The organism is Pseudomonas flavocrustae, assembly GCF_029872515.1.
In the GTDB taxonomy this organism is placed as follows: Bacteria; Pseudomonadota; Gammaproteobacteria; order Pseudomonadales; family Pseudomonadaceae; genus Chryseomonas; species Chryseomonas aestiva.
In genome coordinates this window covers 226,541-279,309 of sequence record NZ_JAPDIQ010000003.1, presented here as the reverse complement: position 1 = coordinate 279,309, position 52,769 = coordinate 226,541, and the positions used below count along the sequence as shown (strand labels likewise).

Annotated in this window: 66 protein-coding genes and 4 pseudogenes (2 of these 70 running past the window's edge); 14 read left to right on the top strand and 56 right to left on the bottom strand. The window is 61.8% G+C overall.

The window, feature by feature from the left end; translation table 11 throughout:
* The 3 genes in view from OMP44_RS09245 to queF are tightly spaced (at most 13 nt apart) and all read left to right on the top strand, a layout consistent with a single transcriptional unit that may run on beyond the window.
* Positions 1 to 855, top strand: partial view of an ABC transporter ATP-binding protein gene (locus tag OMP44_RS09245; protein WP_133863078.1) — the 3' portion only. Its footprint begins 78 nt before the window's first position; the window shows 855 of its 933 coding nt (coding positions 79-933); its start codon lies off the left edge, out of view; its stop codon occupies positions 853 to 855.
* Positions 852 to 1,631 carry an ABC transporter permease gene (locus OMP44_RS09240; RefSeq protein ID WP_133863077.1) on the top strand — a complete coding sequence of 260 codons (780 nt, stop codon included), beginning with the start codon at positions 852 to 854 and terminating at the stop codon, positions 1,629 to 1,631. The genes OMP44_RS09245 and OMP44_RS09240 overlap by 4 nt, the downstream gene beginning before the upstream one ends.
* Before the next feature lie 13 nt (positions 1,632 to 1,644).
* Complete coding sequence (gene queF, locus OMP44_RS09235; protein WP_273861520.1) at positions 1,645 to 2,472, top strand: NADPH-dependent 7-cyano-7-deazaguanine reductase QueF; 828 nt, start codon at positions 1,645 to 1,647, stop codon at positions 2,470 to 2,472.
* Here queF and OMP44_RS09230 read toward each other — a convergent pair whose 3' ends face one another.
* Positions 2,473 to 2,742, bottom strand: a complete 270-nt coding sequence (locus OMP44_RS09230; RefSeq protein ID WP_007158392.1) for a DUF4404 family protein — start codon at positions 2,740 to 2,742, stop codon at positions 2,473 to 2,475. It abuts the gene before it with no gap.
* A 219-nt stretch (positions 2,743 to 2,961) separates the two neighbouring features.
* Between OMP44_RS09230 and OMP44_RS09225 the strand changes: the two genes are divergently transcribed.
* A complete protein-coding gene (locus OMP44_RS09225; RefSeq protein WP_273861521.1) occupies positions 2,962 to 3,588 on the top strand; it encodes an MlaA family lipoprotein in 627 nt (208 codons plus the stop codon).
* 59 nt (positions 3,589 to 3,647) lie between these two features.
* Here the strand turns inward: OMP44_RS09225 and OMP44_RS09220 are convergent, their stop codons facing one another.
* Positions 3,648 to 3,947: a PilZ domain-containing protein gene (locus OMP44_RS09220; protein ID WP_187979315.1), complete on the bottom strand. Its 300-nt coding sequence runs from the start codon at positions 3,945 to 3,947 to the stop codon at positions 3,648 to 3,650.
* A 204-nt stretch (positions 3,948 to 4,151) separates the two neighbouring features.
* Between OMP44_RS09220 and rssB the strand changes: the two genes are divergently transcribed.
* Both rssB and rssC read left to right on the top strand, forming a co-directional pair.
* On the top strand, positions 4,152 to 5,336 hold the full coding sequence (gene rssB, locus OMP44_RS09215) for a two-component system response regulator RssB (protein ID WP_133861614.1): 1,185 nt from the start codon (positions 4,152 to 4,154) through the stop codon (positions 5,334 to 5,336).
* Entirely contained in the window at positions 5,333 to 5,815 is a 483-nt protein-coding gene (gene rssC / locus OMP44_RS09210; protein ID WP_007158388.1) for an anti-sigma factor antagonist RssC, read from the top strand. Before rssB ends, rssC begins: the two co-directional genes overlap by 4 nt.
* Positions 5,816 to 5,827: 12 nt before the next feature.
* Here the strand turns inward: rssC and tal are convergent, their stop codons facing one another.
* Together tal and dusA are read right to left on the bottom strand one after the other, a co-directional pair.
* Positions 5,828 to 6,754 carry a transaldolase gene (gene tal, locus OMP44_RS09205; protein ID WP_133861615.1) on the bottom strand — a complete coding sequence of 309 codons (927 nt, stop codon included), beginning with the start codon at positions 6,752 to 6,754 and terminating at the stop codon, positions 5,828 to 5,830.
* A 47-nt stretch (positions 6,755 to 6,801) separates the two neighbouring features.
* Positions 6,802 to 7,812, bottom strand: a complete 1,011-nt coding sequence (dusA, locus tag OMP44_RS09200) for a tRNA dihydrouridine(20/20a) synthase DusA (protein ID WP_280307472.1) — start codon at positions 7,810 to 7,812, stop codon at positions 6,802 to 6,804.
* Between the two features lie 105 nt (positions 7,813 to 7,917).
* Between dusA and OMP44_RS09195 the strand changes: the two genes are divergently transcribed.
* A complete protein-coding gene (locus tag OMP44_RS09195; protein WP_280307471.1) occupies positions 7,918 to 9,033 on the top strand; it encodes a tyrosine-type recombinase/integrase in 1,116 nt (371 codons plus the stop codon).
* Here OMP44_RS09195 and OMP44_RS09190 read toward each other — a convergent pair.
* The 10 genes from OMP44_RS09190 to OMP44_RS09145 all read right to left on the bottom strand — a co-directional run bounded on the left by OMP44_RS09190 (position 9,030) and on the right by OMP44_RS09145 (position 15,110).
* Entirely contained in the window at positions 9,030 to 9,299 is a 270-nt protein-coding gene (locus OMP44_RS09190; protein ID WP_280307470.1) for a pyocin activator PrtN family protein, read from the bottom strand. The genes OMP44_RS09195 and OMP44_RS09190 overlap by 4 nt on opposite strands.
* A gap of 3 nt (positions 9,300 to 9,302) precedes the next feature.
* Positions 9,303 to 9,842 carry a BRO-N domain-containing protein gene (locus tag OMP44_RS09185; protein WP_280307469.1) on the bottom strand — a complete coding sequence of 180 codons (540 nt, stop codon included), beginning with the start codon at positions 9,840 to 9,842 and terminating at the stop codon, positions 9,303 to 9,305.
* A gap of 2 nt (positions 9,843 to 9,844) precedes the next feature.
* The gene (locus OMP44_RS09180; RefSeq protein WP_280307468.1) at positions 9,845 to 10,102 is read right to left on the bottom strand and encodes a hypothetical protein; all 258 of its coding nucleotides are present in this window, start codon (positions 10,100 to 10,102) and stop codon (positions 9,845 to 9,847) included.
* Between the two features lie 103 nt (positions 10,103 to 10,205).
* Positions 10,206 to 13,019: a toprim domain-containing protein gene (locus tag OMP44_RS09175; protein WP_280307466.1), complete on the bottom strand. Its 2,814-nt coding sequence runs from the start codon at positions 13,017 to 13,019 to the stop codon at positions 10,206 to 10,208.
* A 2-nt stretch (positions 13,020 to 13,021) separates the two neighbouring features.
* Positions 13,022 to 13,240: a hypothetical protein gene (locus OMP44_RS09170; RefSeq protein ID WP_280307464.1), complete on the bottom strand. Its 219-nt coding sequence runs from the start codon at positions 13,238 to 13,240 to the stop codon at positions 13,022 to 13,024.
* On the bottom strand, positions 13,240 to 13,482 hold the full coding sequence (locus OMP44_RS09165) for a hypothetical protein (protein WP_280307463.1): 243 nt from the start codon (positions 13,480 to 13,482) through the stop codon (positions 13,240 to 13,242). The genes OMP44_RS09170 and OMP44_RS09165 overlap by 1 nt, the downstream gene beginning before the upstream one ends.
* A gap of 75 nt (positions 13,483 to 13,557) precedes the next feature.
* Complete coding sequence (locus tag OMP44_RS09160; protein WP_280307462.1) at positions 13,558 to 13,908, bottom strand: hypothetical protein; 351 nt, start codon at positions 13,906 to 13,908, stop codon at positions 13,558 to 13,560.
* Positions 13,908 to 14,288 (bottom strand): hypothetical protein, encoded by a 381-nt coding sequence (locus OMP44_RS09155; protein WP_280307460.1) that lies wholly within the window; start codon positions 14,286 to 14,288, stop codon positions 13,908 to 13,910. The genes OMP44_RS09160 and OMP44_RS09155 overlap by 1 nt, the downstream gene beginning before the upstream one ends.
* A gap of 91 nt (positions 14,289 to 14,379) precedes the next feature.
* Positions 14,380 to 14,862 carry a YmfL family putative regulatory protein gene (locus OMP44_RS09150; protein ID WP_280307459.1) on the bottom strand — a complete coding sequence of 161 codons (483 nt, stop codon included), beginning with the start codon at positions 14,860 to 14,862 and terminating at the stop codon, positions 14,380 to 14,382.
* Positions 14,859 to 15,110, bottom strand: coding sequence for a DNA-binding protein (locus OMP44_RS09145; protein WP_280307458.1), 252 nt, complete (start codon positions 15,108 to 15,110; stop codon positions 14,859 to 14,861). Before OMP44_RS09145 ends, OMP44_RS09150 begins: the two co-directional genes overlap by 4 nt.
* A gap of 76 nt (positions 15,111 to 15,186) precedes the next feature.
* Between OMP44_RS09145 and OMP44_RS09140 the strand changes: the two genes are divergently transcribed.
* The gene (locus tag OMP44_RS09140) at positions 15,187 to 15,540 is read left to right on the top strand and encodes a helix-turn-helix domain-containing protein (protein ID WP_280307456.1); all 354 of its coding nucleotides are present in this window, start codon (positions 15,187 to 15,189) and stop codon (positions 15,538 to 15,540) included.
* A gap of 187 nt (positions 15,541 to 15,727) precedes the next feature.
* The gene (locus tag OMP44_RS09135; protein WP_280307455.1) at positions 15,728 to 17,047 is read left to right on the top strand and encodes a hypothetical protein; all 1,320 of its coding nucleotides are present in this window, start codon (positions 15,728 to 15,730) and stop codon (positions 17,045 to 17,047) included.
* Between the two features lie 3 nt (positions 17,048 to 17,050).
* On the opposite strand, the gene OMP44_RS09130 is transcribed toward OMP44_RS09135, so the two are convergent.
* The 30 genes and pseudogenes from OMP44_RS09130 to OMP44_RS08985 form a co-directional block, all read right to left on the bottom strand.
* Positions 17,051 to 17,905, bottom strand: coding sequence for a DNA adenine methylase (locus OMP44_RS09130; RefSeq protein WP_280307453.1), 855 nt, complete (start codon positions 17,903 to 17,905; stop codon positions 17,051 to 17,053).
* A 444-nt stretch (positions 17,906 to 18,349) separates the two neighbouring features.
* Complete coding sequence (locus OMP44_RS09125) at positions 18,350 to 19,624, bottom strand: phage late control D family protein (protein ID WP_280307452.1); 1,275 nt, start codon at positions 19,622 to 19,624, stop codon at positions 18,350 to 18,352.
* Positions 19,621 to 20,064, bottom strand: coding sequence for a phage tail protein (locus tag OMP44_RS09120; RefSeq protein WP_027599413.1), 444 nt, complete (start codon positions 20,062 to 20,064; stop codon positions 19,621 to 19,623). Before OMP44_RS09120 ends, OMP44_RS09125 begins: the two co-directional genes overlap by 4 nt.
* A gap of 5 nt (positions 20,065 to 20,069) precedes the next feature.
* Entirely contained in the window at positions 20,070 to 22,667 is a 2,598-nt protein-coding gene (locus tag OMP44_RS09115) for a phage tail tape measure protein (RefSeq protein ID WP_280307450.1), read from the bottom strand.
* Complete coding sequence (locus OMP44_RS09110; RefSeq protein WP_280307449.1) at positions 22,657 to 22,776, bottom strand: GpE family phage tail protein; 120 nt, start codon at positions 22,774 to 22,776, stop codon at positions 22,657 to 22,659. Before OMP44_RS09110 ends, OMP44_RS09115 begins: the two co-directional genes overlap by 11 nt.
* Positions 22,777 to 22,784: 8 nt before the next feature.
* Positions 22,785 to 23,087 (bottom strand): phage tail assembly protein, encoded by a 303-nt coding sequence (locus OMP44_RS09105; RefSeq protein WP_280307447.1) that lies wholly within the window; start codon positions 23,085 to 23,087, stop codon positions 22,785 to 22,787.
* 56 nt (positions 23,088 to 23,143) lie between these two features.
* On the bottom strand, positions 23,144 to 23,659 hold the full coding sequence (locus tag OMP44_RS09100; RefSeq protein ID WP_280307445.1) for a phage major tail tube protein: 516 nt from the start codon (positions 23,657 to 23,659) through the stop codon (positions 23,144 to 23,146).
* Positions 23,660 to 23,707: 48 nt separating this feature from the next.
* On the bottom strand, positions 23,708 to 24,874 hold the full coding sequence (locus tag OMP44_RS09095; RefSeq protein ID WP_280307444.1) for a phage tail sheath protein: 1,167 nt from the start codon (positions 24,872 to 24,874) through the stop codon (positions 23,708 to 23,710).
* A 92-nt stretch (positions 24,875 to 24,966) separates the two neighbouring features.
* On the bottom strand, positions 24,967 to 25,914 hold the full coding sequence (locus OMP44_RS09090) for a hypothetical protein (protein WP_280307443.1): 948 nt from the start codon (positions 25,912 to 25,914) through the stop codon (positions 24,967 to 24,969).
* A 53-nt stretch (positions 25,915 to 25,967) separates the two neighbouring features.
* Entirely contained in the window at positions 25,968 to 26,405 is a 438-nt protein-coding gene (locus OMP44_RS09085) for a hypothetical protein (RefSeq protein ID WP_280307441.1), read from the bottom strand.
* Positions 26,402 to 26,851, bottom strand: a complete 450-nt coding sequence (locus tag OMP44_RS09080; RefSeq protein ID WP_280307440.1) for a hypothetical protein — start codon at positions 26,849 to 26,851, stop codon at positions 26,402 to 26,404. Before OMP44_RS09080 ends, OMP44_RS09085 begins: the two co-directional genes overlap by 4 nt.
* Positions 26,852 to 28,160: 1,309 nt before the next feature.
* The gene (locus tag OMP44_RS09075; RefSeq protein WP_280307438.1) at positions 28,161 to 28,754 is read right to left on the bottom strand and encodes a phage tail protein; all 594 of its coding nucleotides are present in this window, start codon (positions 28,752 to 28,754) and stop codon (positions 28,161 to 28,163) included.
* A pseudogene (locus OMP44_RS09070) lies at positions 28,751 to 29,290 on the bottom strand (phage tail protein I). Before OMP44_RS09070 ends, OMP44_RS09075 begins: the two are co-directional and overlap by 4 nt.
* A gap of 2 nt (positions 29,291 to 29,292) precedes the next feature.
* Positions 29,293 to 30,204 (bottom strand): baseplate J/gp47 family protein, encoded by a 912-nt coding sequence (locus OMP44_RS09065; RefSeq protein WP_280307437.1) that lies wholly within the window; start codon positions 30,202 to 30,204, stop codon positions 29,293 to 29,295.
* Complete coding sequence (locus OMP44_RS09060; RefSeq protein WP_280307435.1) at positions 30,201 to 30,545, bottom strand: GPW/gp25 family protein; 345 nt, start codon at positions 30,543 to 30,545, stop codon at positions 30,201 to 30,203. Before OMP44_RS09060 ends, OMP44_RS09065 begins: the two co-directional genes overlap by 4 nt.
* Entirely contained in the window at positions 30,542 to 31,096 is a 555-nt protein-coding gene (locus OMP44_RS09055) for a phage baseplate assembly protein V (RefSeq protein WP_280307434.1), read from the bottom strand. Before OMP44_RS09055 ends, OMP44_RS09060 begins: the two co-directional genes overlap by 4 nt.
* A gap of 84 nt (positions 31,097 to 31,180) precedes the next feature.
* On the bottom strand, positions 31,181 to 32,089 hold the full coding sequence (locus tag OMP44_RS09050) for an addiction module antidote protein (protein WP_280307433.1): 909 nt from the start codon (positions 32,087 to 32,089) through the stop codon (positions 31,181 to 31,183).
* Positions 32,086 to 32,673 (bottom strand): ComF family protein, encoded by a 588-nt coding sequence (locus OMP44_RS09045; RefSeq protein ID WP_280307431.1) that lies wholly within the window; start codon positions 32,671 to 32,673, stop codon positions 32,086 to 32,088. Before OMP44_RS09045 ends, OMP44_RS09050 begins: the two co-directional genes overlap by 4 nt.
* Before the next feature lie 91 nt (positions 32,674 to 32,764).
* Positions 32,765 to 33,214 (bottom strand): phage virion morphogenesis protein, encoded by a 450-nt coding sequence (locus OMP44_RS09040; protein ID WP_280307430.1) that lies wholly within the window; start codon positions 33,212 to 33,214, stop codon positions 32,765 to 32,767.
* Entirely contained in the window at positions 33,207 to 33,737 is a 531-nt protein-coding gene (locus OMP44_RS09035; protein ID WP_280307428.1) for a phage tail protein, read from the bottom strand. Before OMP44_RS09035 ends, OMP44_RS09040 begins: the two co-directional genes overlap by 8 nt.
* Entirely contained in the window at positions 33,734 to 33,943 is a 210-nt protein-coding gene (gene lysC / locus OMP44_RS09030; RefSeq protein ID WP_280307719.1) for an Rz1-like lysis system protein LysC, read from the bottom strand. Before lysC ends, OMP44_RS09035 begins: the two co-directional genes overlap by 4 nt.
* On the bottom strand, positions 33,846 to 34,268 hold the full coding sequence (gene lysB / locus OMP44_RS09025; RefSeq protein WP_280307427.1) for an Rz-like lysis system protein LysB: 423 nt from the start codon (positions 34,266 to 34,268) through the stop codon (positions 33,846 to 33,848). Before lysB ends, lysC begins: the two co-directional genes overlap by 98 nt.
* The gene (locus tag OMP44_RS09020) at positions 34,265 to 34,471 is read right to left on the bottom strand and encodes a hypothetical protein (RefSeq protein WP_280307425.1); all 207 of its coding nucleotides are present in this window, start codon (positions 34,469 to 34,471) and stop codon (positions 34,265 to 34,267) included. Before OMP44_RS09020 ends, lysB begins: the two co-directional genes overlap by 4 nt.
* Positions 34,468 to 35,292 (bottom strand): N-acetylmuramidase domain-containing protein, encoded by an 825-nt coding sequence (locus OMP44_RS09015; protein ID WP_280307424.1) that lies wholly within the window; start codon positions 35,290 to 35,292, stop codon positions 34,468 to 34,470. Before OMP44_RS09015 ends, OMP44_RS09020 begins: the two co-directional genes overlap by 4 nt.
* Positions 35,289 to 35,603, bottom strand: coding sequence for a phage holin, lambda family (locus OMP44_RS09010; RefSeq protein ID WP_027599397.1), 315 nt, complete (start codon positions 35,601 to 35,603; stop codon positions 35,289 to 35,291). Before OMP44_RS09010 ends, OMP44_RS09015 begins: the two co-directional genes overlap by 4 nt.
* Positions 35,604 to 35,625: 22 nt before the next feature.
* Complete coding sequence (locus OMP44_RS09005; protein WP_074583728.1) at positions 35,626 to 35,850, bottom strand: tail protein X; 225 nt, start codon at positions 35,848 to 35,850, stop codon at positions 35,626 to 35,628.
* On the bottom strand, positions 35,850 to 36,311 hold the full coding sequence (locus tag OMP44_RS09000) for a head completion/stabilization protein (protein ID WP_280307423.1): 462 nt from the start codon (positions 36,309 to 36,311) through the stop codon (positions 35,850 to 35,852). Before OMP44_RS09000 ends, OMP44_RS09005 begins: the two co-directional genes overlap by 1 nt.
* 101 nt (positions 36,312 to 36,412) lie before the next feature.
* The gene (gene gpM, locus OMP44_RS08995; RefSeq protein ID WP_280307422.1) at positions 36,413 to 37,114 is read right to left on the bottom strand and encodes a phage terminase small subunit; all 702 of its coding nucleotides are present in this window, start codon (positions 37,112 to 37,114) and stop codon (positions 36,413 to 36,415) included.
* A gap of 3 nt (positions 37,115 to 37,117) precedes the next feature.
* Complete coding sequence (locus tag OMP44_RS08990; protein ID WP_280307421.1) at positions 37,118 to 38,134, bottom strand: phage major capsid protein, P2 family; 1,017 nt, start codon at positions 38,132 to 38,134, stop codon at positions 37,118 to 37,120.
* Between the two features lie 28 nt (positions 38,135 to 38,162).
* Positions 38,163 to 39,008, bottom strand: a complete 846-nt coding sequence (locus tag OMP44_RS08985) for a GPO family capsid scaffolding protein (protein ID WP_280307420.1) — start codon at positions 39,006 to 39,008, stop codon at positions 38,163 to 38,165.
* Between the two features lie 154 nt (positions 39,009 to 39,162).
* On the opposite strand from OMP44_RS08985, the gene OMP44_RS08980 reads away from it, so the two are divergent.
* Entirely contained in the window at positions 39,163 to 40,950 is a 1,788-nt protein-coding gene (locus OMP44_RS08980) for a terminase ATPase subunit family protein (protein WP_280307419.1), read from the top strand.
* A pseudogene (locus OMP44_RS08975) lies at positions 40,950 to 41,960 on the top strand (phage portal protein). The gene OMP44_RS08980 and the pseudogene OMP44_RS08975 overlap by 1 nt, the downstream one beginning before the upstream one ends.
* Before the next feature lie 124 nt (positions 41,961 to 42,084).
* Here the strand turns inward: OMP44_RS08975 and OMP44_RS08970 are convergent.
* Together OMP44_RS08970 and OMP44_RS08965 are read right to left on the bottom strand one after the other, a co-directional pair.
* Complete coding sequence (locus OMP44_RS08970) at positions 42,085 to 42,600, bottom strand: HEPN domain-containing protein (RefSeq protein ID WP_280307418.1); 516 nt, start codon at positions 42,598 to 42,600, stop codon at positions 42,085 to 42,087.
* Positions 42,593 to 43,666 carry a GmrSD restriction endonuclease domain-containing protein gene (locus OMP44_RS08965; RefSeq protein ID WP_280307417.1) on the bottom strand — a complete coding sequence of 358 codons (1,074 nt, stop codon included), beginning with the start codon at positions 43,664 to 43,666 and terminating at the stop codon, positions 42,593 to 42,595. Before OMP44_RS08965 ends, OMP44_RS08970 begins: the two co-directional genes overlap by 8 nt.
* A gap of 1,369 nt (positions 43,667 to 45,035) precedes the next feature.
* On the opposite strand from OMP44_RS08965, the gene OMP44_RS08960 reads away from it, so the two are divergent.
* Together OMP44_RS08960 and OMP44_RS08955 are read left to right on the top strand one after the other, a co-directional pair.
* A complete protein-coding gene (locus OMP44_RS08960; RefSeq protein ID WP_337960392.1) occupies positions 45,036 to 45,701 on the top strand; it encodes a DUF4113 domain-containing protein in 666 nt (221 codons plus the stop codon).
* Between the two features lie 48 nt (positions 45,702 to 45,749).
* Complete coding sequence (locus OMP44_RS08955; RefSeq protein ID WP_280307415.1) at positions 45,750 to 46,475, top strand: hypothetical protein; 726 nt, start codon at positions 45,750 to 45,752, stop codon at positions 46,473 to 46,475.
* Here the strand turns inward: OMP44_RS08955 and OMP44_RS08950 are convergent.
* Positions 46,472 to 46,927 (bottom strand): annotated as a pseudogene (locus OMP44_RS08950) (phage late control D family protein); the annotation flags it as partial. The gene OMP44_RS08955 and the pseudogene OMP44_RS08950 overlap by 4 nt on opposite strands.
* A gap of 54 nt (positions 46,928 to 46,981) precedes the next feature.
* Here OMP44_RS08950 and OMP44_RS24935 point away from each other — a divergent pair.
* Complete coding sequence (locus OMP44_RS24935) at positions 46,982 to 47,047, top strand: DUF4113 domain-containing protein (protein ID WP_431312631.1); 66 nt, start codon at positions 46,982 to 46,984, stop codon at positions 47,045 to 47,047.
* An 11-nt stretch (positions 47,048 to 47,058) separates the two neighbouring features.
* Here OMP44_RS24935 and arsH read toward each other — a convergent pair whose 3' ends face one another.
* The 9 genes and pseudogenes from arsH to OMP44_RS08905 form a co-directional block, all read right to left on the bottom strand.
* On the bottom strand, positions 47,059 to 47,781 hold the full coding sequence (arsH, locus tag OMP44_RS08945) for an arsenical resistance protein ArsH (RefSeq protein ID WP_280307414.1): 723 nt from the start codon (positions 47,779 to 47,781) through the stop codon (positions 47,059 to 47,061).
* Positions 47,778 to 48,251, bottom strand: a complete 474-nt coding sequence (locus OMP44_RS08940) for an arsenate reductase ArsC (RefSeq protein WP_280307413.1) — start codon at positions 48,249 to 48,251, stop codon at positions 47,778 to 47,780. Before OMP44_RS08940 ends, arsH begins: the two co-directional genes overlap by 4 nt.
* 8 nt (positions 48,252 to 48,259) lie before the next feature.
* Complete coding sequence (locus OMP44_RS08935; protein WP_280307411.1) at positions 48,260 to 49,549, bottom strand: arsenic transporter; 1,290 nt, start codon at positions 49,547 to 49,549, stop codon at positions 48,260 to 48,262.
* Entirely contained in the window at positions 49,543 to 49,917 is a 375-nt protein-coding gene (locus OMP44_RS08930; protein WP_280307410.1) for a metalloregulator ArsR/SmtB family transcription factor, read from the bottom strand. The genes OMP44_RS08935 and OMP44_RS08930 overlap by 7 nt, the downstream gene beginning before the upstream one ends.
* A 68-nt stretch (positions 49,918 to 49,985) precedes the next feature.
* Positions 49,986 to 50,292: pseudogene (locus tag OMP44_RS08925) on the bottom strand (phage late control D family protein); the annotation flags it as partial.
* Positions 50,293 to 50,300: 8 nt separating this feature from the next.
* On the bottom strand, positions 50,301 to 50,801 hold the full coding sequence (locus tag OMP44_RS08920) for a signal peptidase II (RefSeq protein ID WP_280307409.1): 501 nt from the start codon (positions 50,799 to 50,801) through the stop codon (positions 50,301 to 50,303).
* A 236-nt stretch (positions 50,802 to 51,037) separates the two neighbouring features.
* On the bottom strand, positions 51,038 to 51,601 hold the full coding sequence (locus tag OMP44_RS08915) for a fasciclin domain-containing protein (RefSeq protein ID WP_273861525.1): 564 nt from the start codon (positions 51,599 to 51,601) through the stop codon (positions 51,038 to 51,040).
* A gap of 74 nt (positions 51,602 to 51,675) precedes the next feature.
* Complete coding sequence (locus OMP44_RS08910) at positions 51,676 to 52,383, bottom strand: anti-sigma factor (protein WP_280307407.1); 708 nt, start codon at positions 52,381 to 52,383, stop codon at positions 51,676 to 51,678.
* On the bottom strand, positions 52,380 to 52,769 hold the 3' portion of the coding sequence (locus tag OMP44_RS08905; RefSeq protein ID WP_280307406.1) for a sigma-70 family RNA polymerase sigma factor. The gene runs 186 nt beyond the window's last position; 390 of the gene's 576 nt are visible here — the last part of the coding sequence; the start codon falls outside the window, past its right edge; the stop codon is at positions 52,380 to 52,382. The genes OMP44_RS08910 and OMP44_RS08905 overlap by 4 nt, the downstream gene beginning before the upstream one ends.

The following is a 52,769-nucleotide window of genomic DNA, read 5'->3' as shown; positions in this document are numbered from 1 at the left end:
GATGTGGTCGAAGGTGATTTCTTCGCGCTGCTCGGTCCGAACGGAGCGGGCAAGTCGACCACCATCGGCATCCTCTCGACCCTGGTCAACAAGTCGGGCGGTGAGGTGTCGGTGTTCGGCAACGACCTGGACAAGGATCCGGCGGGCCTCAAGCGCTGCCTCGGCGTGGTGCCCCAGGAATTCAATTTCAACCAGTTCGAGAAAGCCTTCGACATCGTGGTGACCCAGGCGGGCTACTACGGCATCCCGGCGCGCATCGCCGGTGAACGCGCCGAGGAATACCTGACCCAGCTCGGGCTGTGGGACAAGCGCGATACGCCGTCGCGCATGCTCTCCGGTGGCATGAAGCGCCGTCTGATGATCGCCCGCGCCCTGATCCACAAGCCGCGCCTGCTGATCCTCGACGAACCCACCGCCGGGGTCGATATCGAGCTGCGCCGCTCCATGTGGAGCTTCCTCACCGAGCTGAACAAGCAGGGGACCAGCATCATCCTCACCACCCACTACCTGGAAGAGGCCGAGCACCTCTGCCGCAACATCGCCATCATCGACCATGGCGAGCTGGTCGAGCACACCAGCATGCGCAAGCTGCTGCAGAAGCTCAACGTCGAGACCTTCATCGTCGACGTGGTCCAGCCGTTGACGGCAGCGCCGCAGCTGGACGGCTATCCGGCCAAGCTGTTGGGCGATCACTCCTTCGAGGTGCAGATCGACAAGGCCAGTGGGGTCAACGCCCTGTTCCGCCAGCTGGACGCCGCCGGCATCCAGGTGCAGAGCCTGAGAAACAAAGCCAATCGCCTGGAGGAGCTGTTCGTCTCCCTGGTGGAAAAGAATCTAGCCAAGGTCGCCCGATGAGTACCGAATTCCAAGCCAACATGGTGGCGCTGCGGACCATCGTCCATCGCGAAGTGCGCCGCTTCACCCGCATCTGGGCGCAGACGCTGCTGCCCCCGGCGATCACCATGGTCCTGTACTTCGTGATCTTCGGTAATCTGATCGGCAATCGCATCGGTGGCATGGGTGGCTTCACCTACATGCAGTACATTGTGCCGGGCCTGATCATGATGTCGGTGATCACCAACGCCTACAGCAACGTGGTCTCCAGCTTCTTCAGCAGCAAGTTCCAGCGCTCGGTGGAAGAACTGCTGGTCTCGCCTGTGTCGCCGCACGTCATCCTCATCGGCTATGCCATGGGCGGCATCCTGCGCGGCCTGGCCGTGGCCGCCATCGTCAGCGTGCTGTCGCTGTTCTTCACCCACATGCAGGTGCACCACCTGGGCATCATGCTGCTGGTGATCATCCTCACTGCAGCGATCTTCGCCCTGGGCGGCTTCATCAACGCCGTCTACGCGCGCAACTTCGACGACATCTCCATCGTGCCGACCTTCGTGCTGACGCCGCTGACCTACCTGGGCGGGGTCTTCTACTCCATCGACCTGCTGCCGGCCTTCTGGCAGAAGGTGTCTTTGATCAATCCGATCCTGCACATGGTCAACGCCTTCCGCTATGGCATCCTCGGGGTGTCCGACATCCGCATCGGGGTGGCGATCGCCTTCATGCTGTTCGCCGTGGTCGTGCTTTATCTGGTCAGCATCCGCCTGCTCGTGAGCGGGCGCGGCATGCGTCATTGAGTGTCAGAGCTTCATGCATAGCGTAGAACAATCGCCCTTGGGCAAAAGCACCGAGTACGTCAGCCAGTACGCGCCGACGCTGCTGTATCCGATCCCGCGCGCGCCCAAGTGGGCGGAGCTGGGCCTGGACGGGCAGGACCTGCCGTTTCACGGGGTGGACGTCTGGACCTGTTACGAGCTGTCCTGGCTGCTGCCGTCCGGCAAGCCGGTGGTGGCCATTGGCGAATTCGCCATCCCGGCCGATTCGCCGAACATCATCGAGTCCAAGTCCTTCAAGCTGTACCTCAACTCCCTGAACCAGTCGATGTTCGCCAGCCCGGCCGAACTCGAAGCCGTACTGGTCAAAGATCTGAGCGCCGCAGCCGGCGGTACCGTCGGTGTCAGCCTGGTATCCCTGGATGACTGGACGGCACGGGGTGTGCGACGCCCCGCTGGCCAGTGCGTCGACGATCTGGATATCAGCCTGGATCGCTACGCCCACCCGCAGGTTGAACTGTTGAGCGTGAGTGAGGCGCGGGATAGTCAGAGGTTTTACAGCCACCTGCTCAAGTCGAACTGCCCGGTCACCGGCCAGCCGGACTGGGGCACGGTGGTGATCGACTATGAAGAGGGGTTGGCGCTGGACGCGGCCAGTCTGCTGCGCTACCTGGTCGCCTTCCGCCAGCATGCGGATTTCCACGAGCAGTGCGTCGAGCGCATCTATCTGGATCTGTGGCGGCTGCTCAAGCCGGCGAAGCTAACCGTGTTCGCCCGCTATGTGCGGCGTGGCGGACTGGACATCAATCCCTACCGGAGCAGTGACGCCATCCAGCCCGCCGCGGAACGTTACGTCCGGCAGTGATCAGATGCCCATGCTGCTCAGGCTGTTCATGATCGAGCGGAGCGTGCCGGCCATGGTCGGGTGACTGACCTCGAAGCGCTCCACCGCCAGATTGACGCCTTCCACCAGGCTGCCATCCCGGGTATGGGTGGCATCTTCGTTGGCCAGCTGGAATTCGATATCCCGGATCAGCAGTTCCAGTTCTTCCCGGTCCTCGGGCGAGGCGGGCGGATCCTGGTCCAACTGGTGGCGGAGGTGGTCGAGTTGTTCCTGCAGATGAGAGGTGGTCATAAGGCGTTTCTCCTGTGTTCGGATTCTTTGACCGCAACCTTGGGTCAAAGATCGAGTCACAGCGCCGGGCCCTAAGCCAAACTGGCAAAGCTATGACTATAATCGGCGCCTTTCAGGCGTCTGAGTGCAACGAGGAGAGAAGCGATGACGGTCGAGCGACGTGGTTCCAGGGTTTGGGGAGCGCTCCTTGCAACGGCCCTGACGTTTGCCGGTCAGGCGATGGCGGCCGAAGCCGAGAATCCCGATCCCTGGGAAGGCTTCAACCGCAAGATCTTCGTGTTCAACGATACCCTGGATACCTATGCCCTCAAGCCGGTCGCCCAGGGCTATCAGCGCTTCACGCCCGGCTTCGTGCAGACCGGCGTGAGCAACTTCTTCAACAACCTGGGTGACGTGCGCAACCTGGCCAACGATCTGCTGCAGGGCAAGGTCGAGCACGCCGGGGTCGATACCGCGCGCCTGCTGATGAACACCACCCTGGGTGGCCTCGGCCTGGTCGACGTGGCGACCAAGGCCGGTCTGCAGCGCAACGACGAGGATTTCGGCCAGACCCTGGGCAAGTGGGGCGCCAACAGCGGTCCCTACCTGGTGTTGCCATTCTTCGGTCCCAGCAGCGTGCGTGACGGCCTTGGCCGCATTCCGGACAGCTACACCAGCGCCTATCCCTATGTCGACGATGTCGCCGTGCGCAACAGCGCCTTCGCCCTCAGCACCGTCGACACCCGGGCCGGTCTGCTGCAGGCCGAGCGCCTGATCACCGGCGACAAGTATGTTTTCATCCGCAATGCCTACCTGCAGACCCGCGAATTCAAGGTCAAGGATGGCCAGGTGGTCGACGACTTCTAGTCGCCGTCCAATAAAAAAGGCAGCCTACGGGCTGCCTTTTTTATTGGGGATCGGAGCCTCTAGCGCATTTCCAGTACGGACAGGCCGAGCAGCTGCTTGCCAGAGTCCGTCGCCTGGACGCGCAGGACCTCGGTATCGGCTTCCAGGCCGGGGAGTTCGGCATGGCTGGAGGGGATGAGCACGGTCACCTTGTCGCCGATCTGCAGGCTGGTGGCGGCCTCGATCTGGAAGCCGGTGCTGGACAGATCGACGCAACGCGCCTCGAAGGAGGCGTCGCCGACCTTCAATAAGGCCTTGGAGTCGACATGCATGCGAATGAAGTCGCGCTTTTCACTGTAAGAACGGTCGATGGTACTCATGGCAATCCTACTGCTTGGGAGGATGGATGACGGGTTGCTGGAGGTATAAACTCCATAACGGCACCCTGTAAAGAAATTCCATCCGGTTGGCAAGCTTGAACGCCCCGGTGGATGGGAGTAGTGTCTCCGCCGTGTCGTAATCACCGTGGCCCGTGTCGGATAGTGTCCGCCGGTTTGCCGTTCGGGTGCATGCCTGGATCCTCTATGTCTAATTCGCCTGCCACGCTCTTGATCATTGACGATGACGAGGTGGTTCGCCTCAGTCTCGCCGACTATCTCGAAGACAGTGGCTTCAACGTCCTGCAGGCCAGCAATGGTCAGCAGGGCCTGGAAATATTCGAGCGCGAACAGCCCGACCTCATCATCTGCGACCTGCGCATGCCGCAGGTCGACGGGCTGACGCTGCTGCGCCGCATCAGCGAGTTGTCCATCGATACGCCCGTGCTGGTGCTGTCCGGCGCCGGCGTCATGAGCGACGTCGTGGAAGCCCTGCGCCTGGGCGCCGCCGATTACCTGATCAAGCCGCTGGAAGACCTGATGGTGCTCGAGCACTCGGTCAACCGTGCCTTGGATCGCGCTCGTCTGCGTCTGGAAAACGATCGCTACCGGGTCAAGCTGGAAAACACCAATCGCGAGCTGCAGGCCAGCCTGAGCCTGCTGCAGGAAGATCAGAACGCCGGACGCCACGTGCAGATGAACATGCTGCCAGTGACGCCCTGGGAAACCGAAGGGCTGAACTTCGCCCACGAGATCATTCCGTCGCTGTATCTGTCCGGCGACTTCGTCGACTACTTTCGCATCGACGAACACCGTGTTGCCTTCTACCTGGCCGACGTCTCCGGCCATGGCGCGTCCTCGGCCTTCGTGACCGTGCTGCTCAAGTTCATGACCACGCGCCTGCTCTACGAGTCCAAGCGCAACGGCACCCTGCCCGAATTCAAGCCCTCGGATGTGCTCGGCCACATCAACAGGGGTCTACTGGATTGCAAATTGGGCAAGCACGTGACCATGCTGGGTGGCGTCATCGACGAAACCACGGGTACCCTGGCGTACAGCATCGGTGGCCATCTGCCGCTGCCGGTCCTGCATACCCCGGAAGAAACGCGATTCCTGGTCGGCAAGGGGCTGCCGGTCGGCCTGTTCCAAGAGGCGACCTACAATGACCACCAGATGGATCTGCCCGAGCGTTTCAGCCTGACCCTCTTTTCGGATGGCATCTTCGACCTGCTGCCGGGAGACAATTTGAAAGAGAAAGAACACAGCTTGCCCGACTACGTCCGCCGCGCCGGCGGTACACTGGCAGGCCTGAGCGAAGCCCTGGATCTGGCATCCGTCACCGAGATGCCCGACGATATCGCTTTGCTGGTGTTGAGCAGGAACCTGGCATGAGCACCGGAAAAATCCAATTTGCCGAGCAGGATGGCACCTTCGTCCTGAAGTTTACCGGCGAGGTGCGTCTCACCCTGTGCTCGGCGCTGGACGCGACCATCGAACACATCTTCTCGTCGTTGAATTTCTCGTCCATCGTCATCGACCTGACCGAGACGCAGAGTATCGACAGCACCACCCTGGGCCTCCTGGCCAAGCTGTCGATCCTGTCGCGGCAGCGCATCGGGCTGCTGCCCATGCTGACCACCAACAACCCGGACATCCTGCGCCTGCTGGATTCCATGGGTTTCGATCAGGTGTTCAACATCGTCGAGACCGTACTGCCTTGCCCGGATTGCCTGACCGACCTGCCACCGCAGGACCAGTCCGAAGCCGAGGTGCGCAGTCGCGTGCTTGAAGCCCATCGGGTGTTGATGGGCCTCAATGAATCCAACCGCAATGCCTTTCGCGATCTGGTCAGTGCCCTCGAAAGGCACTGACCGAATGATCCCTTAGCGCTTGCCGGGCAGCAGCACTTCCAGCTTTTCCTGATCCCGCGCGAACTGGCGAATGCCTTCGGCCAGCTTTTCGGTGGCCATGGCGTCTTCGTTGTGCGCCCAGCGGAAGGCGGCCTCGTTCAGCTGCTGCTTGGGCTCGCCACCGGTGCTGTCGGCGTTCAGCACGCGCGGCAGGTCGCCCTGGGCTTCCGACAGCTGCTGCAGCAATTCGGGGCTGATGGTCAGGCGATCACAGCCGGCCAGCTGCTCGATCTGGTTCAGGTTGCGGAAGCTGGCACCCATCACCACGGTGTCGTAGCCATTGGCCTTGTAGTACTGGTAGATGCGGGTCACGGACTTCACGCCCGGATCTTCCGCGCCTTCGTAGTCACGGCCTTCGGCCTTCTTGTACCAGTCGTAGATGCGACCGACGAAGGGCGAGATCAGGAATACGCCCGCTTCGGCGCAGGCGGCGGCCTGGGCGAAGGAGAACAGCAGGGTCAGGTTGGTCTGGATGCCTTCCTTCTCCAGTTGCTCGGCGGCGCGGATGCCTTCCCAGGTGGAGGCGATCTTGATCAGCACGCGGTCCTTGCCGATACCGGCCTTCTCGTACAGTTCGATCAGGCGATGGGCGCGATCCAGGGTGGCGGCGGTGTCGAACGACAGGCGCGCGTCCACCTCGGTGGAGATGCGACCGGGGATCAGCTTGAGGATCTCGCCACCGACGGCCACGGCGAAGCGATCGCAGGCCAGACCGATGTCACCCTTGGCGCCGCTGAAGGCAGCCTGCAGGTGTTCTTCGTAGCGGGGCAGGGCAGCGGCCTTGAGCAGCAGCGAGGGGTTGGTGGTGGCGTCGTAGGGCTTGAGGCGGGCGATGGCGTCCAGATCGCCGGTATCGGCGACGACCGTGGTGTATTGCTTGAGTTGTTCCAGCTTGCTCATGGCAGGTCTTTCCTTCGGTTAACGAATGGACATCGTGGAGACGTGACTCAGTGGCCCCTGAGAAGTTCAGTGGCCTCGTCATACAGGCGCAGCGGTTCAGGGCTGCGATGCAGATCGGTGGACAGCAGTTGACGGAAGCGCCGCGCGCCGGGAAAGCCCTGCGCCAGGCCCAGGATATGGCGGGTGACGTGATGGATGAGCCCACCCTGTTGCAGATGCGCCTCGACATAGGGCCGCAGCTGCAGCATGACCTCATGGCGGGTCAGTTGCGGGCGGTCGCAGTCGTAGAGCGCCGCGTCCACTTCCGCCAGTAGGTAGGGATTCTGGTAGGCCTCGCGACCCAGCATCACCCCATCGAAGACCTCCAGCTGCTCGCGGCAGGTGTCCAGGGTCTTGATCCCGCCATTCAGGATGAATTCGAGATCCGGAAAATCCTGCACCAGCCGCGCGGCCACGTCGTAGCGCAGCGGCGGGATCTCGCGATTCTGCTTGGGCGACAGCCCTTCGAGGATGGCGATGCGCGCGTGCACGGTAAAGCTGCGGCAACCGGCCTCGGCGACCTGGCCGACGAAGTCCCGCAGGGCCTCGTAGCTGTCGCGCCCGGAGATGCCGATGCGGTGCTTGACCGTCACCGGGATAGCCACGGCATCGCGCATTGCCTTGACGCTGTCGGCCACCCGCTCGGGATAGGCCATCAGGCAGGCGCCGATCATGTTGTTCTGCACCCGGTCGCTGGGGCAGCCGACATTCAGGTTGATCTCGTCATACCCCGCCTGCTCACCCAACCGCGCCGCGGCGGCCAGCTCGGCCGGCACGCTGCCGCCTAGCTGCAGCGCCAGGGGATGCTCGGTCTCGTCATGGCGCAGAAAGCGCTGGGCATCGCCATGCAACAGGGCACCGGTGGTGACCATCTCCGTATAGAGCAGGGCATGCTGGGACAGCAAACGATGGAAATAGCGGCAATGGCGGTCCGTCCAATCCATCATGGGCGCCACGGAAAAGCGGCGGGACGGCTCAGGGCGCGTGGTGACTGGGGTTGAGGCGGTTTCGGCTAGCATTAAGAGGCTTCGTTTGTAGCACTATTTTGCCGTATTTTTGCTGGTTTTTCGGAGGTCAGTGCTAAATTTAAGCACTGCGGAAAAACTTTTAGCACTGGACGGCAAATGGGCACGATTACACGGCGGGAAAACAAGAAGGGCGTGAGGTATACGGCCCAGATCAGGCTCCGCCGCGAAGGAGTCGTAGTCTATCAAGAATCCCAGACCTTCGAGCGGAAGCAGACCGCGCAGGCATGGGTGAAAAAGCGGGAAACGGAACTGGCGCAACCTGGCGCGCTGGAACGGGCCGCGCGAGGCGGGGCGACCGTGCGGCAGATGATCGCTAGGTACCTGGAGCAGTACGGCGGTGCCCTCGGCCGGACCAAGGAGGCAACGCTGAAGGTCATCGGCGAGACCTGGCTCGGTGACCTGCAGGACCGCGAGCTCACCAGCCAGCGGCTGGTGGAGTATGGCCAGTGGCGGATGGGCGCCGAGGGTGGTGGTGTGCAGGCGCAGACGGTGGGCAATGACCTTTCGCACCTGGCGGCCGTGCTGTCGATCGCCAGGCCGGCGTGGGGGTACGAGATCGATCTGCACGCCATGGCCGACGCCCGCCGGGTGCTGAAGAAGATGGGCATGGTCAGCAAGAGCAAGGAGCGCAATCGGCGGCCCGAGCTCCAGGAGCTGGATCGGTTGCTCGAGCACTTCTTCGAGATGCAACGGCGCCGGCCGGCGTCGATCAACATGCCCAAGGTGATCGCCTTCGCCATCTTCTCCACGCGCCGCCAGGAAGAGATCACCCGCATCCGTTGGGACGACCTGGACGAGCGCCGCCAGGCGGTGCTGGTGCGCGACATGAAGAACCCCGGGCAGAAGATCGGCAACCATGTCTGGTGCCACCTGCCAGATGAGGCCTGGGCGATTCTGCAGTCGATGCCGCGCGAGTGCGAAGAGATCTTCCCCTACAACGGCGACTCGATCTCGGCGTCGTTCACCAAGGCCTGCCAGTTCCTGGGGCTGCAGGATCTGCGCTTTCACGACCTGCGGCACGACGGCGTCAGCCGGCTGTTCGAGATGGACTGGGACATTCCGCGGGTGGCCAGCGTATCGGGCCATCGGGACTGGAATTCGCTGCGGCGCTATACGCACCTGAGAGGCCGGGGCGATCCCTATGCGGGATGGCCCTGGTTGGAGAGGATCATCGCGGCGCCGGTGACGCTCGGCGCGCGCGTGACGGGCTAGTTGGCCCGGTTGTGGAGCTTGTCGTTCTCGCGGACGGCCTGCTCGCGCTGCAGATCCAGATAGCGGGCGAGGTCCGCCAGGTGGACGCCCTGGACGGCCTTCTGGCTGTTCTCGATCCGTACCAGCGGTAGATCGATGACGCCGGCGATGATCTTGCTCCGCAGCTTGGTCGGCGTCAGGTGGCTGAAGTAGTCGGTGCACAGGCGCTCCAGCGGAACCACCGCGGCGCCTTGGTACTGGGCCATGAGCAGAAAGAGGGTGTTCACCGGTCACACCTCCAGCGGCAGTTGCTGATGGTCCTTGCCCAGCAAGGCCAGGTCTGGCATCGGTCTGCCGACCAGACTGCACAGGTCGCGTAGCTCGGCGATCAGGAGCTGGCGGGCGAAGGCGTCCTTGGTGCCTACCAGCTGCTGGGTGAGCTTGGCGATCTGCCGGGAGTAGGCGGCCCGCTGCGGTCCGGGAACGGTGCCGAAGAAGCCTTGCTTGCGGATGGAGGGAAGTACCTCCTTGCAGACCCATCCAGCGAACGCCTGTGCCTCCGGTTTGCGAGAGGCGAAGATGGTCTGATAGACAGCGGGTTCTGAGATGAAAATGACCTCCTGACCCCCGCCACGCGTCTGGCAGTAGCATATCCCTCGCCACTCTTCGGGGATGTTTTTCAGACTGCCCGATGCACCTTTCCAGACGATGCCAAGCACCTCGTAGACATCTTTGGCACAGAACCAGACTTCCCCATCCCCACCGATGGCGGTACGGACGTCGCGCTCGGCGAACTGGAAGGCGTTTCTGATGAGATTGAGGCTGTTCATGTTCACTCTCCTTTTCCTGGGTGCTGCTGGACCGGCTTGGCCAGAGCGGTGTTGATGACGTCGGCGTCCTGCTGGGTCAGGGCGCCGAGGGTGTTGGCCATGCTGGCCAGGGCCAGCAGGTGGATGCGATCGCCGAGGGTGTGGCTGACCTGGTAGCGGATCAGGGCCTCGCCGAGTAGCGCGGTGGCCCTGATCCGGCGGACCAGGGGCGGGTGGAGCGTGATAGGCTGGTGCGTGCTGCTGCGCTGGGTCATTCGCATGATGGTTCTCCAGGGGTGGTGGTAGGGCCCGGGGGAGTTGCAGCTCCTCCGGGCTTTTTCGTTTCCGCGCTTTGGCCCGCGCGGTAAGGGGATTCGAGGCCGTTCACGCTGGGCCCGCTGGGTTGGTGAAGACCCAGCAGCGGACCTTGTCCGCGCGGGTGTCCAGGGGGTTGGCGCGCCGCTGTTTCTTGCGGATGCGGCTGGTGACGACCTTGTTGTCCAGGTAGCGGAATTGGCGACTGTCCTTGAGCAGCTCGCGCAGGGTGCTCAGGTCGGCCAGGCGCTGGCGGTGCTCGGCGGCGCGCTCGATGAACTCGTTGAGGTTGATGGCGATGAGACGGTCGTCATCGCTGTGGTTGACGACCGGGTCGCTGCTCATGGATTCGAGGTAGTCGTAGACCTGCCAGAATTCGGTGACTACTGAGTTGTCCGCGCTGATGGCGGCCTGGCGCTCCAGGGCGATGCGGACGATGGTGCGCTGGGTCTGGCGGATCATGTCTTCGGGGATGGCCACCACCAGGGTCAGGCAGTCGAGCTGGGCGAGGACCATGGCGTGGTTCTTCACGATCCGCTCGATGCGCAGGTGGCCAACCAGGTCGCTCTGGCAACTGCTGCAATGACGGGCATCGGCACCGAGGGGCGCGCCGCAGCAGAAGCAGGTGTCGTCCAGGCGGCGGAGCTTGGCTTCGTATTGCGGAAAGCGCTCATGGAAGAGTGCCATGACCTCGGCTTCCTTGCGGGTGGCCAGCAGCAGGAAATGACTGAGGGCGTCGCCGTCCATGCGGCTCAGGGTGTCGGCCGCGGCGCGGCTTTCGTCGGTGAGCACCGGGCGGGTGAAGTGCAGTTTGACGATCCGGGTGAGGATGGCCTCGGAGGCGCTGACCGCGGCGTTCTGGCTGATGGCGATGGTGCCGCGGAAAGGGGGCTCGTAGGTTTCGTTGCCCGCCGTCTTCATGCCGCGGGTGCGCAGGGTGCCACCGCCGAAGAAGTCCTTGAGTTCGTCCCAGTCGAAGCTCTTGGCGTGGGCCTTTTCCGGGTCGTTGCGATCACCTTCGATCAACACGATAGGCATGCCGGCGACCTGGCCCATGGCGCGGCTACGGCCGGCGGTGGATGACTTGGACGGGTCGAACCCTTCGTAGCCGGCCCGGCCGAACAGCTTCCAGAGGAAGGTGAGCAGAGTGGTCTTGCCGGCGCCGGCTTCACCGGTAGCTTCCAGGAAGGGGAAGGACTGATAGCGGGCGCGGATCTGCTCGGCGAACAGCGAGCCGAACCAGAAGGTGAGGGCGGTGAGGCCATTGGCGCCGAAACAGGTCCAGAGCAGGGGCAGCCAGTCCTGGCGGTAGTCGGCGGCCACGTCATTGGGGTGCAGGCCAATGGTCTTCTGCAGGGTCTTGAGGCGCAGCTTGCCGAAGTCGAAATAGTCCTCGTCGTTGACCCGGTGAACCTGGCCGTCGCGTACCGCGAGGTCGCCGAACACGTAGCAGCCGTGCTCGCGGCTGTAGCCAACGTAGTCGATGGTTTCCACCGTCTTCAGGCCGAAGAGCTGGTCCTTCATGATCTTGTCGAGCTGGGTACCGCTGCCGGTGAAGACGGCGCCGGCGGCCATGCTGAGCAGGCGCTTTTTGAATTCGCTGGCGGCGGCGACCTGGGCGCCGGTGAAGGTGTTCTTCACCGCCGGGCCGTCGTGGGGAAACTCGACGCGGAAGTAGTACCAGGATTCGTCGGTGACCTCGTTGCGCTGGAAGTACAGCGCCTGTGGCGCACAGTTGGCGATCTCCACCACGTTGCCGGCCAGGCGCATGGCCCTGTCGCGCTGCTGCTTGCTGGTGAGCTGGCGGTCTTCGTCGCGCTCGGATTCCTCGAGGTGGGCCAGGGCCTTGTTGTACTTGTCGAGGTCGAGCTTGAACCAGTAGAGGCGGCTCTCGAAGGTGAAGTGAAATTCGTGGCGCTCGCGCCATTCGTACATCAGCACCGCCTTCTCCGCGGCGGTGTCGGCCAGCAGCAGAGCGCCGTGGTAGCGGGCTTCCTTGAGGTCGTGCTCGCGGCGTGCGGTGCGCTTGGCCTCGTCCGGCTCGAAGGTCCAGCGCTGGTGCAGGTCGTTCCAGTCGACCTTGCGGCTGCCCGGTTGGGGAATTTGCGCCGCCTCGCAGTTGAAGCCCAGCTCGCGCGCCTGGCGGGCCCAGCGGCGGGTGTAACGGTGGGCACCGGGCTCGTTGTCCAGGGCCCAGACGAGCTTGGGTAGATCGCCCTGGCGGTCGCTGGCCAGCGCCTTGAGCGATTCCTCGGGATAGGCGTTGCTGCTCATGGCCGAGACGGCGGCGATGCCGTGGTGCAGCAGAGCGATGGCGTCGAAGATGCCCTCGACGATCCATAGCTCCTTGACCGTCTGCAGGTCCAGGCTCGGCGGGCACCACCAGACGCCGCGGTAGCTGGCGCCGGGCTGGAAGCGGGCCTTCTGCTTGCCGAAGCGCGCCGGGCGATCGATCAGCCGTTCCCAGTAGCCGCCCTTGGCCAAGTGGAAGCGGACGGTAGCCGAGCCGAGGCCCTGGGCGCGATCCCAGTAGGTCTCCTGGGTGTACCAGCCCTTGATCAGGGCCAGGTCGAAGCCGCGGGCGAACTGCAGGTAGCCGTCCGCGCTGGCGGCCGGGGCGTCGGCGCTGGGCTTGAAGCGCTCGGACCAGTCTTCGAACAGCTCGCTGAACAGCTCCTTGACGTGCCAGCTCTGACCGCACTTGGCCTCGCGGCCGCACTTCACCACCCAGGGGTTGGTGTGATCGGTGAACAGCTCGCGCTTGTGGCAGGCCGGGCATTCGCCCTTGCGCAGGTACTTGGTGCCGCTGATGCGCTGCATGCCAAGGTCCTGCTCGAGGCGCTGGAGCACGTCGGCGCGGAGCTGTTGGTCCATCTGCCGCATGCTCAGAACTCCGCCGGCCGGCCAGTACCGAGTTCGCGGATCAGGCGCAGGTCACCGCAGCCATGGCGCTCGGCATCGGTGGCCAGGACGTTGAGGGCGCGGGCCAGTTCGCGCAGCTCGGCGGGCGTCCAGAAGTCCACCACGCCCAGGGCGCCATCGTTGGAGACGACCAGGGGTTGGCCACCGTTGTGGGAGAGGGTGACGTCGAGTCGGCGGCGCATCAGTTGGCCTCCTGGGCGGCGAGCTGGGCGCGGATCTGCGTGGCGGTCTGGTCGGCGGCGAGCAAAGGCGGATAGCGCCGTAGGATGGCGGTGCGGCGGCTGGTCCAGTCCTCGATGCGGGTGAAGCGGGGCTCCCACTGGTGCTGGCGGATGGTGTGGTCGACACGGCTCTGCAGCCAGTTGGCGTAGCTCTCGGCGAGCTCCGGTGGCAGGTCGATCTGGACGGATAGGGTGCTGGGCATGGTGGTTCTCGCTGCAAGAGGGCGCAGTTCACCCCTACCCACGCAACGGCGGGCATAGGGCGGGTCAGTCAGGGATTAGCGGGTGGTGGATTGGGCGCCGGGGTCTTCGTCGATCAGGGCGTCGAAGATCTCCGCGATCGGAATGCGATAGCGCTGGCCGGTGGCCGGGTTGACCAGGACGGCGGTGTCGCCGGTGCTGGCGTCGATGTCGAGGAAGCGGTGGCCCTTGAGGGCCTCGAGCTGGTCATGGGCGCGTGACACCAAGCGTTCGGCAGTGGGCTGGTGAACGCCCAGGGTCTGGAGGTTTTCCACGGCGCGCTGGAACAGCGCCTGATTCTGGCCGAGGTACTGGCCCTCATGGCGTCGGAGGAAGCCCAGGGCAGCGGCCTGCATGGTTTCGAGGTAGTCGGCGGGGTAGGTGGTCATCACGATGCAAGATCCTCTTTGGCGTGCTGCGGTTGGTGGTCCGGCTCTGCGTCCAGCAGATCCAGTTGGTGCTCGTTCTTGGCCTCGGCCAGGCGTTGGTTGTGTTCGTACACCTGCTGGGCCATGGCTACATAGTCCCGCGTCTGCATGGGCAATGCCGAAGGCTTCGCCCCGGGTAGGCCGCTCTGGGCCGCGCAGTGCGTCAGTTCGTTACGACCCCAATAGCTCTGGCTGCAGGGGACGAAATCGCACTGGTACAGCTCGCGGCGCATGAAGAGGTGCTCGGCCCAGCTGGTGCGGCAGACCAGGGGCGCGCCGCAGGTTTCGCAGATGAAGCGGCTGCGCTTGGCCTTGCGGAAGGGCCTGAACAGGAATTCCATCGTGACTCCCACCGCTTTCGCGGCGTTCTGGCGCTCCGCGCCGACTACTGACCCGCCATCCTGGCGAGCGACTGGGATTCGGGTCTTGCGGCTAGCCTGGTGTTCTTCCGGGCTTGCTGACGTGGAGCGTGACGACCGCATGCATCTCTGCGGCGCTACCGGCCATGTAGTGACGGTGGGCGGCCAGGAGAGTGACTACCTCCTTCTCGTCGATCACGCCGTCTTCCAGCGCCTGGGCAATGAGTTGGTTCAGCCGTCCGCGCCTGACGGCCGTCTCCACGCTGCGAGCGTAGAGATCGACGTTGTCCAGGTCTTCCACCTCAGCCTGGCGGACGAAGAAGCCGCCGTACTGCCCGGCCAGATAGTCCACCAGGTGAGTGGTGCCGGTCTCTTGCTCCAGCAGCCGGATCTGATCGTCGGTCAGTGGCCGGCAGCCAGCGGTCTCATAGGCGTGGTTGTCGAACTTCTTGAGCGGCAGGCCGAGACGGGCGGCGGCGCATTCGCGGCCGCCGGGATAGGCGCAAATCACGGCGCTGACGACCTGGCGGCGGGTTTCTAGGGCAGGACGTTTCATGTTCCAGTTTCTCCCTGGACCGCGCGCCCATAGTGTTGCGCCGCAGTGGGGGCTGGGATCTCACCCTGTTTGATGCCGAGTAGGACTGCCGCGCGGTGAGCCTCACCACGACGGCCTTTCTTGCGACCGTTCAACAAGTCGCTGACCAAATTTTTGTTCAGCGCATGAGTGCGGCTGAACTCGGCGATGGATATGCCCGCTCGATCCAGCTTGGCGCGGGCTTGCTCGGTAGTCAGAGGGGCAGGCATAGTGTCCATATGTGTTCAAACGTGTTCATCAGAAGCTGATTATGCACCCATTAGGGCGCAAGTCAAAGGAAATTGTGTGCAAGCGCGTGCATTAGGCGACAGATTGCGCGAAGAGCGAGATCGGCTGAGCTTGACCCAGGACGAGTTGGGCCAAATCGGTGGCGTGAATCGAAATTCGCAGGGGAAATACGAGAAGGGAGAGCGGAATCCTGATTCTGCCTATCTAGAGGCGATCGCTGCTGCTGGCGTCGATGTGCTCTATGTTCTTACCGGAAAGCGTCAACCTATTGAAGAGACGGCTCTAACGAAAGAAGAGCAGGAAATAGTTGCCTACCTCCGAGGTATGTCCGATTACAACAGAGAGTCTGTTCGCCGAATGGCATTTGCTATGGCTGCGGCAGATGGTGCACTGGATTCTAGAAAGTCTTAGTCCTAGCCTACCTGAACGCTACTACTGATCATGATTAAGGGAATAAACAATGAGCCGTAGGTATTTCAAAAGACTCGCGTCTGTGCCAGTTTCCAAGCTCTTACTGGATGAAGGAAATGCTCGAATTCGTCATGGAGTTGATCAGTCAGACTGCATAAGACGTCTGCTTAAGGATGAAGACACATTCATGACTTTGATGAAGAGCATCGCTAAAGATGGGCTGGGTACTGTTTCTATTCTCGTTTCAACTGCGGGGAATAAATACAAGGCTTGGGATGGAAATAGACGAGTGGCTTGTCTTAAACTATTAAACAAGCCTTCGTTATGTCCTAGTCCTGAATTGAGGCGTCGAATAGAAAAGCTTGGTGAAATATACAAAGACAATATACCAAAGACGGTAGAGTGCCACTGCTGCGATATAGAAGAGGTGTTGGTTAGAGAAGTGTTGAGCAGGCATTCTGGTGCAAGGGGTGGAGCAGGCCAGGTAGTGTGGTCTTCTTATCTAAGAACTCTATTTCTCCTAGAGCATAAGCAATCCTCTCAATACAAGCGGGCTGGTCAATACCTTTATTGGTCTGAAGGCCAAGGTATTGAGGTGGAGGATGAGTTTCCCGTATCTACGTTGGCAAGGTTTTTAAAGCAGAATGCTTTGTTGGGGCTTGGATTTGTTGTTCAGGATGACAAGCTTAAGCTTGTGATTGAACAAGAAAAAGCTAAACACATGGCCTCAAAAGTTATTGCTGATCTAGCAAGCAAGGCTCTAAAGGTGGATGATCTTAGATCAATTAATCAAGGGAATGATTATATTGCTTCAGTACGTTTTTCAGTTGGGCTAACCGAGCCTGCTGAAGTGCCTGCAGGCTTTGATGCTGAAGATTATTCTGTGAATGATGATGGCGGCGATGACAATTATCTGGAGTCAGAAAAGCGCAGTGATGATTGGGGTGAGGACTCTAATAGTGATGAGCCTGTAAATCCCACAGGCACGCAGCAAAACCCTCTAGGTGGGACGGTTGATTCGGCTAAACCTTCTGGCGGCGATAGTCGTATAGGACCACGCTCAGGCCTGCGTCTGAAAGTATTTTCGTTTAAAGGGTCTGGGCTTGTACTGCCCCCGGAAGAAAAGAAAGTTAAAGATATAGTCTTTGAATTGGCAAAGCTGAAGCATTCAGGGAAAGATGGAACGCCAATATCAGTTGCTTTTTTGCTTAGGGCACTTGTGGAGCTAAGTACAAATAATTACTTGGAAAGATATCCTGAGGCTATGCGGAAGGAGGATAGTAGCCTTCGCGCTAGGGTTAAAGCCTGTGCAGAGCATATGTGTATAACGAATGCTATTTCCAAAGAGCGCCTAGGGGCGATAATTAGCAACTGCACTAATGAAGGGGGGCTTATAAATATAACTACCCTTCAAAAGTACTTGCATAATACGGAAAGATTTCCAAGTGGCGAGACGTTGAATGCTCTTTGGGATGAGATTTCAGAGTATGTTATTGCGTGTTGGTAGTTGCTAGCGCTTGATGTATGGGTCTGTAAAGAGAGTTAGTCCGCCGCTAAACATGACTTCAGTGGCCTTTGGCCTCAATATGTGAGTTGAATACTGTAAAGAGAATTCTACGCAATTGGATTCTTGATACAGGTTTCTTATGGGTTCACAATTGTCATAGGTGACAAGCCATGGCGTGTTCATGGCTTGTACTTTCTCTGCAATGTGCTTGTGATCTTCAGGCTTGTAATGGTTACGGTAAAGTTGGCTGCCCTTCTGGTAGTAAGGAGGGTCGAGATATGTAAGGCTGTTATCGTCGCGACCGATGTTCCTTGCTTCTAATAAATCCATTGCGTCTAAATTAAATAGTGAGATTCGGTCTTTCAGTGTTTCGAGTCGTCGAATACGAAGGATGAGATCTTCGATTTTATAGCGGGCGCCGATTTTGTAAGGACCTGTTTGATCTTTCCCGCCAATAACACCGCCTTTTATGATTCCTGATCGATTTGTTCGATTAAGGAAGAAAGTTGCGAAGCCAAGAGCTGTCCAGTCTGCCGTGTCTCCGGAATCAACTATTGATCTTTGGTTGTGCCAAGTTTCCATTGTCACTGGGGTGTTTTGGATCAGGCTAATCAAGCGCTCAGTATCGTTGAGTACTGCTTTCCAAAAAGCATAGATTACGGGATCTGCATCATTGATCACGATTCGATCAATGTAGTTGTTGGAAAGTAGAAAAACAGCTGCTCCAGCGCCTCCAGCGTAAGGCTCAATATATGTGCCGTTTTGTAACCCATTGAGCTTGATCACTTCAGCTAGCCATGCTCCTAGCCTGCCTTTGCCTCCTGGGTATCGGAGGGGGGTGACAAAGGTCTTCGACATGACTGCTCCATATAATGATCACAAAACGAACTGCTTGACGTGAGGCCTAGCCAGTCGCTCAGCATCTGGATGACCGGAAAAGCGGGGGCGGACTATGCCACAAAATATAACTGTATATGTATACAGTACTCGGAAAGCATACAGTTCAGCCAGCTAGCGCACTACCAGCACCTACCTAACACTCAACTGTTTGGTTTCTAGAGGGTTGGCGAACACCATCACAAAATGTACTGTACGAAAAAACAGTATAGCCGGGTTGTTGAAAACATGGAACAGGCCATCCAAACTCATCCCATACCTCCCAGCCAGACATTGCAGCCTAAGGCGTCCTCGTTGGAAAAAGAGCTGGTGCAGGTGTTTCGGCTGCTACCTTGTCACGAGCAGGAGCGGGTGTATCGGTTGGTTAGAGATCTATCCCGGGTTCATGGTCCGATATCGTGGAGATCAAACTGAAGGCTTCGCCGCCTGTAGCTTCTGCCACTCCCGTTCCACCGCCCGCTTCGCTGTTGCCTTCGTCGCGTACAAGTGACGCAGCCGTCGCGGCTTGCTCTGGTCCCCCTCGGTTAGGGTGTGCTCCTTGCCGGTCTTGGGATCGCGGTAGTAGGCGATGATGCCGGTGTAATCGCCCTGGATCTCGTCGACCAGGTCGGCTACTAGGTCTTCCGGCAGCTTAGCTTCCAGCTCCAGGCGCGTGGTGTAGCCGCCGTCTGCCGTGAGGCTGTGCTGCACATTCCCCCCGTACCAGATGATGGCGTCGATCTCGGCCTTCACGCCCTGCAGGGTGTAGGTGAGCTCGGGCATGAGCTCAGGCCGGCCCAGGGCGAGCTGGTAGGTGAGGGTGGCGGTACCGCGCTGCAGGCGGTTCCACTCGGCCCGGGCGGCGCGCAGCGCTGAGAGTTGGTCGGCGTAGGTGTGGCGTAGGTCCTTCACGTTGTCGCCGCCGCCGGCAATGGCCTCCTGCTTCTTGGCGCTGTTGACGTCGTAGTAGAAGGCCCGCACGGCGTCGTAGCTCTCGCGATCGGCCTGCAGGTAGCTGTGCTGGTCGCCGTCCTTGCGGGTGAGGGTGACGTGGCCTAGGTCGGCGCCGCTGACCGCCTTGCCGCCGCCGGCCGGGAGGAACAGCAGCCGGCCCGCCTTCACGGTGGCCACCGCATCGTAGTCTTCACCCAGGCGGGTCAGCAGGTTGGCGTCCGATTCGCCGGTCTGGTCCAGCTGCAGGATCTGCTGCGCCTCGAGGGCGGGCGCGATGAGCGGGGTGAGTCCCTGGCGCGCGGCCAGGACGCGTAGGACGGCGCCCAGGGTAGTGGCGCTGTAGCTCTGGTCCCGCTTGGTCTTGAGGCCTTTGCGTAGGTCGGCGCTGCGGGCGCGGATGCTGAGCACGTCGGGGGCGCCGCTGTGCTCGGTCTCGTCGACGATGTAGCTGCCCTTGTCGATCAGGCCGGTGGTGGACCAGCCCAGCCAGAGGCGGATCTTGGCGCCCCGGGGCGGGATGGCCAGCAGGCCGTCGTGGTCGGACAGCACCAGGCTCAGTTGGTCAGCCTCGAGACCGCGGTTGTCCGTCAGATCCAGGCTGATCAGCCGCGGCGCGATGAGGGCGCTGATGTCCTTGCCGTCGACCAGGATCTGGTAGCGGGCCTGGGCATAGGTGGCGCCCTGCACCAGGTCGCGGCCGAGGGTACGCAGCTGGCCGGTGGCGGTGTCGAGCAGCTCCTGGATCACAGCAGCTTCCTCAGCAGGGTGCCCATGCCGGCCATGCCGGCGCCGAGCAGCTCGCGGCCGGTGTCGTCGTCAACGCGCTTGAGGGCAATGCTGAACTCGATGCGGCGCGGGGTGCCGTCCGAGAAGAACAGTGTCTTGGTCTCGGTGATGCTCTCGATGACCCAGAGGCCGTAGATCCGCCCGCTGCCCTCGATGAGTGGCCAAGCACCGCCGGTACCGGCCATGTAGCGCAGCACGTCCAGGCTGCTGGGCGTGCCGGCGAGCTCCGGGGCGAGCCAGCCCGGCAGGGTGATGCTGTCGTCGCCCTTGCCCAGGAACTGGCGCGCCGGCGCGGCGCCCACGCGGGAGCTGCTGGCGTGGCGGTAGTCGGTCTGCCGCTGCAGCTCCTGGTAGGCGAGGGTGTATAGGCTGAAGATGAAGTTGCCGAGGGCCATCATCATGGTGGTCAGGTCCTATCTCTGAGGCTGCTGCGGCTGCGGGCGGCCTTCTGGTTCTCGATGCGGGCCAGGGCGGCCTGGACCTCGCGGGCGATCGCCTGGCCGTCCATACCGGTACCTGCGTTGATGGTGATGTGGTAAACGTCGCCGCCTGTCGGCGCAGCGGGCGCTGCGGCGGACATCGCGGGGCGGTCGTCGAAGGTGATGCCGTTGGCCAGCGCCGGGGTGGCGGCCGTACCGACGCCCAGGGCGATCGCGCCGGTGCTTGCGATGCGTTTTGCTGTACCGGCGATCTGGGCTAGCGGACTGCCTTCCCCCTTGCCCAGGCCGATGGCCAGGCCCTGCATGGTGAACTCGCCCAGGGCGGCGAAGACGCGGGACGGCGAGTGGATGTCGAGCTTCTCCTTGAAGAAGTTGATCGCGCTCTCGCCGGCGCCCATCACCGCGTTCTTCACCGCGCCCAGGCCGCTGGTAATGCCGTTGACCAGGCCCTGCATCATCATGCCGCCGAGGTCAGTGAATTTGGTGGGAAGCTCGACACCGAAGTAGGTCATCACCGCCGCGAAGGCGCGGTAGAAGAGACCGATCGGGGAGAAGTCCAGGATCAGCTTGGCGATCCCAGCAATACCACCCGTGGCTCCCGTCTTCATCTCCTCCCACAACCCTCTGAACCACGGGCCAATAGTGCTCCAGTTGGTGTAGAGCAGAGCGCCCGCGGTGACCAAACCGAGAATGATGGCGGCGATGGGATTGGCCATTACGGCAGCGCCGAGCAGCCGGAAGCCGGTGGCCACCAAGGGCAGGGCGGTCTTGCCGAGGTTGAACAGCAGGCCGATCAGACTCGGCAAGCGGATGCCGACCTGTGCGAGCATGAAGCGCAGCGCGAGGAAGGGGCCGAGCACGCCGGCAACGCCCAGAGCGACGGTGCCGAAGGCGATCGAGACGGCAGACAGCACCGCGGCCACCTTGACCAGGTTGCCGGCGAGGACCGGATTCTCGCGTGCCCAGGCGCCCGTTTTGCCGGCGAGGTCACCCAGCCAGGTGATGATATCCTTGAGCTGGGGCGCAATGGCGGCGCCGAATTCGGACTGGGCGTTGGTGAAGGCGCCAGTCGCGGCCTCCCAGGTGTTGGAGAGGGTGCCCAGCTGCTCGTTGACGCGCATCTGCAGGTCTGCCTGGGCCTTCATCTTGCCTTGGACTTCCTGATAGCCGGCCAGGCCCTTGGACATCATGGTATTGAGCGCGGTGAGGGTCTCGGAGTCGTCGCCGAAGATCTGTTTCAGCACGCCCAGGCGGGTCTCGGTGTTGAGCCCCTTGAGCTTGTCCAGCTGGGCGTAGAGTTTCTCCATGCCGCCGAATTCGCCCTTGCCGTCGGTAAAGTCCAGCTGGATGCCCTTCTGCTTGATGCCCTTGTTGGCCTTGCCGACCTTTGTGGTGTCCATGCCCATCTGAAAGATCTTGCGCAGGGCGTTGCCGGCGGCGCCGCCCTCCATGCCGGTCTGGTCGAGCTGGATGAGCAAGGGGGCAAGCGCGTTGGCCGCCTCGAGGCCCTCCTTCTTGATGATGTCCAGCGCCGGGCTGATCTTGCTGAAGCCTTCGAGCATGTTGTTGGAGTCGACGCCCAGGTAGAAGCCGCGCTGGATGGTGTCCATCAGCCCCATGAGGTCCTTCTCGCTGGTGCGGGTGGCGTCCTGCATCTTGGCGGCGAACTCAGCGGCCTCGGTGACTGGCATCTTGAGCTGGACGCCTAGGTAGGCAGCAGCCTCGCCCATACCGCCGAGGATGGTCTTGGCGGACATCCCATGGCGTACCAGCATGGTCATCATTTCCTGGAATTCGGCTGTGGTACCGGGCAGGCGATCGCCCAGGCGCGTGGCCAGGTCGGAGATCTCCTTGAATTCCTTGGGGGCGGTGCCGTCGCTCAGCATCAGTGAGGCGCGCAGCTGGGTGGCGGCGTCCTCGGCTGGGGCGAAGGCCTTGATTATGCCCAGCACCGGGCCGCCGATCGCGGCGCCGGTGGCAGCCGAGCTGGCGCCGGCCATGGCGGCGTTGCCGGCGAACTCCTGGCCGCGCTTGAGCTTGTTGCGGACGCTGGCCAGCTTCTCCTGCATACGATTGAGGCGCTCGAGCTTGCCCCGCTGGGTGTCGATCGCGGCATTGGCGCTGGTGAGTTGCGCCTGCAGCCGCGCCTGAGCGCCGCCGAGGTCGCGGGTATCGACGCCACTGGCGCGCATGATTGGCAGCAGGCGCTGCAGCTCGGTGCGCTGGGCGGTGTGTTTGGCCTGCAGCTTGTCGACGGCTGCGGCCGCGTTGGCGAAGGTCTTCTGGAAGGCGGCGGACGGCGCGTCCATGGCCTTGAGCTGCTCGCGGTAGGACCGCAGCTTCTCCTGGCCCTTGGCCAGGGCCTCGGCGCTCTGGCGCACGGCCTCGCGCTGGCGCTGGTAGGCGCTGATGTCTTGCTGCTGCTGGTTGAGCTCCTTGACCCGGTCCCGGGCAGCCTTGAGCGCCCGGGCGGTCGCGTTGCCGCCCCCGGCGATGCGTTTGAGCGGGGCCGTGACCTTGTCCAGGGCGGACAGCAAGACTCGGATCTGGAGGTCATTGGCCATCGGGGGTGACTCGTTTGCGGGCGCGCTCGCGCCAGTCCATCAGTTCGGCCAGGCCCAGGGCATCGAGCTGGGCCGGTTGCCAGTGGAAGGTGATGGCGAGGTCCGCCATCGCATCCTCTACTTGGCGGGGAAGAGCGCCGCCTTGTCGGACTTCTTCAGCAAAAAACCAGCGATCTTTCCGCCGACGTCGACCAGGTCGGCCGGGTCCATAGCGCGTAGCTCGGCCTCGGTGAGAGTGGGGCTGCTGATGCGCGGGGTTACGCGGACGATGGCGTTGACGTCCAGCTGCAGCAGGTCGGACAGGGTGATGCCGCGCAGCTCGCCGGCATTGGGCTTGCGCAGGGTGATCTGCTCGATGGTGGTCTCGCCGCGGACGATGGGTTGGTCGAGGACGACGACGTTGTCGGTGGTATCGGTCATGGGGGTGCTCCAGGGAATGGGCTAGGAATGGCCCGCCGCAGCGGGCTCGGATGGGTTCAGATGCCGAGGGCGGCGCGCTGCTTGGCGAGGCGATCCTCACCTCCGACGTTCTCGATGAAGGCCAGGAGGTCGATCTCGATAAGGGTCTGGCCCTCGACGGTGAGCTTGTAGTAGCTGCAGGTGGTGGTGATCTTGTGCTCGGTATCTTCACCGGCCGTGGCTTCGCCCATCTCGATGGTTTCGTGGCGGCCGCGGACGACAACCTCTACGGCGGTGACGTCGCCGGTGTCGTCCTGCTGGTAGGCGCCGGCGAAGCGCAGGGGCACGGCTGCGGCGCCCACGGCGCCGAATTGCTTTAGGACGGTGAGGTCCAGGCCGCCGAGGGTCCATTCCAGCTGGATACCGTCATCGGACAGGCCTAGGTCGGCCTTCACCGGGCCGTTCATGCCGGCGCCGCGGAAGGCTTCCATCTTGCGGCCGAGGGTCGGCAGGGTGACGGACTTGGCGACGCCCAGGTAGGAGTGGCCGTCGTTGAAAAGCATCATGTTCTTGAGTTTGCGAGGCATGGCCATGGGGGCAGCTCTCCAGTGGGCGCCCATAGGGGCGCCGGGTAATCAGGATCAGGCGTTAACGCGGGTCGCGAAGTCGGCCAGGTAGCGGTCGGTGATGCGCTGGCGCAGGGTCATGTCTTCCAGCGGCGGGACGGGGGTGTAGTCGTAGTCCAGGAAGAGCTTGCCGGCCTTGAGGGTGCTGGCCGCGTTGGCGTCGGCGTCGTACCAGCACTCGCCGCCCAGCAGGTAGCCCTGGCGGGTCAGCTCGCGGAACTTGGCGTTGATGCCCTCGACGATGTCGCGCACCAGGCTCGGGTGCATCGGGCGGTCGACCGCCCAGAAATGCGCCTCGGCCATGGTGTCGGCCAGCACCTGGGCGGTGCGGGTGTAGTTCTCGAAGGTGAAGAGCGCGTCGTCGCTGCAGGTGCGCGAGCCCCAGAAGCGGTAGCCCTCGTGGTTGATCAGCGTGGTGATCTGGTTGCCGTTGAGGTAGTCGCTGTCGGTGGCGGTGTTCTGCAGGTCCCAGAAGACGTCCTTGGACACGCCGGTGACGCCGGCCACGGCGACGTTGGAGAGGGTCTTGTGCCAGCCGGTCTCCTGGTCGATCTGAGCGCGCAGGCCCAGGGCGCGGGCGGTGGCGGCCGCGGTGACGGTCTTGTTGTCGGTGGTGGACCAGGCCAGGAAGTCCGGCCAGTGGACCATCAGCTCGCGAGCGCTGAACTGGGTGCGGTAGGCGACGGCCTCTTCCTTGGTGGCGCAGCCATAGCAGCTGGCGTAGACGAAGGCGCGCAGCTGCTTGGCGATCGGCAGCAGGGCGGTGGTCACGGCCTGGGTGTCGAGCCCGGGAATGCCCAGGATGCGCGGCGTCACGCCGAGCTTGGCCTTGGCCGCGAGCAGGGCCTTCATGCCGGTGTATCGGCCGGCGACGACGCCACCGATCAGGTTGGATTGCAGCTCGGCAGCGCTGGCGCCGTCTGCGACGCGGATCACGACCACGACGGGCTTGGACTGGTCGGCGATCGCCTGCAGAGAGGGGGCGAGGGTGCCCTTGGTACCGGCCTTGCCGACAGCGGCCTGGACGTTGGTCAGCAGGACGGGCGTGTCGAGCGGGAAGGTGGTGGCATCGGCATCGCTGCCGGTGCAAACCATGCCGATGACGGCCGTGGAAACGGTGGAAATGGAGCGGGCGCCCTGATTGATCTCGAGGACACGCACGCCGTGATGGAAGTCAGCCATGAGGGGTTGCCTGCGCAGGTAGGTAGATGACGCTGCACAGGCTGGCGGATCCGCGCGCGGGATGCGCGGTGTAGCTTTTGTAGCGCTAGCTTTTACAAGCTATCGCTGATGCGGCGCTGATCACTTTCGTCGTTTGCCTCAGTCGCTCGTGCTTCCCGTAATGTCTTCAGCAGATCTGAAATCGGTGAGGTAAGTAGAAGAGTTAGCATACGAACCCTACGGCTGGTTTTTAATAGCAGTCGAGGTTCCCTGGTCTCATGGAGTTCAGCTAACTGTCCTATGAATAGGAAGAATGACTTATCGCTAAGGTAATCGTCATCTAGGCTCTCTCTGATGCCAAGCCCTGAGTCTATGAGGCCATTCCAGATCGCTGGCACTAGAATGAGGAGGGCAACAATAGGAACTAGACCAAGAGTGAATGCGAAAAACATGAGTGTTTTGAAAATTGACCATGATTCTGGAAGAGAAGCGAGGGTCTCCTCACGTTGGAGCAAAGTGACTACCAAAGTGACCGCGATACCTGCAATGCCAATCAGATAGCCCGCCAGTACTGCCGAGGAAGGAAGGCGGAAGAAGCCCTTGACCTGGATGCCGCTGGCATTCCTGATTTGGTTCTTCAAGGTCTTCGACCACTCCCACTTTTCTATAAGGTCATCAGCAAGAGATTTAGGGTAAATGGGTCCGCCGAATACAGATCGTAGGCAATTCAATTTTCGTTGGCGCGATCGCTCATACATGATAGGCAGCGAGTGAGTGGGTGACCCAGGGTGTAATGCTCTATCTCGAGCGTACTCTCTCATTATTGCGAGCTGAAAGAAGCCTGGAATAAAAGCTATCTCGGTCAATAGAACCCAAAATGGTAGAAAAGCGTAAGTCGTGCCCCCACTCCAGAATCTTTCTACCGCATAGATTCCAATCGCTGTTACCGAAAGGATAACTTGAGCTAGCAGTAGTTTAAAAATTAGGCTGCTTGCCAAGAGTTGGGATTTAACTTTCAGTCGACTGTTATAGAGCTTGATCCGATGGGTTATCTCGCGCATGAGGCCTCCTTGTCTCGAGCGCGTGACAATAACTCAAATGGTCATGAAAGACCTCATGAAGTAGTGCGAAGTACCCCGTGTGCCCACTGTATGGTTTCGGCGAGCTGGCGCGGGCTGTAGCGTTGCGGCTGCTCCAGGTCTAAAACGTAGGCGCAGAACTCAGAGCAGAACCAGCGCGACCGGCTCTGGATGCCGGCCGGTAGGATCTGGCTGCCAAAAACGCCCAGCCAGTCATAACCCGCCTCGGCTTCCTGCTCGAGCAGCTGCTCGACGTGGGCGGGCCGGATCCAGGGGAGGGGCAGGAAGTCCCAGGCCGCCGGATCCGGCTCGATCACCTTGGCGCGCACGCCGCCGTCCCTGGGCGAGCTGCTGACAAAGCGGCCGTCCGGCAGCACCAGCTCGCAGTGCGAGTAGGGACTGCGCGTCCAGCCTCGGATCAGCCTGTCGCTGAGCTTGCCCGGCGCCTTGTACAGCGCAAGGCGGACCGTCATGCGGTGGCCTTGGGCGGCAGACCCGCCAGCACCCGGGCGGCACGATCGGCCGTCAGCAGAGTCGGCTTTCCAGCGAGGTACTGAATCGCCTCGATAACCGTCGGGTGCGTGAGATCCACGAAGGTCAGCCGGGTGTCGTCGACCATGCTGACCAGGATGCCGACTTGCGAATCGTTCGGCGCAGCGGCGCGAATCGCCGCTTGCTCGGCCAGCGTCAGCAGCAGGAGGAACTCCATCGGCGAGGGCTTGAGGTTGCCGACTTCTTTCGGCGTCTCAGTCGCAACCGAAACCGGTGCGGACCAGGTGCTACCTGTCAGAATCCAGCTGGGCGAAACCTCTGCGGGTACCTCGACGAAATCGGCGGCCAGGATGGGATGGAAACTGTTCTTGGGGTCGGTGCTCACGTCCACCGCGACGTTGTTGATGATTCGCGCGTAATTGCTCATGCGTTACCACTCCACTACAACGAGACCGGCGCTCTGGCCGCACATAGCATTGCCCGCGGCTGCGACTGTCACCACGTAGGTATCGCCAGCCGTCACGTTAAACACACCATGCGCATACCCGCCGCCGCCACAGCCGCAGATGTAGTCTGCGTTACCGCCGGCCAAACCACCGCCAGCACCGCCACCGACGCAACCCGCTATACCCGAATATCCGGAAGTGCCACCACCACCGCCGCCAATTCCGGCCAGCGAGGCGACTGACCATGCCCCCCCCCGACATGCCTGGCCCGCCACCACCAGGGCCAGCGGGCTGTGGCCCCCCCGGTATGCCGCCGCCGCCGGGGAACGTGTCAAAAGGAAACCGCATGACGCCCGTATTGGAAAACGCAGTAGCCGAGCGATTGACATTACCGAGCCAGTCCGGCCCCGCATTGTTGACAGCATTACCGTAGGGGCTGCCTCCGCAGCTGGTGCCGAACAGGCCGCCGGAAAACGCGTAACCACTTCCGCCCGCGCCGCCGCCTACGCCGCCGCCGCCTCCGCACAGGTACGTCTGAGTGCCACCGGCATTGTATGAGGCAGCCGCGCCTCCAATGCCACCCGTGCCAAGCTGACTCCCAGCCCCACCGCCGCCGCCTACAGGGCCACCGATGCCGCCACTGGCTTGGAAATCTCCCCCTATCCCTATGCCGCCCGCTCCCGGCGCAGATTTTGTGCCCGGCGCGCCACCCGTGGCGCTGATCAAGCTACCGAAGGATGACGCGCCGCCCGTGTAGCCTGTCGGCACCGAGTTGTACGTCACCGAGAAGCCTCCGCCGCCGCCGACCACGCGCGCGCGCACTCGGGTTATGCCAGGCGGGACCTGGAACTGGCCTGAGTTCAAGAAGACCTTGAAATTGCCAGTACCGAAGATGCCCAAAAAGCCAGCGGGCATATCGACGCGCTGCGATGTTGCCAGCGTTGCAGTCGTAACTATGCGACCCATTTAAGCGGCCTCCTCGAAACCGTGAGCGCGCGCCGCAGCTGGCGCTGACGCTCTAACAAAGATCTGCTCTCCGGGCGACATCGCGACACCTGTGCGCTCGAGTACTCCACCTGGAGCCAACAAGACATCAAATTCCAGGTAATCGCTTGCAAGGGGCGCAGCAGCGCTCGCGGCCACGATTGCGAGGCGAACCGAGGTATAGCTTGTCCCGGTATTGCACACGCTCACGGTCGCGGTCGTGACCGTCCCGGCGGGAGCTGTGTAGAGAAGGGTGTCGGTATTGGCAGCTAGAACTGCCTTGCCGAGTCGTCCAGATGCCATAGGTTAGGTTCCGCTGGAGTGAAAGAATCGCTTGGCGCGGCTGCCCAGCAGCTGGGCCTTGCCGCGTTCGGCGGTGAGGTATTGGGGGTGAGGATCGGCAGCGGCCGAATGCTCGGCGATGCCAGTGGTGATCTGCTGCCGCGTCCAGGTCTGGGTGGCGGTGATGACACTGGCATCGACGATCAGCGAGACCTGGGCGGCAGCTGCGGTCTGCAGGTAGATCCGCAGCTCGAATTCCTTGGCGCTGCCACTGTCCGGCGCGGGCTTGTCGGAGGCCGGCAGGTTGCCGATCGCGTAGAGGACGCCGGTATCCGTCCAGAGGGCGAGCTCGCGCAGCGTCCAGCCGCCGACCGTGGCGGGGATCAGGGCGCTGGCCAGCACCTGGTCAGGATGGTTTTCGACCCGGGCGAGCGTGCTGAGCTGGCCACGCCACACTTCGCGTTTGAGCCCGGCCTCGGTACCGGAGGGTGCGTAGGCGGTCCCGTTGCCGTCGCCGACAGCCAGGGCCACCAGGACGACGGGCTTGCCTGCGGCTTTGCAGGCGGCCTCGTAGGCCAGGCCCGCTGGCGTGACCAGGGAGTAGTAAGGCTGGGTCATGAGGTGACTCGCGGATAAAGAGAGATGGATTCGCCGACAATGCAGGCGATCGCGAGATAGGTCACGGGTGTGGCCACCAGGCGAATGGCGAGGCGCTCCAGGTGACGCGACACGGGCTTGGCATCGCTGATCAGGCGCTGCAGCTCGGCGAAGCCCTCGTCGGTGAAGCCGGAGGCACTGATGTCGATCACAGCGTCGAAGGTGCCGGGGGTGCCCTGTGGCGTCTTGGCGTGCCACTCGATCAGCTCGAGGCGATAGCCCAACGGAGCGATCGCGCGGCGGATCGCGCCTTGGGTGCCCTTGTGGGCGTGGACGAAGTAGGCCGACTTGATCACCTGGCGCTTGGTGGCCTCGCTCCAGGTGCTGTCCCAGCGGTCAACCGAGCGGGCCCAGGCCAGGTACGGTAGCAGGGCCACAGGTCAGCGATCGGGGTCGGCCAGGTCGCGCAGCGGAATGGGCACGTCGCCGATGCTGGCGAGGGCCTCGGCCGCGAGGCGCTCCAGGCGGGTGCTGTTGGGGGGCAGCAGGGCGGTCATGCTCAGGCTCCCTGGGTGGTGATGCTGGTGGCGGTGCAGTAGGCCGCCTGGGCTTCAGTGGGCGTGAGATCTATCCAGCCGATCAGCTCGACCCAGGCGACACCGGCGACGTGGAGCGCGGCATCGATACCCGAACGCGAGACGCGCACGCCGAGCCGGCGCCGCTGATTGACGTAGGCGGCAAGCCGCGTCCGGGCGATGGCGAGGATGACCTCGCCCTCGGCGCCTGGGTTGACCAGGTGCAGGATGGCCGTCACCTGGTAAGGCAGGATCTGGGCGGACTGGACGATGAGGCGATCACCGACCGGGCGGACATCTTCGTCGTTGAGGGCCTTGCTGACCGTGGCCAGCAGTCCGGCCGAGGCCGTGCCGTCACCGGTGAGAGCCTGGACTGTGACCGTAACCACGGCAGGGCTGGGGCTGGTGGCGTTGGCGTCGGCCACCAGGGCGCTGGCGTTGCGGGCGTGGAGGATGTAGGCATTGCGCGGGCCCGCCACGCTCAGACCTTCCCAGGCCATCTGAACTCGCTCGCGCAGGGCGTCGTCTACCTCCATCACCGCGGCGGTGGGCGGCATCGCATTGGGGTTGGCTGGGGTGACGACCAGGCGAGTCAGGTTGACGCCGGCGGCGATCTGCTCGAGGTCGGTACCTTGGGCCTTGGCCAGCATGGTGGCAAGGGCCGCCTCATTCACGCGCTGGCGCAGCAGCAGCTCGCGATAGGCGTTCTCCTGCAGCAGCTTGGTCAGCGGCTCGGACTCTAGTTCCAGGCGGGCAGCGATGTTGGCCTGCTCGGCAGCGGGAAAGAGGGCGATCAGGCGCGCCTTGCGCTGGGCTAGCAGGGTCTCGAAATCCAAGGCTTCGACGACGGCCGGGTCCGGCAGCTGGCTGAGGTCGATGGGGGTGAAGGTGGTCATGCGGCACCTCCCAGGCGCAGCGGTGCACGAAGGCTGATGGCGGCGTTGGTAGCGGTGCTGTAGCCCTCGAGGTCGACGAAGGCCTGGCCCGGCTCGTCGCCCAGCTCCAGGGCGATGCGGGTGAGGTTGATGCGCGGCTCCCAGTGCAGTAGGGCGATCACGATCACCGCCTTGGCCTGCAGGGCGAGGGCGCCGTTGAGGGGCTGGTCGATGAGGCTGAACAGGTCGCAGCCGTAGTCCCGGCGCATCAGGCGGCTGCCGATGGGCGTGGTGAGGATGTCGGCCACGGACTGCTGCAGGTGCTCGAGGTCGGTGAGGCTCAGGCCGGTGGCGCGGTTCATACCGGCGCTCCGGTTTGGGCGCCGCCGCTCTGGACGCCGCTGTGCTTGTGCTTGACCAGGCTGATGCCGGCGGCAACGACGTCCTGGCTGACGGTCACCAGGCCATCGATGTCCACGTCGCCCTGCAGCTTGAAACCGCTTGGGGCGTTGAGCTGGACCCTGCCACCGGCGGGCAGGGTGGCCAGCAGCTGGTGGGCTTCGCTGTCGTACTCGATGACCGCGCCGTCCGGATAGGTACGGCGGTGCAGGCCGGCGCGGTCGGCGTTGGCCAGCAGCAGCTGGCTGAACAGACCGCAGAGCACGACGCCCTGGGCGGTTTGGCCGCTTGGGCTGAAGACGATGACCTGCTCGCCCAAGGTAGGCGGATCCCACTCGCGGCTCTCGCCGGCGCGCAGGGCGAGCCAGGGCAGCCAGCCTGTCAGGAGTGCGCCGCTCTGGACCCGGACGCGGGCGGGGCGCTGGTCGGTGAGACTGCCATGGTCGACTTCGGCAATGGTGCCTAGGCGGATCAGGTTCTCGATGAGGCGGGAGAGGGCGGCGATATCGGTCATGCCGCGGAGGATGGCGTGTGCGCGTGCTGAGCGCAGCCAACGTAATTTGTAGCAGTGCTAGCTACAACTAAATTTAGCCCAACGTTATCCAGCTACAGTTTCCGAGTCCTTACATGTAGATGGTTCTACTTGCTTCAGTATGAGTTTATAACCAAGGGAGGAAATTACTTTTAGGATACTATCAAATTCGGGCTGGCCAGCAGAGCCTAGCGACCGATATAAGCTCTCCCTGGCCAGTCCAGTTTCTTGCGAAACTAGAGTCATTCCTTTCGACTTGGCAGCCTGTCCTATTAACTCAAGAAAACAAGGCAGATTTCTTTCTTCAAGTGCTGCGTTGATAAGGTCCAAGTTCGGTTCGGCAAGCTTGCTGTCAAGTTGTTCGGAAAAATTTATATTTTTTGGGTTTTTTACGTCAGCTGGGGTGTCGAGATTCTCCTCAAACAAGTCGTGATTTATTGGATTTTGAATCACCATTAATAGTTCTTCTGGTGTCGCTCGGGATTCTAGATCGGCAATAAGTTGCGGGTCGCACGATTTTAAGAAGTCGCCCCACTGGGCAAGAGATACAAAGTTTATTAGGGTGTCTTTTTTTGTGTTTGCAAGTACGGCCTTCTTGTTTCCTAATAGAAGCCTCAGGACGTTCAATATAGTTCCGGGGCTTTTTCCATCCCATATCATAAGTCCATAGTCTGCGGACTTGGCCATCTCTCGATCTTTGGCTGCGTAGAATTGGAAGCCTTTGGTGATATTCTCTGGATAAATATTGAGAGTCTTCCAGTTGCCTATATTGTTCCTTGGTTTTGCGCCTGAGCAGTATATTGTGACCTTGTCATAGTTCATGTTTGAAAAGTAATTTTGTACCGATTTGTCGGCGCCATTTGCATCTCCGATGATGACTTCGTGCTTTGCTTCGATTATATTTTCTAGCCGACTCAATATGTGGGCGGGAAGTTTTGATACATGTCGGGAGCCACCTATAAATATTGTACTCATCTGTTAGTCCTGGTTTTGGTTATTGCAAGGGTGAAAACACTCTTGGCTTGTCCCTGCTGGTATAGTACATCGGTGATATGGCTCATGGTCGAACCCGATCTGTATAGATCATCAATCAACAGCACCTTGAGGTCTTCCAAGGTATTTTCTTCGACTTTATATAATCCGCTAAGTAGTCTTTGACGTTCATCGGGGTCGGTAACACCCTTGAGTTCACTACTCTGCCGGGTTTTTTCTATGCAGTCGTTAACGTCAATTCCCAATATGCGGCCTATGCCTTTGGCGATTTCCAAGGCTGGTGGAAAGGCGCGGTTCGCGGATGAAGGTACAGGGACAATACAGTCAAAAATCGCATTGGATCTTTTTAGGTGGTTGGCTGCTGTTGTCACTATTTGATTAAGAGCCTCTCGGTTGTTTTTATATTTAAGTTGGTAGAGAAGCTCCGCTATCGGAGGTCTGATGGTGTCCCATACGTCATGGCCATACTCATTTTGGCCCATGTGCGTACTTGACGTCGTATGAAAATCTAGGGCTTCGCCATATACCCAATTACCTTTGATTTCCATTGGATTTATTTTAATCATAGAGAAGCGCTCCTTGCGGGTGTAGCCTACAGGTTACACTGCTGACTGGTGAATTCCATACCGCCTGTCAGGTGGAGCTAGGCTTCTGTGCCTAAAGACCCATTGCGTTCGCTACCGCCTCCCAGAAAATCTCCTTTTCTCGGTCTGTTACTCCAAGTAGCTCTCGAGAGGAATAGCGGACCTCAGGGGCTACCCGTTCGGCACGGTCTTTCAGTCCGTAATGGTGAACGCGGGCAATGCGCGCTACCCGCCCTGTGAACCCAACTACGGCCGCCTGCGGTGAGCCCTTCGTCTTGAGATACCGCGCCATCTTGAGCTTCTCGAACATCCTCCCCTTGATCCGCCCCTTCTTCCCACGCAGATCCCGAGGCTTGCGCGGCGCATAGGGCGAACCGCCCGGGTTCACCTGGGCGCGAATCCGCTGCTGTTGGCTCCGGCGCAGCTCCTGGGCAGCCTTGCGTGCAAGCTGCGCCCGACCACGCCCATCCAGTTTCTGCAGCAGCGGCGAGAGCCAGGTCTCCAGCGCCTCGAGGTCAGCCACGACTGCGGCCCGGGATAGGTGTTTCCAGGGCGAGGGTGTCGCCGGCGGATCCGGATTGCCACTCGGCGAGCAGCTCGTCGCCGGCGAACACCTGCCAGGTGGCCGGCTCCTGGTACTCGGTGTACGGGGACTCGGGCACGTGACTCAGCTGGTAGGTGTCGTCCGGCTGGCGTTTCACGACCACGCGCTCGGTGAGGGGCAGGGTGATGGCCAGATCCACCTTGGAGTTGTCCAGGATGTCGGCCTCGAAGCCGATGCCCTGGGCGGACTTGTCCAGGTTGACCAGGAGCTCGGACTGGTTCGTCCGGACCCAGGCCAGCAGCGGCAGCATCACGGCGTCCGGGTGGCCGGCGAAGTCGGTGAGGATAATCTGCAGCTCGTAGTCGTACTCCCAGGACAGGCTGGCCGCAGCGGTGCAGCGCAGCTTGCCCTTGTCGATGAAGACCAGCAGCCGGTCAGGGCTGTGGCGCAGCTCCGGCACGGCGGCGAGCAGGTGAGCGCGCAGGCTCTCGGGCTTGTTCATGGGTGGGCCTGCTGGGCGTCATAGACCATATCGACCTGGGCGGCGCAGTCGGCCCAGGCCGCTTCCAGGGCCTCGCTGTCGTCCAGCAGCTCGCCGTTATTGCGCGGGTCAGTCGACGGCAGCTGGCAGCGCGTTACCACTGGACAGCCACTCACGGTAAGCCGTGGCTCCGGTGAGGACGGGCCGCTGGCGCAGCCGGCGAGCAGCAGCAGGCAGAGGCTGGCCAGCCCAAGCCTTGAGGTCGGCGTTTTCATCTTCGAGCTCCTGGATCCGGCGCTTGCGGACATCGATCTCGCGGCGCAGGTCTGTCTGGGTGGTCTGCAGCTGGGCCTGGGCGGCCCGCTGCTGGGTGAGGGTGGCGGTGAGGTGGTCGCGCTCGCCGGTCAGCTGGGTGACCTGGTCCTCGGCGGCGTCGCGCTTCTGGTTGGCCTGGTCTATGCGCAGGCCCTGCGCATAGAGGGTCAGGCACAGCACGGCGATCGTGAGGGCCAGGGCGAGCGCGAAGAGCGTTTTCTCCTTCCAGCTGATCATTGGCGGTACCAACCAGCGCGGTTCATCGCCGCCTGGTCCAGGTGCGCGAGCTCGCCGATCACCACGACAGCCCGCACGCCCGGCTTGGCTGTCTGGATGGCTTCGCAGAGGCGCTCGGCATCCTCGAAGGACGCGCCGGCCGGCAGGATGAAGACCTCCCCATCCTGCGGATCCAGGCGCTGCACGTCGGTGACGGGTGTCATGCGGCGTCCTTAGCCGGGGCGGCGGCGCTGTAGCGGGCGAAGGCGCGCTCGAGCTTCACGTCGTAGAGGTTGCGGGCGTAGGCAGGGCCGTTGTAGCCGCGGGCGAAGTCGGCCCACTTGCCCGCCTTCAACGCCTTGAGCAGCGCGGGCTCCGCCTTGACGAAGCGGACGAAGGCGTCGAGCTGCTCGGCTTCGCTGGTCTGCATGCGGGTGACGAAGTCCTGGACGCTGGCATAGCCGAGGTTCTGCCAGTGGTAGCCCATGACCTGGAACAGGCCCCAGCTGCACGACTCCAGCGCGCAGGCCTCGTCGATCTGGCGGGCCGAGGTCAGGCGCTGCCACTCGGCCGCACCGCCAGCGTATCCGCCTGACTTCGGATTGATCAGGTTCGGGTTGAGGGCTGCCAGGCGATCGGCCTCGGCCTGGCCGTGGGCCTTGACCAGGCGCTGGTAGAAGACGTGGCGCTCGAACAGGATCACCACCCGGCCGTTGTCCAGGAAGCCTTCGCCCTTGGATTCAACCTCATTGACCGCCTGGACGGCCGCGACGGGGACGCCCAGGGTCTTGGCGGCGAGCTCGAGGTCGGCGTAGCCCAGGTGGAGCGGGTCGCGCTTGCCCTGCAGGGCGGCGAAGGTCTTCGGGCCGGCGATACCATCGGCTACCAGGCCGACAGAGCGCTGGAAGGCTTCGACGGCCTGCTCGGTGCCTTCGTCGTAGTCGCCGTCCAGGTCGACGGTGAAACCGGCCGCGGCCAGGGCTTTCTGCAGGTCGCGCACGGCCAGGCCATGGGCGCCGATAAGCAGGATCTTGGGCTGGTTCATTGCGTTTCCACCTTGCGTTCGACGAAGCGTTTAGCCGCGGCGCGAGTACCCTCAACGCCCAGCAGACCGATGATTCCGCCCCAGAAGGGGCCGGTGCTGGCAGGGATGCCCAGCAGGGAGAGGCCGTGGCTTGCGGCCAGGGCCAGGGCGCCGCAGAGCGGCGCTTCGAGCAGCACGCGCCGAAGGGTGCCGCCGCCGTAGGCGATGCGCAGGGCGGCAATGACGCCAGCCACCAGCCCGGCGTAGAGCGCAGGCCAGTTGTGTTCGAGCCAGGCGGCGAGCCAGGCCCAGGTGTCGGGACGGTCGGGCATAGGGGGTTTCTCGTGCATGGGGTCAGTCCCAGAGGTTCACCGGCTGCTGCGCGGCGATGCCGGCAGAGGCTTGGGCGGGGGCGTCTGGCAGGGTGATAGGGGTGCCGATCGGCAGGATGGGGCCGAGTTCGGCCAGGCCCGGGTTGGCTTCGAGCGCGGCCTCGGTGACGCCCTGGGTGCGTCCGTAGTGCCGCAGGCAGATCCGGTCCAGGGTGTCGCCTTGCTGGGCGCGCACGACGGTGGCCATCAGATGAGCTCCACGGTGGTCCGGGCCAGGCCCAGGAAGTCGCGGATGGCCCAGCGCTGATCGCGCCGGTACTCGTCGATGGTGGGTGTCTGCGCCTCGGCGTCCTTGTCGCCCTTGGCGGTGCTGTCGTAGCTGCGGTACCGCTCGGCGACCTCGGCCGCGGTGGCGGCGTCGATCGCGCGCAGATACAGGTGGGCACGCTCGCTGACGCCGTCGACCTGAAGCCCGGGCACGGCGGCCAGGGTCGCGTAGCCGCTGGCGGTCTGGGCGAAGCGGTAGCCAGCGAGCTCGCGATTGACGGCGATGGCCGCGGCGATCACCGCGGCTTTCAGCTTCTCCGTGCTGACGCTGCTGTCGATCCGCAGCCGCGCGCGGACCTGGTCCAGATCGATCGCGGGCCAGAAAGGGTCGGACACCACCTGACCGCTGGCGACGGTGCCGCCTGCAACGAATCCGCTCATGACGCTGCCTCGAATGGGTCGCCGGTGGTCGGGGCTTCACGGTCCCAGGCAAGGCCTGGCCGATCCGTCCCGAGCCGGCGGGGTTGCGGGGGACCGCTCGATTAGCCGCCAGGGGCGGCATGTTTCTTGGCCAGGCGCTCGGCCCGTTCCAGGTCTTTCTTGCCGCCGCAGCGGTCGTGCAACCCGATAGCCTTGCGCAGCATCTCGATGGCCGAGACCAACTGGCCCGGACGACCTGGTCGATCCTCGTCAATGCCGGCCAACTCGGCCCGGCCGATGGCCAGGTAAAGCTTGGCGCGCGCCTCGTCGGGCATGTCGTGCTCATCGGTGAGCACGGCGGTGCGCATCAAGATGTCCAGGTCGAAGGCATGGCCGGCCTTCTGCGCCGCCAGTGCGCCCTCGGCCACTTCCTCGGCGATCAGGCAGCCCGGGGTGCGCTCGAAGCGATCGGGCATCAGCAGACCGTGGCGCAGCACGTAGGTGGCGATGTCCAGGGCACCGGCAAATTCGCCAGCATCGATGCGCCAGATCATCACGGTGACCAGCACTTCGTCCTGGGCGCCGTTGCCGCCCTTAAGCACGCCGCTAACGTAGTCGGCGTAGGCGCCGAGCAGCTGTCGCTTAAGCTCGGCCTTGGCCTGGGTGGATTGCACCTGCTTGAGTCGCAGCCGGTCCTGCAGCAGCTGAGCCAGCTGCTGCTCGTACACGGTGCGGCCCGCCATGCTGTCGGCCGGCCCAGCGGCCGCGGCGGCGAGTGCCGCTGCAGCTGCCTGGAAGTGGCTTTTCGCGGGAGAGGAGGCCATGGCTTACACGCCCGTCACGATGTTTTCGATCAGGCAGCCAAAGCCGTAGTCCTCGACCACGTAGGCGTCGTTGCTCGACTCGTAGTTCTCGATGCGGTTCTTTTCCGGCGCCTCCTTGACGAAGCGGCGGCGGCCACCGGTTTGGTAGTAGAGCGACAGGTTCTGCAGCGAGGTGATGAGCATGCCGTTGTCCGGGCAGTACGGCACCTCCACCGGCTGCAGGCCGCCCATGCGGCGCTGGGCCAGGATCACGTCGGTGGCCAGCTTCTCGGAGGCGGGCTGCTCCTTGTTCACCAGCGGGAAGTACTTGTTGTGCACCAGGTCGCGGCCGAGGATTACCACCAGGCCCGGATCCTTGCGGAACCAAGGGTCGATCAGGTTGCTGACCGCGTCGAAGACCAGGGCATCCAGGTTGTTGTAGTCGGCGTCGCTGCCGGTACCGATCACGATCTTTCCATCAGCCTTGCCCGACTTCAGCACGCGCTGCGGTGCATTGCTGCGGTACTGCTGCAGCCAGCCGATGTTGACGTCCTGGAGCAGCGGATTGGTGGCGCGATTGGTGGTGGCCGCGGCACTGGTGCCGTTGAAGCCGATCATCAAGCGGTCCAGGGCCTGCCGCTTCACGATGGCGTCACGCAGGCGAGACTGGAAGTCGGGGAACTTGGCCCAGGTATCCAGCAGCTGGTAGGTGATGGCGGTGTCGAAGTCGGTCTTCTTGCACTCGTACCCGCGCTTGTCGAGCGCCTGCATCTCGCGAGGTTGGCGGGTGGCGGTGCCGCTGGTGTCGGTGCGACCGGCGATGGTGCCGGAGACGCCCAGGCCGACCTTCTCACCCATCAACTCATCGACGGGAATGATGTTGACCTTGCTCAGGAACTCGCTCGACTCCTGGATGCGGGTCTCCAGCTTCTGCTGGACGGTGGGCGCCACGGCGAAGGTCGCCGCGGAGGAGGAGACGCCGGACAGCTTGGCGACCTGCTCCAGGTATTGGTTGAACAGCACACGGGTATCGTTACGCATGGATCTCTCCGGAAAGGTGAACGGCTGATCAGCAGTCGGTCAGGTTCTGGCCATCGCCGCCGGTGACCGGAGGGCGCTTGGGTTGGTTGGGGTCTTGGGTCTGGCTGAGCTGCAGCTGCAGGGCGGCGAAGTCGGTCTGCAGCTGCTGGTGCTTGCCGGCCAGCTCGGTGAGGGCGGCCTCGGCGCGGGTGAAGCGCTCGTCATGCTCGCGAACGTGCTCGGCCACGGCAGTGACCGCGGCGCCGAACTGGGCGAACTCGCCCAGGGTCTGCGCTTCCTTGCCCTTGAGCAGCTCCTGGACCTTGGCGAAGAGCAGGGCGCCCAGGCCGGGCTTGTCCTCGACCTCGTCGAAGGTGAGGGCGGTTTCCTCGGCCACGGTGAACAGGTTGTCCGCGTGCAGTTTGCGGCTGGCATAGGGGTTGGCCGCCGGATTGGCCGCAGCGAAAGATAGGACGTCGGTACCCAGGCTGGCCGGGCTGTCGGTGATGCCCAGGCCGACCAGGTAGGCGGCGCCGGTGTCGGCGAACTTGGGCGAGATCTCGATCGAGGTGTAGATCTTCTGCTTGGCCTTGTTCATGGCCACCAGGTCGGCGGTGGGCTCGATCTGGGCGAACAGGGCCAGCTTCTTCTGGCCGTTGATCTCGACCTCTTCGGCCTTCACCGCCACCACGTCGCCGTAGGCCTTGAAGGGGCTGTCCGCCACGCTACTGCGGATGTGCTCCATCCAGATGCGGGCGCCGTAGGTCTTGGGGTTGTAGCTGGCGGCGGCCTGCTCGATCCAGGCGCGCTCGATCTGGCGGCCATCGCTGGTGGCGCCCTCGACGGCGACGCGGAAGAAGGGAGAGCGAAGTTTCGGGGTCTTGGGGTCGGCCATGCCGGGGATCCTCAAAGGCTTAGCGGGAGTGCTTGGGCGATGAGGGGCATGGTCGGGACGCGCGCGCGTCCCAGCAACGAGGGGCCGTTGTAGCGGCGCGTTGTACAAATCCGCGCGCTATGGAGGAGGGAGCCGGGGCGGCAGTCTGGCGGCCATGAAAAGCCTACCTGAATCCGACTCCGTGCCTATCCCGTCCACCGACCTGCTAATGGACGTGCGCCGTCGCGCCAAGCACCTCTACTGGATGGGCTGGCGGGTGACGGAGATCGCTGAGGCGATCGAGGAGAAGGAAAAGACCGTCCATAGCTGGAAGGCCAGGGACGAATGGGATCGGGCGGACAACGTCGAGCGGATCGGCGGTGCCCTGGAGGCGCGCCTGGTGCAGCTGATCCTCAAGGACGCCAAGACCGGTGGCGACTTCAAGGAGATCGACCTGCTGCACCGTCAGTTGGAACGCCAGGCTCGGATCCAGCGCTTTCAGGGCGGCGGTACCGAGTCCGAGCTCAACCCGAAGCTCGACAACCGCAACGCCGGGCCGAAGAAGAAGGCCGCGCGCAACGAGTTCACCGAGGAGCAGATCGAGGCCCTTGAGAGCGCCTTCCGTGATCAGTGCTTCGGCTACCAGCTGGACTGGTACCGGGCAGGCCAGCAGCGGACCCGCGCCATCCTCAAGAGCCGGCAGATCGGCGCCACCTTCTACTTCGCTCGCGAGGCCTTCCTGGACGCTTTGATCACTGGGCGCAACCAGATCTTCCTGTCGGCCAGCAAGAACCAGGCGCATATCTTCAAAGCGTACATCCAGGCCTTCGCCCGAGAGGTCTGTGGTGTCGAGGTGACAGGGGATCCGATCATCCTGGCCAACGGCGCCGAGCTGCACTTCCTAGGCACCAATGCCCGCACCGCCCAGGGTTACCACGGCAATTTCTACTTCGACGAATTCTTCTGGACCTTCCGCTTTGAGGAGCTGAACAAGGTGGCCAGCGGCATGGCCATGCAGAAGCAATACCGTCGCACCTACTTCTCGACGCCCAGCTCAATGGCCCATGAGGCCTATACCTTCTGGACCGGCGAGCGCTTCAACAAGGGCAAACCTGTCGCCCATCACCTTAAGCTGGACATATCCCATGACGCCCTGCAGCAGGGCCGGCTGTGCGAGGACCGTATCTGGCGGCAGATCGTCACCATCCTGGATGCCGAGGCGCGCGGCTGCGACCTGTTCGATCTGGAGGAGCTCAAGCTCGAATACTCGGCCGAGGCCTTCCAGAACCTGCTGATGTGCCAGTTCGTCGATGACGGCGCTAGCATCTTCCCCCTGGCCATGCTGCAACCCGGCATGGTGGACAGCTGGGTCGAGTGGGCCGAGGACTACAAGCCCTTCGCTGCCCGACCGCTGGGCGATCGCCCGGTCTGGGTCGGCTATGACCCCGCCGAGACCGGCGACACCGCCGGCCTGGTGGTGGTCGCGCCACCGGCGGTACCGGGCGGCAAGTTTCGCGTGCTGGAGCGCTACCAGTTCCGCGGGATGGACTTCGCCGCTCAAGCCGAGGCGATCCGCCAGGTCTGCCAGCGCTACTGGGTGAGCTACATCGGCATCGACGTCACCGGTATGGGCAGCGGCGTGGCCCAGCTGGTGCGCCAGTTCTTCCCGGGGCTGACCACCTTCAGCTACTCGCCCGAGGTGAAGACCCGCCTGGTGCTCAAGGCCTACGACGTGATCAAGAACGGCCGGCTCGAATTCGATGCCGGTTGGACCGACGTCGCCCAGTCGCTCATGGCCATTCGTAAGACCACTACCGCCAGCGGCCGGCAATTCACCTACACCGCCGGTCGCAACGACACCACTGGCCACGCGGACCTCGCGTGGGCCCTTTTTCATGCCCTGCACAACGAGCCGCTGGAAGGGCAGACCGCCCGTAATACTGGCGTCATGGAGATCTACTGATGAGCGATTCCACCATCTTGGCCAGCGCGACTGCCCACGCGCCTGGCGTCGAAGCCTTCACCTTCGGCGATCCGGCGCCAGTGCTCGATGGCCGCGAGGTCTTCGACTACCTGGAGTGCTGGTTCAACGGCCGCTACTACGACCCGCCGCTGTCCCTCGACGGCTTGGCCAAGGCCACCCGCGCCAGCGTCTATCTGGACTCCGGCCTCAAGTTCAAGCGCAACCTCCTGGCCCGCACCTTCATCCCGCACCCGCTGCTGAGCCGCGCGGCCTTCGAACAACTGGCCCTGGACTACCTCTGGTGCGGCAACGCCTACCTGGAGCGCCGCCAGTCACGCCTGGGCACGCCGATCAGCCTGCAGCCGCCGCTGGCCAAGTACATGAGGCGAGGGGAGGAGGGCCGCTTCTTCCAGGTCAGGGGCTGGCAGGACGAACACGAGTTCGCGCCGGGCACCATCTGCCACCTGCGCGAGGCCGACATCAACCAGGAGATCTATGGCATGCCCGAGTGGCTCGCCGCCATGCAGTAGGCGCTGCTTAATGAATCGGCCACGCTGTTCCGCCGCAAGTACTACAACAACGGCAGTCACGCCGGCTTCATCTTCTACATGACCGACGCCGCACAGAAGGAGGAGGACATTGACTCCTTGCGCACCGCACTGCGCTCGGCCAAGGGCCCAGGCAACTTCCGCAACCTCTTCGTCTACGCGCCCAACGGCAAGAAGGACGGCATCCAGCTGATCCCCGTCAGCGAGGTAGCGGCGAAGGACGAATTCAACTCGATCAAGAGCATCACCCGCGACGATATGCTCGCTGGCCTGCGGATTCCGCCGCAGCTGATGGGCATCGTGCCGCAGAACGCCGGTGGCTTCGGCTCGATCAAGGAGGCTGCGGAGGTGTATGCCACCAACGAGCTGGAGCCGCTGCAGGCGCGGCTCGCTCAGGTTAACGAATGGTTGGGAGAGGAGGTGATCTGTTTCAGACCCTACGAAATGCGAACCGCAGACTAAGCTTCTGATCGCCTCGCTGCTTTCATGCGCTTTTCTAGGATCAATACCACGCCTGGAAACAAGCGGTTTTCAATTTGAGGAATCCGAACACTACATGTCCGCTGCTATTTCCCAGTTGTATCGTCTATCGCCCATTGAGTGCCTCATCAAACGCATAAAGTACCCTTTTCGCTAATCTGTGAGTAATCATCGCCTCTTCAATTGTGGTGCTATTGACCCAGGCGTGGGCAAATGAGTGTCGCCAGTTGAGAATTTGTTCGAAATTAGTTTCTATGTTTTTTCCTAATCGTTCATTTATTTTGTTTTTTCTCTGTGAGAGTGTGGTGCAGAATTTCGTGTGCAATGCATTGCTAAACAGCTTTGCATAATTCTTTAGGTCGCCTACGCGTATTTTACTGTTAATCTTGTTGTAGTTATTTTGTGCGAAGTCACCAAATGCAACGTGATGATTAGAAGCGTGTGTTATGAGAACTTCTTTAACGCATGCTTCGTAGGTTGCTGCAATAGTGACGACTAGCAACCCTGCTAAGTGGGCTCTAAAGGCCTGAGCGTCGATCCTGTTTGGGGGGACAAAGTTTTCTATCTCCCTCGCAAGTTCGTCTATTTTGTTTAAATGGAAATCCATGTCCTGTCTAGGCATTTGATAGTATTTCTCCCGCCTTAACGATTCTTGCCTTCAGTACTGCGGTGTCCGTAGTAGGACCGCTTGTTAGTGAGAGATAGCTTCCATCACTGATCAGATTTTCATACCGCTCTGCAAGATTTGTAGCGCTGATTTCTCCATTCTCCATAATGGATATCAAGACTGATTCAAGAACGGCAGTATTAAGAACGCCTTTAGGTCTGAACGGAACCTTAATCGCTTTGTGCGCTATTTCCACTGCAGCTGGAAATTTTTCCATAAACTCATCAGCTTTTGTGGAGTCAAAATTTCTGTGGGCGCTCATCGAATTGTTCAGGTATCGAAGCATTGGCTTCTCGTACTCATTCCATTCTTTGTATAGCGAGAATAGCCTTAGAATTAGCTCAATATCTTTCTGGTTCTTGTCTGCCCGCTGTAAGCCTAGTATTTCGCGCCATCCGGGCGTCTCATTTAAAGCCGAAAGTTCCTCGACAATTCTGCCGCGATAGACAGCGTTGCGGATCTCTTGAGGCTTTAACTGAGTGCCGCCTGTGTTAAGGCGTTCAAATATATGGAATACACTATCGTTTCTCAGGCTGGGCTTAAGTTGCTTGATGTTGATTGCCCTTAATGTTGAATTTCGCAATTTTCTTTGGTCGCGGGGGCTTAATTCAGAGAACGTTTTCCCGTTGTATTCAGATCTTTCAGAAAGGCCTTTAAGTTTAAATATTTGTCGTCGCCCTTTTTGATCTTCTTCCCCAAAGTAGCCCTCGAGAAAAGCTTTAATCGACATCAGGCGCTGCTGTCCGTCAATAACTTCGAGTTGGTCGTCGTCGTTTACATATAAGAATATTTGCGGGACCGGTAGTCCCATTAAGAATGACTCAATAAGGCGCGAAGATTGAGTTATGTTCCAAACAAATTTTCTTTGATAGAAGGGGATGATTACATCGCCCCTCTCTATTTGGCTTGCAAGAAGCTCCAAAGAGGGATCTGATGGAGATACTGATATGTCGAATTCGACAAATGGAGTTTCATCAATTTCCGGTTCGATCTTGAGTTCTTCAGAGTGGTCGGGAGTCACTGTTTTTTCCTCGGCTTTCTGTCAGTAATTTAAGATATTTTCTGTTTTAAGGCGCGTTAGTGCATCGCGCATGGAAAAGCTGAGGGCAAAGTGCCATCAAATGCATGCATTAAGAATGCTTCGCGGCTAGGGTAGAGCATTGCATGAGGCGGTCCTTGCCTAGAGAGGTCAACTGCATTACCGATGCTGGAGTGTCTCTTAAGTTAGATCGCTCCGCAACGCGTTCGATCGTCAGCAGCTTTAAAGGGCTCGGCCAGCGGTTCATACTGTTTACCCACTTCCGCTCAATAGAAGCGCAGAGTTGCCGGCGCGCCGTCGTCCCCCCGCCACGCCTGCGGGCTAAATGGGTCACTTTTTCTGCAGCCCTGCACCAGGCTCAGGCCGGCGCCGCTTCTGGGGCGGAAGGGGGGTACGGTAGGCTGAAAATCCCTGCGAATCCCTGCACCACCTAAGCTTTTCTCACGAAGCCCGCGACCCTCATTTTTCATAGAGGGCTGGGGCACTGTTACCGCCGTTCCCGAGCCAGTGCAATCCGCTACAACCCGCGCTACGCCTAGCCTGCGGCCTTTCCTGGCTACTGTTACGGCACTGTTCCCGTCAGCGTTCCCGTTTTCTAAGTTACTGAATTACATAGATTTCTTTACTTTTCATCGTAACAGTAGGGTTTGTTACTGGGGAACGGCGAAATTACGCAGCCGGAACAGTAAGACCAATCGCTGGAAGCCGCATCGCACAAGGGCTCCAATGGCATCAGAGAAAGCGGGAACAGAAATAACGGTATCCCCTGGCCTGAACATAAATCGAGGATAGCGCCCAATTAGCGCGCTAAACGTCCGTCGCTCGCTCTGACGTACTTGCACGTTCACAGACGCTCACAGGCTGGCGCTCAGGCGTTCGCTGAGGCGGTGACGAACAGGCTGGATTGGCGGGTAGAGGAGAGCGAGAAAGTGGGGCTTGGAGAGGTGAGTGCTACAAATTTGCTACGAAGCGAAACCGGAGGGTTTGAAGGCCGCGCCAGGCGGGCGTTTCAGCTTCAGTCGGCCCGATCCATCATGGGCGCCACGGAGAAGCGGCGGGACGGCTCAGGGCGCGTGATTGCTGGGTTTGAGGCGGTTTCGGCAAGCATCTCGGTACGTCTGTGTGGAGCTGGTTTGCTACCTTTCAGCCGCTTCAGTAGAGCTGTAGCTGCAAGGTCGCAAGCGTAAGGAGCATGAGTTGAATCGGAAGGGGAACGCTAACGTCTCACTGCCAAAAAACGGCAGAACAAGCGTAGAAATCCGGGTCTGCAGCATGCTGGAGTTCAGGGTTGAGTCTATCAGGAAAGCCAGGCATCCGATTGGAAGCGGACCCTTTAAGTATCGATGAGAAAGTGAGATATGGCGCGTGTCCAGAGCACAACGTGGGCTTCCTCAATTCCAACTACAAGCTCTACGCCGACGTCTCGAACCGGGTGGTGCGGACCATCCAGGGGATGGTGCTGGACGTGGAGGCGTATTCGATCAACAAGTGCTGGGCGGACCTCATCGGCCTGCTTGGCGTCCTGGGGCTGGACCGTAAGAGCCTGACGCGAGTGCATATGCCCATCGGCGTCGGGATATCCAGCACCCGAACGCTGGCGCTGGTGAGCATCCAGACCGGGCAGCATGAGCTGGAGGAGCGCCGCTACTACCGCAGCCTGTGTATCCCGCTCGCGCACCCTATCGATTACACCCGCCTCCTGGTGCAGGTCGTTCTGGCCGGCTTGGACCCCATTTATCGCGAGGGCTACGCCTACTCGAAGTGCGCCGGGGTGCTGGGCAGCATCGTGCAGACGGACGAGTTCACGCCGGATCTCTTCGCCCCGGCCTGGCAGGGGCGGCCCAGCGAGCGGATGCGGGTGGTGGACCGGATCAATGCGCGATACGGGCGGGCGGCGCTACACGTGGGGCGGGTGCCCGCCGATCCGGGGTGGCAGATGCGGCGGGAGCTGTTGTCGCGGGGGTATATGACAAGGTGGGGGGGAGTTACCGCAGGCTGGCTAGATTATGCAATCTAATCCGCTATGATTGGTTAATAACAATTTGCCTGTTAGGAAAGTGCGAGCATGGAAGGTTCTGCTGACATTGAAAAACCACCCCGCCGAATCATCGAATTTGGGGCAATTATAACGACTCTTACACTTGTCACGTATGCTCTGGGCTATCTAAAGCTAGCAGTCCTATATGCGGTTCTGGATTGCACGTGGGTTCTTAGGTTTCATGGGCCACAAGACTTTATAGCGAATGGCGCTGTTGGGGTGGCAGCGGCGTTTGTCTCGGCAGTAATATTTAGCTTTACAAAATGGCGAGAGAATTCGCTTCAGAATGCTCAGGTTATCCTAGGGTTGATAGGGTTGGTCTCCCTCTTGATCGCTGGCGGGCTTTCGAAATTATTCTCCAAATCGTCAGTGTTTTTTGACCCCGTAATGGAGGTGTTCCCTTACGTTTATATGGGGCCAATATTTTATGATTTATTTTTTTCCATATATGAGAAGCGTGAGGCGAAGAATCTTTCAATTTACTTCATGGGGGTTCCTGTTCTACTCTCTGTATTAATTTATATAGCTACGGATTCGAAATATAAGGAAGTTGCTAAAGGGCTGGGTTCTACTTATATGGTGTCTAGGCTCTCTGGAGCTGATAAATCAATATTGGTGGGCTCTGTGAATGGTAAGTATTTGGTACTACCTTGCGAAGCTCGCCAAAGGTTTTCCATTATTGATCCAGGTAGTGAGTGGGTTGTTTCTCCATTGGCTAGTGCCTCGGACTGTCAGCCTGCTCTACCGCGTTAGGTAGCCAGGTCAGTTTCTTTCAGCTTTTTCCACTCCCTTTCCACGGCCCGCTTCGCCGTCGCCTTGGTGGCGTACAGGTGCCAGAGCCGCCGCGGCTTGCTCTGGTCGCCCTCGGTGAGGGTGTGCTCCTTGCCGGTCTCGGGATCTCGGTAGTAGGCGATGATGCCGGTGTAGTCGCCCGGGATCTCGTCGACCAGGTCGGCGACCAGGTCTTCCGGCAGCTTGGCTTCCAGCTCGAGGCGCGTGGTGTAGCCGCCGTCCGCCGTGAGACTGTGCTGCACGTTCCCGCCGTACCAGATGATGGCGTCGATCTCGGCCTTCACACCCTGCAGGGTGTAGGTGGGTTCGGGCATGAGCTTCGGTCGGGCCAGGGCGAGCGGGTAGGCAAGGGTGGCGGTAGTGCGCGGAAAATTTCGTGTGGCGTAGGCTGAAAGGGGACTCTGGCGAGACGCAGCAAATTGAGGACTGGAAACGCTACGGCCTTGTGCCCGCCGATCCGGTGGTAGATGCGGCGGGAGCTGCTGTCGCGGGGGTATACGACGCGGTGGGGGGAGCTGCCGCGCGCAAGTTGAAGGGCCGTCGATCAGATTGAACGCTGATTGACCCGCGCCGAGAGTGCTTCGGCGCTCTCCTTGCGCTCGGAGTAGCGATCAACCAGGTAGGCTTCCCGGCCCCTTGTGAGAAGCGTGAACTTCATCAGTTCCTCCATGACATCCACTACTCGGTCGTAGTAGGCCGAGGGCTTCATGCGTCCCGCTTCGTCGAACTCCAGGAACGCCTTGGGAACCGATGACTGGTTGGGGATGGTCACCATGCGCATCCATCGGCCGAGGACCCGCAGCTGGTTCACCGTGTTGAACGACTGGGACCCGCCACTGACCTGCATGACAGCGAGCGTCTTGCCCTGGGTAGGACGTACCGCGCCCAGCGTGAGCGGGATCCAGTCGATCTGCGCCTTGAATACCGCTGACATCGAGCCGTGGCGCTCGGGGGAGCACCACACTTGCCCTTCGGACCAGAGCACCAGGTCGCGAAGCTCCTGAACCTTGGGATGCTCTACCGGCGCGTCGTCAGGTAGAGGCAGGCCGGATGGATTGAAGACCGCCGTTTCGGCGCCCATGAGCTGCAGGATTCGGGCTGCCTCCTCAACCAGCAGCCGACTGAAGGAGCGCTCGCGATTCGATCCGTACAGCAGCAGGATGCGTGGCTTGTGTTGAAGCTGTGCCGGCTCGGAGAGCTTATCGACGGTGGGGACGTCGAATAGCGATTCGTCCAGGTTGGGGTTGGTTTCGAGAGGTGCGCTCATTGGATCTCTCCGATCTCATCGAGCGCCTGCTTCAGTTGCGCTGGGCTCAAGGCGTTCGGGTCTAGGCGGAAAAAGGCGTCCAGTCTTCTGCGGATCTGAGCCACCGTTGCATCGAACGCGGCCTGGACCTGGTCATTATTGCCGACAACGTCAGAAGGATCCGCCAAGCCCCAGTGGCTTTTTATCGAGGGACCAAAGAAGACCGGGCAGGGCTCGCCTCCTGCCTTGTCACAGACCGTGATGACGATGTCTGGCGGGTTGCCTTCAAAGGTCTCGGACCCTTTGCTGTAGAGGCCGGAGGTATCGATGCCCAGGCCCTCCAGCGTCTGGACCGCGATAGGGTTCAACCGTCCGCTGGGAAAGCTGCCTGAGCTCACGGCAGAGCAGCCAGCAGGCGCAAGGTGGTTGAAGAGACCTTCAGACAGAACGCTGCGGCAGCTATTGGCCGTGCACATAAAGAGGACTTTCATGGCTTCTCCTACGGATGAATGCTGAGGCGCACGGCCAGGGCGGCGAGGGTGGCGATCAGGATGGGAAAGGTGAGCACGCAGCCCACTCGGAAGTAGTAGCCCCAGGTGATCCGGATGCCTTTCTGGGCCAGGACGTGGAGCCAGAGCAGGGTGGCCAGGCTGCCAATCGGCGTGATTTTCGGACCCAGATCGCAGCCGATGACGTTGGCGTAGATCATGGCCTGCTGGACGACCCCGCTGGCCTCACTGCCCTGGATGGACAGGGCGCCGATCAAGACGCTGGGCATGTTGTTCATGATCGAGGAGAGCAGCGCAGCGGTGAGGCCGGTGGCCAGGGTGGCCGACCACAGGCCATGACTGGCGAAGGTGTTGAGCAGGGAGGAAAGGGCTTCGGTGAGCCCCGCATTGCGCAGGCCGTAGATCACCAGGTACATGCCCAGCGAGAAGAGCACGACCTGCCAGGGGGCATTGGCCAGTACCTGGCGTGTGGAGATGACCGATCCCTTGCCGGCGATGATGAGCAGCACAGCTGCACAGACCGCTGCCACTGCACTGATCGGAATCCCGAGCGGCTCCAGGGCGAATAGCCCGACCAGGAGGAAACCCAGGATCCACCATCCCGCATGGAAGGTAGCGCGATCGCGAATGGCGTTCTGCGGCTGTTCGAGCGCGTGCGGGTCGTAAGACGCCGGGATGTCCTTGCGGTAGAACAGCCACAGCATTAATAGCGTCGCGGCGACGCTGACGATATTGACCGGCCACATGATCGAGGCGTATTCGCCGAAGCCGATCTGAAAGAAGTCAGCGGAGACGATGTTGACCAAGTTGGACACCACCAGTGGGAGGCTGGCCGTATCGGCGATGAAGCCCGCAGCCATGACGAAGGCAAGCGTCGAGGCCGGACTGAAGCGCAGCGCTACCAGCATGGCGATCACGATGGGTGTCAGGATGAGGGCTGCGCCGTCGTTGGCGAACAGGGCGGACACGACTGCGCCCAGCAGGATCATGTAGGCGAACAGCCTGCCTGAGTTGCCGCGTCCCCAGCGGGCGACATGGAGCGCTGTCCACTCGAAAAAGCCCGCTTCATCCAGCACCAGGCTGATGATGATCACGGCGATGAAGGTAGCCGTCGCATTCCAGACGATGTTCCAGACAACGGGGACGTCGGCCAGGCTGACGGTGCCCGTCAGTAGCGCCAGTACCGCACCGCCCGCTGCGCTCCAGCCCACGCCAAGCCCTCTCGGTTGCCAGATCACCAGTACCAGGGTCAGAACGAAGATCGATGCAGCAATCAGCATGACACGGTCTCCACCGCGCCTGGCGGGCAGCAAGCAGCCTGCCTGGTAGGCCGGCTGTCCATTGCGGCGAGGCGATCCATCTGAGGCTGTACCCACGGCAGGTTTGTCCTGAGCGTCAGCTCCAGAACCTCCCGGGCCCAGGCGGGTAGTTGTGGGTGCAGCCGGTAGTAGATCCACTGTCCTTGGCGCCGATCCTCAAGCAATCCGCAGGCGCGTAGCTGCGCAAGGTGGCGTGAGACTTTCGGCTGGCTGTCATCGAGCGCGTGGATGAGTTCGCACACGCACAATTCCGCTTCGGCGCAGAGCATGAGCATGATGCGCCCGCGCGTATCGTCAGCGAGACATTTGAAGAAGCTGGTGGGGGACATAGCCGGAGCCTTGAATATATGAAAATCCGTATATACGAAAATACATATGTATCAGCTGGCGGTCTAGCTTCCGGCAGCTTGGCTTCCAGCTCGAGGCGGAGGGTGTAGCCGCCGTCCGCGATGAAGCTGTGCTGCGCGCTTCCTCCGTACCAAATACTCGGCCTTTACGCCCTGCAGGGGGTAGGTGAGTTCGGGCATGAGCTCAGGACGGCCCGGGACGAGTTGGTAGGCGAAGGTGTGGCGCAGGTCCTTCACGTTGTCGCCACCGCCGGCAATGGCCTCCTGCTTTTTAGCGCTGTAGATGTCGTGGCAGAAGGCCCGCATGGCGTCGTGGCTCTCGCGAGCAGCCCTGCAGTTACCGTGCTGGTCGTCGTCTTCGCAGATCAGGCTAGCGCCTTTTGTTCTTTCGAAAATCCTGACAGGGCCAGGTAGGCTACACCTGCCATGATCGCTACGTCTGCGAGGTTGAAAACGCCCGTATGGAGTGAACCTAGGTTCAGGACCAGGTAGTCGACAACGTGGCCATCGCGAAAGCATCTATCGATGAGGTTCGAACCGCCTCCAAGAGCGATCAGATACAACGCCGCCGAGCGACCTGGGGACTGCTGCCAATGCGAGAGCGCCCAGTAGCTGACGCCTGCCACAGCTGCCAGTGCGCAAAGGAATATCACTGATTTCACTGTCTGTGGCAGATCCTGACCGATGCTGAGGAAGGCGCCAGGATTCAGACTCAGGACCACATCCATCCATAGGCTGGAGGTGCCAAGCCGATAGGAGATTGCCGCAAGTTGAGCCAATGCAGCGAGCTTAATCAGTTGGTCTACCGCTACAAAAGCCAGTCCCGCCCCTACAATAGCCCAGAGGGTCCAGGTGCTCCGCTTCATCGAAATCTCCATCTATGTACGCTGGTCGGCGGCATGATCGCATCAAAGCTGCCTTTTAACTTCGCAGATGGGAATTTCGCCGAGACTCCAAGGGCGCAGGATCCGGGCGCGTCTCGCGCAGCTGACCAGTCAGAATGCGGTCTGGTATGGCTCGCCACGGAAGAGGTAACCGCCCCACGGATCGCTACCAAGTAAAAGCGGACACCCCTGACCGGTGTCCGCCCGCCGCCTGCCGCTTACTTCGGCATCAGCACGGTATCGACCACATGGATAACGCCGTTGGACTGCATCACGTCGGCGATGGTGACGGCGGCCTTGCCGCCCTTGGCGTCGACCAGCCAAAGTTTGCCGTCATGCAGCTTCACGGTGAGGTCTTCGCCCTGGACGGTTTTCAGCTTGGTCATGCCGCCATGCATCTTCGCCTCGGCCATCAGTTGTTTGGCGGTGTGGGTACCGGGCACCACGTGGTAGGTCAGGATCCTGGTCAGGTCGGCCTTGTGCTCGGGCTTGACCAGGGTATCGACGGTGCCGGCCGGCAGCTTGGCGAAGGCTTCGTTGGTCGGCGCGAAGACGGTGAAGGGGCCGCTGCCATTGAGGGTGTCGACCAGACCCGCCGCCTTGACGGCCGCCACCAGCGTGGTGTGGTCCTTGGAGTTGACGGCGTTCTCGACGATGGTCTTGGACGGGTACATGGGCGCGCCGCCGACCATGACGGTATCGGCGGCGAAGCTGAGCGGGGCGGTGGCACCTAGGATCGCGAGACTGGCTACGATGGCGATGCGCTTGAGCAAGGTGTGCATGGTGCGTCTCCTGAGTTTTTCGGCCCTCCGGATGAGGGTGATGAATGTACGGAGCAGCCCGGCAAACGGATGCATCAAAGCGCGATTATTTTTCCCTGGGCGATGACCGGCCCCGTCGGCGCGCCTGTCGGCGAGCCGGTCCGCGGCTCAAGGGAGACTGCCAGTACCGCCCCTGGCGTCAGTGCCGAAGCGAGTCCCGCGGGTACGGCCAGGGTCACGGCCGTAGCGTCGTCGAGCAGGCCCAGGGAATGGGGTTTGCCATCCGTCGTGATGATCCAGGCCTCGGCGCTCCTGTCTGGCCAATCCGGCTTGCCGGTGGGCACGAACAGCAGCTGCCGGCCGTTCCCCTGCAGGGTGACGCTGAATGCCAGGCTGCCATCGCTCTGTTCCAGGCGGGCGAGCAGGGCGGGTGTCGCGACCTGGACCGGGCGCAGCAACACGAGCAGCGCCAGCAGGAGGGCAGCGGCCAACGCCAGCCCGGTCGCCCAGCGCCACAGGCGCGGGTTGTTCCAGCGGCGAATCGGCTCGGGTGCCGGTTCCTCCGTCGGGAACAGCCGTTGCTGGATACCGTGCCAGACGTGAGCCGGCGGTTCGACGACCGGAAACTCATCGAGCCACTCGGCGAAATGCCGCTGCCAGGCCGCCAGTTGCGCCTGGTAAGCAGGCTCCCGCCGCACGAGTTCTTCCACCTCCAGGCGTTCTTCGGCGGACAGTACGCCCAGGGCGTATTCCGCGATGAGCAGCGCCTGTCGGTCGGAAGGGGGGATCTCCTTGTCGTTCATAGGCCCAGGCACGCGCGCAGTTGCAGGAGGCCACGCCGGATCCAGCTTTTCATCGTGCCGAGCGCGATACTGTGGCGGGCGGCCAGTTCGGCATAGGAATAGCCCTCGAAGAAGGCGACCCGGATATAGGTCTGCTGGTCCTTGCCCAGGGTTTTCAGGCAGAGCTCGATCTGGCGACGCTGGCGATGGGCTTCGAAGTCTTCGGCGACGGACTGGGTTGTCGGCCACTCGGCCAGGCTGTCGAGCGGCTCGTGACGATGCTGGGCGCGGCGTCGATCGATGGCCTTGTGTCGCGCCAGGGTCGCCATCCAGGTCAGGGCGCTGGAACGTGTGGCGTCGAAGGTGCCGGCCTTGAGCCAGATGGCGGTATAGGCCTCCTGCAGGAC

Coding starts and splice junctions, on each gene's coding strand:
- OMP44_RS09240 (WP_133863077.1), top strand. CDS start 852: ATGAGTACCGAATTCCAAGCCAACATGGTGGCGCTGCGGACCATCGTC.
- queF (WP_273861520.1), top strand. CDS start 1,645: ATGCATAGCGTAGAACAATCGCCCTTGGGCAAAAGCACCGAGTACGTC.
- OMP44_RS09230 (WP_007158392.1), bottom strand. CDS start 2,742: ATGACCACCTCTCATCTGCAGGAACAACTCGACCACCTCCGCCACCAG.
- OMP44_RS09225 (WP_273861521.1), top strand. CDS start 2,962: ATGGCGGCCGAAGCCGAGAATCCCGATCCCTGGGAAGGCTTCAACCGC.
- OMP44_RS09220 (WP_187979315.1), bottom strand. CDS start 3,947: ATGAGTACCATCGACCGTTCTTACAGTGAAAAGCGCGACTTCATTCGC.
- rssB (WP_133861614.1), top strand. CDS start 4,152: ATGTCTAATTCGCCTGCCACGCTCTTGATCATTGACGATGACGAGGTG.
- rssC (WP_007158388.1), top strand. CDS start 5,333: ATGAGCACCGGAAAAATCCAATTTGCCGAGCAGGATGGCACCTTCGTC.
- tal (WP_133861615.1), bottom strand. CDS start 6,754: ATGAGCAAGCTGGAACAACTCAAGCAATACACCACGGTCGTCGCCGAT.
- dusA (WP_280307472.1), bottom strand. CDS start 7,812: ATGCTAGCCGAAACCGCCTCAACCCCAGTCACCACGCGCCCTGAGCCG.
- OMP44_RS09195 (WP_280307471.1), top strand. CDS start 7,918: ATGGGCACGATTACACGGCGGGAAAACAAGAAGGGCGTGAGGTATACG.
- OMP44_RS09185 (WP_280307469.1), bottom strand. CDS start 9,842: ATGAACAGCCTCAATCTCATCAGAAACGCCTTCCAGTTCGCCGAGCGC.
- OMP44_RS09180 (WP_280307468.1), bottom strand. CDS start 10,102: ATGCGAATGACCCAGCGCAGCAGCACGCACCAGCCTATCACGCTCCAC.
- OMP44_RS09175 (WP_280307466.1), bottom strand. CDS start 13,019: ATGCGGCAGATGGACCAACAGCTCCGCGCCGACGTGCTCCAGCGCCTC.
- OMP44_RS09170 (WP_280307464.1), bottom strand. CDS start 13,240: ATGCGCCGCCGACTCGACGTCACCCTCTCCCACAACGGTGGCCAACCC.
- OMP44_RS09165 (WP_280307463.1), bottom strand. CDS start 13,482: ATGCCCAGCACCCTATCCGTCCAGATCGACCTGCCACCGGAGCTCGCC.
- OMP44_RS09160 (WP_280307462.1), bottom strand. CDS start 13,908: ATGACCACCTACCCCGCCGACTACCTCGAAACCATGCAGGCCGCTGCC.
- OMP44_RS09155 (WP_280307460.1), bottom strand. CDS start 14,288: ATGGAATTCCTGTTCAGGCCCTTCCGCAAGGCCAAGCGCAGCCGCTTC.
- OMP44_RS09150 (WP_280307459.1), bottom strand. CDS start 14,862: ATGAAACGTCCTGCCCTAGAAACCCGCCGCCAGGTCGTCAGCGCCGTG.
- OMP44_RS09145 (WP_280307458.1), bottom strand. CDS start 15,110: ATGCCTGCCCCTCTGACTACCGAGCAAGCCCGCGCCAAGCTGGATCGA.
- OMP44_RS09135 (WP_280307455.1), top strand. CDS start 15,728: ATGACTTTGATGAAGAGCATCGCTAAAGATGGGCTGGGTACTGTTTCT.
- OMP44_RS09130 (WP_280307453.1), bottom strand. CDS start 17,905: ATGTCGAAGACCTTTGTCACCCCCCTCCGATACCCAGGAGGCAAAGGC.
- OMP44_RS09120 (WP_027599413.1), bottom strand. CDS start 20,064: ATGATGATGGCCCTCGGCAACTTCATCTTCAGCCTATACACCCTCGCC.
- OMP44_RS09115 (WP_280307450.1), bottom strand. CDS start 22,667: ATGGCCAATGACCTCCAGATCCGAGTCTTGCTGTCCGCCCTGGACAAG.
- OMP44_RS09110 (WP_280307449.1), bottom strand. CDS start 22,776: ATGGCGGACCTCGCCATCACCTTCCACTGGCAACCGGCCCAGCTCGAT.
- OMP44_RS09105 (WP_280307447.1), bottom strand. CDS start 23,087: ATGACCGATACCACCGACAACGTCGTCGTCCTCGACCAACCCATCGTC.
- OMP44_RS09100 (WP_280307445.1), bottom strand. CDS start 23,659: ATGGCCATGCCTCGCAAACTCAAGAACATGATGCTTTTCAACGACGGC.
- OMP44_RS09095 (WP_280307444.1), bottom strand. CDS start 24,874: ATGGCTGACTTCCATCACGGCGTGCGTGTCCTCGAGATCAATCAGGGC.
- OMP44_RS09090 (WP_280307443.1), bottom strand. CDS start 25,914: ATGCGCGAGATAACCCATCGGATCAAGCTCTATAACAGTCGACTGAAA.
- OMP44_RS09085 (WP_280307441.1), bottom strand. CDS start 26,405: ATGACGGTCCGCCTTGCGCTGTACAAGGCGCCGGGCAAGCTCAGCGAC.
- OMP44_RS09080 (WP_280307440.1), bottom strand. CDS start 26,851: ATGAGCAATTACGCGCGAATCATCAACAACGTCGCGGTGGACGTGAGC.
- OMP44_RS09075 (WP_280307438.1), bottom strand. CDS start 28,754: ATGACCCAGCCTTACTACTCCCTGGTCACGCCAGCGGGCCTGGCCTAC.
- OMP44_RS09065 (WP_280307437.1), bottom strand. CDS start 30,204: ATGACCACCTTCACCCCCATCGACCTCAGCCAGCTGCCGGACCCGGCC.
- OMP44_RS09060 (WP_280307435.1), bottom strand. CDS start 30,545: ATGAACCGCGCCACCGGCCTGAGCCTCACCGACCTCGAGCACCTGCAG.
- OMP44_RS09055 (WP_280307434.1), bottom strand. CDS start 31,096: ATGACCGATATCGCCGCCCTCTCCCGCCTCATCGAGAACCTGATCCGC.
- OMP44_RS09050 (WP_280307433.1), bottom strand. CDS start 32,089: ATGAGTACAATATTTATAGGTGGCTCCCGACATGTATCAAAACTTCCC.
- OMP44_RS09045 (WP_280307431.1), bottom strand. CDS start 32,673: ATGATTAAAATAAATCCAATGGAAATCAAAGGTAATTGGGTATATGGC.
- OMP44_RS09035 (WP_280307428.1), bottom strand. CDS start 33,737: ATGAACAAGCCCGAGAGCCTGCGCGCTCACCTGCTCGCCGCCGTGCCG.
- lysB (WP_280307427.1), bottom strand. CDS start 34,268: ATGATCAGCTGGAAGGAGAAAACGCTCTTCGCGCTCGCCCTGGCCCTC.
- OMP44_RS09020 (WP_280307425.1), bottom strand. CDS start 34,471: ATGACACCCGTCACCGACGTGCAGCGCCTGGATCCGCAGGATGGGGAG.
- OMP44_RS09015 (WP_280307424.1), bottom strand. CDS start 35,292: ATGAACCAGCCCAAGATCCTGCTTATCGGCGCCCATGGCCTGGCCGTG.
- OMP44_RS09010 (WP_027599397.1), bottom strand. CDS start 35,603: ATGCCCGACCGTCCCGACACCTGGGCCTGGCTCGCCGCCTGGCTCGAA.
- OMP44_RS09005 (WP_074583728.1), bottom strand. CDS start 35,850: ATGGCCACCGTCGTGCGCGCCCAGCAAGGCGACACCCTGGACCGGATC.
- OMP44_RS09000 (WP_280307423.1), bottom strand. CDS start 36,311: ATGAGCGGATTCGTTGCAGGCGGCACCGTCGCCAGCGGTCAGGTGGTG.
- gpM (WP_280307422.1), bottom strand. CDS start 37,114: ATGGCCTCCTCTCCCGCGAAAAGCCACTTCCAGGCAGCTGCAGCGGCA.
- OMP44_RS08990 (WP_280307421.1), bottom strand. CDS start 38,134: ATGCGTAACGATACCCGTGTGCTGTTCAACCAATACCTGGAGCAGGTC.
- OMP44_RS08985 (WP_280307420.1), bottom strand. CDS start 39,008: ATGGCCGACCCCAAGACCCCGAAACTTCGCTCTCCCTTCTTCCGCGTC.
- OMP44_RS08980 (WP_280307419.1), top strand. CDS start 39,163: ATGAAAAGCCTACCTGAATCCGACTCCGTGCCTATCCCGTCCACCGAC.
- OMP44_RS08970 (WP_280307418.1), bottom strand. CDS start 42,600: ATGCCTAGACAGGACATGGATTTCCATTTAAACAAAATAGACGAACTT.
- OMP44_RS08955 (WP_280307415.1), top strand. CDS start 45,750: ATGGAAGGTTCTGCTGACATTGAAAAACCACCCCGCCGAATCATCGAA.
- arsH (WP_280307414.1), bottom strand. CDS start 47,781: ATGAGCGCACCTCTCGAAACCAACCCCAACCTGGACGAATCGCTATTC.
- OMP44_RS08940 (WP_280307413.1), bottom strand. CDS start 48,251: ATGAAAGTCCTCTTTATGTGCACGGCCAATAGCTGCCGCAGCGTTCTG.
- OMP44_RS08935 (WP_280307411.1), bottom strand. CDS start 49,549: ATGCTGATTGCTGCATCGATCTTCGTTCTGACCCTGGTACTGGTGATC.
- OMP44_RS08930 (WP_280307410.1), bottom strand. CDS start 49,917: ATGTCCCCCACCAGCTTCTTCAAATGTCTCGCTGACGATACGCGCGGG.
- OMP44_RS08920 (WP_280307409.1), bottom strand. CDS start 50,801: ATGAAGCGGAGCACCTGGACCCTCTGGGCTATTGTAGGGGCGGGACTG.
- OMP44_RS08915 (WP_273861525.1), bottom strand. CDS start 51,601: ATGCACACCTTGCTCAAGCGCATCGCCATCGTAGCCAGTCTCGCGATC.
- OMP44_RS08910 (WP_280307407.1), bottom strand. CDS start 52,383: ATGAACGACAAGGAGATCCCCCCTTCCGACCGACAGGCGCTGCTCATC.